The organism is Enterococcus sp. AZ129, assembly GCF_051714505.1.
GTDB classification, from domain to species: Bacteria; Bacillota; Bacilli; order Lactobacillales; family Enterococcaceae; genus Enterococcus; species Enterococcus faecalis.
In genome coordinates this window covers 1-57,340 of sequence record NZ_JBIORY010000002.1, presented here as the reverse complement: position 1 = coordinate 57,340, position 57,340 = coordinate 1, and the positions used below count along the sequence as shown (strand labels likewise).

At 33.6% G+C, this 57,340-nt stretch carries 64 protein-coding genes and 4 pseudogenes (1 of these 68 cut by a window edge); 9 read left to right on the top strand and 59 right to left on the bottom strand.

All coding sequences use genetic code 11. The features are described 5' to 3' along the window. The 17 genes and pseudogenes from IGJ90_RS14230 to IGJ90_RS14150 form a co-directional block, all read right to left on the bottom strand. Positions 1-921 carry the beginning of a MucBP domain-containing protein gene (locus tag IGJ90_RS14230; protein WP_438768411.1) on the bottom strand. It extends 1,920 nt beyond the left edge of the window, so 921 of the gene's 2,841 nt are visible here — the first part of the coding sequence; the start codon lies at positions 919-921; its stop codon lies off the left edge, out of view. 3 nt (positions 922-924) lie between these two features. Further along, positions 925-1,275, bottom strand: coding sequence for an LPXTG cell wall anchor domain-containing protein (locus tag IGJ90_RS14225; RefSeq protein WP_438768409.1), 351 nt, complete (start codon positions 1,273-1,275; stop codon positions 925-927). Between the two features lie 921 nt (positions 1,276-2,196). Further along, positions 2,197-2,535 (bottom strand): type II toxin-antitoxin system PemK/MazF family toxin, encoded by a 339-nt coding sequence (locus IGJ90_RS14220; RefSeq protein ID WP_202576374.1) that lies wholly within the window; start codon positions 2,533-2,535, stop codon positions 2,197-2,199. Further along, the gene (locus IGJ90_RS14215) at positions 2,532-2,789 is read right to left on the bottom strand and encodes an AbrB/MazE/SpoVT family DNA-binding domain-containing protein (protein WP_202576372.1); all 258 of its coding nucleotides are present in this window, start codon (positions 2,787-2,789) and stop codon (positions 2,532-2,534) included. The genes IGJ90_RS14220 and IGJ90_RS14215 overlap by 4 nt, the downstream gene beginning before the upstream one ends. A gap of 1,029 nt (positions 2,790-3,818) precedes the next feature. Continuing rightward, positions 3,819-4,343 (bottom strand): IbrB-like domain-containing protein, encoded by a 525-nt coding sequence (locus IGJ90_RS14210; protein ID WP_438768406.1) that lies wholly within the window; start codon positions 4,341-4,343, stop codon positions 3,819-3,821. After that, the gene (locus IGJ90_RS14205) at positions 4,319-5,635 is read right to left on the bottom strand and encodes a DUF3440 domain-containing protein (RefSeq protein ID WP_438768404.1); all 1,317 of its coding nucleotides are present in this window, start codon (positions 5,633-5,635) and stop codon (positions 4,319-4,321) included. Before IGJ90_RS14205 ends, IGJ90_RS14210 begins: the two co-directional genes overlap by 25 nt. A gap of 44 nt (positions 5,636-5,679) precedes the next feature. Then, on the bottom strand, positions 5,680-5,931 hold the full coding sequence (locus IGJ90_RS14200) for a hypothetical protein (protein WP_438768402.1): 252 nt from the start codon (positions 5,929-5,931) through the stop codon (positions 5,680-5,682). 33 nt (positions 5,932-5,964) lie between these two features. Continuing rightward, positions 5,965-6,336, bottom strand: coding sequence for a DUF7006 family protein (locus IGJ90_RS14195; protein WP_438768400.1), 372 nt, complete (start codon positions 6,334-6,336; stop codon positions 5,965-5,967). A gap of 29 nt (positions 6,337-6,365) precedes the next feature. Beyond that, on the bottom strand, positions 6,366-7,796 hold the full coding sequence (locus IGJ90_RS14190) for a DeoR family transcriptional regulator (RefSeq protein ID WP_438768398.1): 1,431 nt from the start codon (positions 7,794-7,796) through the stop codon (positions 6,366-6,368). Positions 7,797-8,023: 227 nt separating this feature from the next. Further along, the gene (locus IGJ90_RS14185) at positions 8,024-11,536 is read right to left on the bottom strand and encodes a BspA family leucine-rich repeat surface protein (protein WP_438768396.1); all 3,513 of its coding nucleotides are present in this window, start codon (positions 11,534-11,536) and stop codon (positions 8,024-8,026) included. Between the two features lie 123 nt (positions 11,537-11,659). After that, positions 11,660-11,869 carry a hypothetical protein gene (locus IGJ90_RS14180; protein ID WP_438768394.1) on the bottom strand — a complete coding sequence of 70 codons (210 nt, stop codon included), beginning with the start codon at positions 11,867-11,869 and terminating at the stop codon, positions 11,660-11,662. After that, on the bottom strand, positions 11,869-12,255 hold the full coding sequence (locus IGJ90_RS14175; protein ID WP_438768392.1) for an LPXTG cell wall anchor domain-containing protein: 387 nt from the start codon (positions 12,253-12,255) through the stop codon (positions 11,869-11,871). Before IGJ90_RS14175 ends, IGJ90_RS14180 begins: the two co-directional genes overlap by 1 nt. Before the next feature lie 2 nt (positions 12,256-12,257). Further along, positions 12,258-13,286 (bottom strand): DUF916 and DUF3324 domain-containing protein, encoded by a 1,029-nt coding sequence (locus IGJ90_RS14170; protein ID WP_438768390.1) that lies wholly within the window; start codon positions 13,284-13,286, stop codon positions 12,258-12,260. A 377-nt stretch (positions 13,287-13,663) separates the two neighbouring features. After that, complete coding sequence (locus tag IGJ90_RS14165) at positions 13,664-14,380, bottom strand: WxL domain-containing protein (RefSeq protein WP_438768388.1); 717 nt, start codon at positions 14,378-14,380, stop codon at positions 13,664-13,666. Between the two features lie 405 nt (positions 14,381-14,785). Continuing rightward, entirely contained in the window at positions 14,786-16,273 is a 1,488-nt protein-coding gene (locus tag IGJ90_RS14160; RefSeq protein ID WP_438768386.1) for a WxL domain-containing protein, read from the bottom strand. 519 nt (positions 16,274-16,792) lie between these two features. Beyond that, positions 16,793-16,969 carry a hypothetical protein gene (locus IGJ90_RS14155; RefSeq protein ID WP_438768384.1) on the bottom strand — a complete coding sequence of 59 codons (177 nt, stop codon included), beginning with the start codon at positions 16,967-16,969 and terminating at the stop codon, positions 16,793-16,795. Between the two features lie 221 nt (positions 16,970-17,190). Further along, positions 17,191-17,394 (bottom strand): annotated as a pseudogene (locus IGJ90_RS14150) (hypothetical protein); the annotation flags it as partial. Between the two features lie 675 nt (positions 17,395-18,069). On the opposite strand from IGJ90_RS14150, the gene IGJ90_RS14145 reads away from it, so the two are divergent. Further along, positions 18,070-18,780, top strand: coding sequence for a WxL domain-containing protein (locus IGJ90_RS14145; RefSeq protein ID WP_438768382.1), 711 nt, complete (start codon positions 18,070-18,072; stop codon positions 18,778-18,780). A 235-nt stretch (positions 18,781-19,015) separates the two neighbouring features. On the opposite strand, the gene IGJ90_RS14140 is transcribed toward IGJ90_RS14145, so the two are convergent. The 4 genes from IGJ90_RS14140 to IGJ90_RS14125 all read right to left on the bottom strand — a co-directional run bounded on the left by IGJ90_RS14140 (position 19,016) and on the right by IGJ90_RS14125 (position 22,050). Next, positions 19,016-19,495 carry a WxL domain-containing protein gene (locus tag IGJ90_RS14140; protein WP_438768449.1) on the bottom strand — a complete coding sequence of 160 codons (480 nt, stop codon included), beginning with the start codon at positions 19,493-19,495 and terminating at the stop codon, positions 19,016-19,018. Positions 19,496-19,576: 81 nt separating this feature from the next. After that, on the bottom strand, positions 19,577-19,963 hold the full coding sequence (locus IGJ90_RS14135) for a hypothetical protein (protein WP_438768380.1): 387 nt from the start codon (positions 19,961-19,963) through the stop codon (positions 19,577-19,579). 98 nt (positions 19,964-20,061) lie between these two features. After that, positions 20,062-20,745 carry a hypothetical protein gene (locus tag IGJ90_RS14130; RefSeq protein ID WP_438768378.1) on the bottom strand — a complete coding sequence of 228 codons (684 nt, stop codon included), beginning with the start codon at positions 20,743-20,745 and terminating at the stop codon, positions 20,062-20,064. A gap of 600 nt (positions 20,746-21,345) precedes the next feature. Then, positions 21,346-22,050, bottom strand: coding sequence for a WxL domain-containing protein (locus tag IGJ90_RS14125; RefSeq protein WP_438768376.1), 705 nt, complete (start codon positions 22,048-22,050; stop codon positions 21,346-21,348). Positions 22,051-23,134: 1,084 nt separating this feature from the next. On the opposite strand from IGJ90_RS14125, the gene IGJ90_RS14120 reads away from it, so the two are divergent. Then, on the top strand, positions 23,135-23,767 hold the full coding sequence (locus IGJ90_RS14120; protein ID WP_438768374.1) for a pentapeptide repeat-containing protein: 633 nt from the start codon (positions 23,135-23,137) through the stop codon (positions 23,765-23,767). 322 nt (positions 23,768-24,089) lie between these two features. After that, entirely contained in the window at positions 24,090-24,362 is a 273-nt protein-coding gene (gene mazE / locus IGJ90_RS14115) for a type II toxin-antitoxin system PemI/MazE family antitoxin (protein WP_438768372.1), read from the top strand. Positions 24,363-24,647: 285 nt separating this feature from the next. Here the strand turns inward: mazE and IGJ90_RS14110 are convergent, their stop codons facing one another. The 3 genes from IGJ90_RS14110 to IGJ90_RS14100 form a co-directional block, all read right to left on the bottom strand. Continuing rightward, on the bottom strand, positions 24,648-24,890 hold the full coding sequence (locus IGJ90_RS14110) for a hypothetical protein (RefSeq protein ID WP_438768370.1): 243 nt from the start codon (positions 24,888-24,890) through the stop codon (positions 24,648-24,650). Positions 24,891-25,762: 872 nt separating this feature from the next. Further along, positions 25,763-26,386 carry an NAD(P)H-binding protein gene (locus tag IGJ90_RS14105; protein WP_289866431.1) on the bottom strand — a complete coding sequence of 208 codons (624 nt, stop codon included), beginning with the start codon at positions 26,384-26,386 and terminating at the stop codon, positions 25,763-25,765. A gap of 446 nt (positions 26,387-26,832) precedes the next feature. Then, entirely contained in the window at positions 26,833-27,630 is a 798-nt protein-coding gene (locus IGJ90_RS14100; RefSeq protein WP_438768368.1) for a hypothetical protein, read from the bottom strand. Between the two features lie 680 nt (positions 27,631-28,310). Here IGJ90_RS14100 and IGJ90_RS14095 point away from each other — a divergent pair. After that, a pseudogene (locus IGJ90_RS14095) lies at positions 28,311-28,760 on the top strand (DDE-type integrase/transposase/recombinase). A gap of 276 nt (positions 28,761-29,036) precedes the next feature. On the opposite strand, the gene IGJ90_RS14090 reads toward IGJ90_RS14095, so the two are convergent. The 8 genes from IGJ90_RS14090 to IGJ90_RS14055 all read right to left on the bottom strand — a co-directional run bounded on the left by IGJ90_RS14090 (position 29,037) and on the right by IGJ90_RS14055 (position 32,557). Continuing rightward, positions 29,037-29,624, bottom strand: a complete 588-nt coding sequence (locus IGJ90_RS14090) for a recombinase family protein (protein ID WP_103301406.1) — start codon at positions 29,622-29,624, stop codon at positions 29,037-29,039. A 531-nt stretch (positions 29,625-30,155) separates the two neighbouring features. Then, positions 30,156-30,428 carry a bacteriocin immunity protein gene (locus IGJ90_RS14085; protein ID WP_192411348.1) on the bottom strand — a complete coding sequence of 91 codons (273 nt, stop codon included), beginning with the start codon at positions 30,426-30,428 and terminating at the stop codon, positions 30,156-30,158. Positions 30,429-30,440: 12 nt separating this feature from the next. Continuing rightward, entirely contained in the window at positions 30,441-30,620 is a 180-nt protein-coding gene (locus IGJ90_RS14080; RefSeq protein ID WP_192411349.1) for a class II bacteriocin, read from the bottom strand. A 208-nt stretch (positions 30,621-30,828) separates the two neighbouring features. After that, the gene (locus IGJ90_RS14075) at positions 30,829-31,020 is read right to left on the bottom strand and encodes a hypothetical protein (RefSeq protein ID WP_192411347.1); all 192 of its coding nucleotides are present in this window, start codon (positions 31,018-31,020) and stop codon (positions 30,829-30,831) included. 11 nt (positions 31,021-31,031) lie between these two features. Further along, a complete protein-coding gene (locus IGJ90_RS14070; protein WP_002367787.1) occupies positions 31,032-31,226 on the bottom strand; it encodes a hypothetical protein in 195 nt (64 codons plus the stop codon). Between the two features lie 158 nt (positions 31,227-31,384). Next, positions 31,385-31,591 carry a hypothetical protein gene (locus IGJ90_RS14065; protein ID WP_225624592.1) on the bottom strand — a complete coding sequence of 69 codons (207 nt, stop codon included), beginning with the start codon at positions 31,589-31,591 and terminating at the stop codon, positions 31,385-31,387. Position 31,592: 1 nt separating this feature from the next. Next, a complete protein-coding gene (locus tag IGJ90_RS14060) occupies positions 31,593-31,937 on the bottom strand; it encodes a hypothetical protein (protein WP_192411345.1) in 345 nt (114 codons plus the stop codon). After that, positions 31,937-32,557, bottom strand: coding sequence for a recombinase family protein (locus tag IGJ90_RS14055; protein WP_192411344.1), 621 nt, complete (start codon positions 32,555-32,557; stop codon positions 31,937-31,939). Before IGJ90_RS14055 ends, IGJ90_RS14060 begins: the two co-directional genes overlap by 1 nt. A 345-nt stretch (positions 32,558-32,902) precedes the next feature. Between IGJ90_RS14055 and IGJ90_RS14050 the strand changes: the two genes are divergently transcribed. From IGJ90_RS14050 to IGJ90_RS14035, 4 genes are all read left to right on the top strand, one after another. Continuing rightward, a complete protein-coding gene (locus tag IGJ90_RS14050; RefSeq protein WP_318654503.1) occupies positions 32,903-33,502 on the top strand; it encodes a TetR/AcrR family transcriptional regulator in 600 nt (199 codons plus the stop codon). Positions 33,503-33,537: 35 nt separating this feature from the next. Continuing rightward, a complete protein-coding gene (locus IGJ90_RS14045) occupies positions 33,538-34,650 on the top strand; it encodes an NADH-dependent flavin oxidoreductase (protein ID WP_192411342.1) in 1,113 nt (370 codons plus the stop codon). A gap of 194 nt (positions 34,651-34,844) precedes the next feature. Beyond that, entirely contained in the window at positions 34,845-35,429 is a 585-nt protein-coding gene (locus IGJ90_RS14040; protein WP_438768363.1) for a recombinase family protein, read from the top strand. Beyond that, the gene (locus IGJ90_RS14035; protein WP_225624584.1) at positions 35,407-35,574 is read left to right on the top strand and encodes a hypothetical protein; all 168 of its coding nucleotides are present in this window, start codon (positions 35,407-35,409) and stop codon (positions 35,572-35,574) included. The genes IGJ90_RS14040 and IGJ90_RS14035 overlap by 23 nt, the downstream gene beginning before the upstream one ends. Before the next feature lie 820 nt (positions 35,575-36,394). On the opposite strand, the gene IGJ90_RS14030 is transcribed toward IGJ90_RS14035, so the two are convergent. From IGJ90_RS14030 to IGJ90_RS13990, 9 genes are all read right to left on the bottom strand, one after another. Then, positions 36,395-36,499 (bottom strand): putative holin-like toxin, encoded by a 105-nt coding sequence (locus tag IGJ90_RS14030; protein ID WP_192411318.1) that lies wholly within the window; start codon positions 36,497-36,499, stop codon positions 36,395-36,397. Between the two features lie 371 nt (positions 36,500-36,870). Continuing rightward, entirely contained in the window at positions 36,871-37,125 is a 255-nt protein-coding gene (locus IGJ90_RS14025; RefSeq protein ID WP_192411317.1) for a hypothetical protein, read from the bottom strand. Between the two features lie 232 nt (positions 37,126-37,357). After that, complete coding sequence (locus IGJ90_RS14020; protein ID WP_263864322.1) at positions 37,358-37,486, bottom strand: hypothetical protein; 129 nt, start codon at positions 37,484-37,486, stop codon at positions 37,358-37,360. Between the two features lie 61 nt (positions 37,487-37,547). Further along, entirely contained in the window at positions 37,548-37,814 is a 267-nt protein-coding gene (locus IGJ90_RS14015; RefSeq protein WP_225624583.1) for a hypothetical protein, read from the bottom strand. Between the two features lie 43 nt (positions 37,815-37,857). Continuing rightward, complete coding sequence (locus IGJ90_RS14010) at positions 37,858-38,418, bottom strand: thermonuclease family protein (RefSeq protein WP_192411316.1); 561 nt, start codon at positions 38,416-38,418, stop codon at positions 37,858-37,860. Between the two features lie 91 nt (positions 38,419-38,509). After that, the gene (gene ssb / locus IGJ90_RS14005) at positions 38,510-38,989 is read right to left on the bottom strand and encodes a single-stranded DNA-binding protein (protein ID WP_192411315.1); all 480 of its coding nucleotides are present in this window, start codon (positions 38,987-38,989) and stop codon (positions 38,510-38,512) included. Between the two features lie 28 nt (positions 38,990-39,017). Beyond that, positions 39,018-39,350 carry a hypothetical protein gene (locus IGJ90_RS14000; RefSeq protein WP_438768360.1) on the bottom strand — a complete coding sequence of 111 codons (333 nt, stop codon included), beginning with the start codon at positions 39,348-39,350 and terminating at the stop codon, positions 39,018-39,020. A 5-nt stretch (positions 39,351-39,355) separates the two neighbouring features. Continuing rightward, positions 39,356-39,724, bottom strand: coding sequence for a hypothetical protein (locus IGJ90_RS13995; RefSeq protein ID WP_192411313.1), 369 nt, complete (start codon positions 39,722-39,724; stop codon positions 39,356-39,358). Positions 39,725-39,768: 44 nt separating this feature from the next. After that, positions 39,769-40,035, bottom strand: coding sequence for a hypothetical protein (locus IGJ90_RS13990; protein WP_172689738.1), 267 nt, complete (start codon positions 40,033-40,035; stop codon positions 39,769-39,771). A 128-nt stretch (positions 40,036-40,163) separates the two neighbouring features. On the opposite strand from IGJ90_RS13990, the gene IGJ90_RS13985 reads away from it, so the two are divergent. Then, entirely contained in the window at positions 40,164-40,430 is a 267-nt protein-coding gene (locus IGJ90_RS13985; protein WP_172689739.1) for a hypothetical protein, read from the top strand. A gap of 31 nt (positions 40,431-40,461) precedes the next feature. Here IGJ90_RS13985 and IGJ90_RS13980 read toward each other — a convergent pair whose 3' ends face one another. The 18 genes and pseudogenes from IGJ90_RS13980 to IGJ90_RS13895 form a co-directional block, all read right to left on the bottom strand. Beyond that, the gene (locus tag IGJ90_RS13980) at positions 40,462-40,737 is read right to left on the bottom strand and encodes a helix-turn-helix domain-containing protein (RefSeq protein WP_101732205.1); all 276 of its coding nucleotides are present in this window, start codon (positions 40,735-40,737) and stop codon (positions 40,462-40,464) included. Continuing rightward, a complete protein-coding gene (locus IGJ90_RS13975) occupies positions 40,734-41,093 on the bottom strand; it encodes a type II toxin-antitoxin system RelE/ParE family toxin (RefSeq protein WP_101732204.1) in 360 nt (119 codons plus the stop codon). The genes IGJ90_RS13980 and IGJ90_RS13975 overlap by 4 nt, the downstream gene beginning before the upstream one ends. 306 nt (positions 41,094-41,399) lie before the next feature. Further along, positions 41,400-41,486 (bottom strand): putative holin-like toxin, encoded by an 87-nt coding sequence (locus tag IGJ90_RS13970; protein WP_219376566.1) that lies wholly within the window; start codon positions 41,484-41,486, stop codon positions 41,400-41,402. A 208-nt stretch (positions 41,487-41,694) separates the two neighbouring features. After that, positions 41,695-44,022, bottom strand: coding sequence for a hypothetical protein (locus IGJ90_RS13965; protein ID WP_192411312.1), 2,328 nt, complete (start codon positions 44,020-44,022; stop codon positions 41,695-41,697). Between the two features lie 486 nt (positions 44,023-44,508). Further along, positions 44,509-44,595 carry a putative holin-like toxin gene (locus IGJ90_RS13960; RefSeq protein WP_219376566.1) on the bottom strand — a complete coding sequence of 29 codons (87 nt, stop codon included), beginning with the start codon at positions 44,593-44,595 and terminating at the stop codon, positions 44,509-44,511. Positions 44,596-44,705: 110 nt separating this feature from the next. Continuing rightward, positions 44,706-45,185, bottom strand: coding sequence for a hypothetical protein (locus tag IGJ90_RS13955; RefSeq protein WP_016617536.1), 480 nt, complete (start codon positions 45,183-45,185; stop codon positions 44,706-44,708). Between the two features lie 96 nt (positions 45,186-45,281). Beyond that, positions 45,282-46,853 (bottom strand): DUF3991 domain-containing protein, encoded by a 1,572-nt coding sequence (locus IGJ90_RS13950; RefSeq protein ID WP_438768356.1) that lies wholly within the window; start codon positions 46,851-46,853, stop codon positions 45,282-45,284. 63 nt (positions 46,854-46,916) lie between these two features. Next, positions 46,917-48,161 carry a MobP2 family relaxase gene (gene mobP2 / locus IGJ90_RS13945; protein WP_438768354.1) on the bottom strand — a complete coding sequence of 415 codons (1,245 nt, stop codon included), beginning with the start codon at positions 48,159-48,161 and terminating at the stop codon, positions 46,917-46,919. After that, positions 48,158-48,601, bottom strand: a complete 444-nt coding sequence (locus IGJ90_RS13940) for a hypothetical protein (RefSeq protein WP_438768352.1) — start codon at positions 48,599-48,601, stop codon at positions 48,158-48,160. Before IGJ90_RS13940 ends, mobP2 begins: the two co-directional genes overlap by 4 nt. Further along, positions 48,602-48,868 carry a hypothetical protein gene (locus IGJ90_RS13935; RefSeq protein WP_014862503.1) on the bottom strand — a complete coding sequence of 89 codons (267 nt, stop codon included), beginning with the start codon at positions 48,866-48,868 and terminating at the stop codon, positions 48,602-48,604. It abuts the gene before it with no gap. Between the two features lie 309 nt (positions 48,869-49,177). Then, on the bottom strand, positions 49,178-49,990 hold the full coding sequence (locus tag IGJ90_RS13930; RefSeq protein ID WP_225624580.1) for a hypothetical protein: 813 nt from the start codon (positions 49,988-49,990) through the stop codon (positions 49,178-49,180). A gap of 21 nt (positions 49,991-50,011) precedes the next feature. Further along, positions 50,012-51,124: pseudogene (locus tag IGJ90_RS13925) on the bottom strand (lysozyme family protein). 6 nt (positions 51,125-51,130) lie between these two features. Beyond that, a complete protein-coding gene (locus tag IGJ90_RS13920; RefSeq protein ID WP_192411308.1) occupies positions 51,131-51,712 on the bottom strand; it encodes a hypothetical protein in 582 nt (193 codons plus the stop codon). Then, positions 51,712-52,950 (bottom strand): hypothetical protein, encoded by a 1,239-nt coding sequence (locus IGJ90_RS13915; protein WP_438768349.1) that lies wholly within the window; start codon positions 52,948-52,950, stop codon positions 51,712-51,714. Before IGJ90_RS13915 ends, IGJ90_RS13920 begins: the two co-directional genes overlap by 1 nt. A gap of 47 nt (positions 52,951-52,997) precedes the next feature. Then, the gene (locus IGJ90_RS13910) at positions 52,998-53,312 is read right to left on the bottom strand and encodes a hypothetical protein (protein ID WP_225624578.1); all 315 of its coding nucleotides are present in this window, start codon (positions 53,310-53,312) and stop codon (positions 52,998-53,000) included. Between the two features lie 785 nt (positions 53,313-54,097). After that, positions 54,098-54,939 (bottom strand): annotated as a pseudogene (locus tag IGJ90_RS13905) (hypothetical protein). Between the two features lie 30 nt (positions 54,940-54,969). Continuing rightward, positions 54,970-55,518, bottom strand: coding sequence for a hypothetical protein (locus IGJ90_RS13900; protein WP_192411306.1), 549 nt, complete (start codon positions 55,516-55,518; stop codon positions 54,970-54,972). 66 nt (positions 55,519-55,584) lie between these two features. Continuing rightward, the gene (locus IGJ90_RS13895) at positions 55,585-57,063 is read right to left on the bottom strand and encodes a glucosaminidase domain-containing protein (protein ID WP_192411305.1); all 1,479 of its coding nucleotides are present in this window, start codon (positions 57,061-57,063) and stop codon (positions 55,585-55,587) included. Positions 57,064-57,340: the final 277 nt, after the last annotated feature.

The following is a 57,340-nucleotide window of genomic DNA, read 5'->3' as shown; positions in this document are numbered from 1 at the left end:
TTTGGGCATATTTGCAAACATACATTCTATATTGGTTACATTTTTTGTATTAAAATTTGATACATTTATCTCGGCTATATTCTCACAATAATAAAACATGTACTCCATATTTGTCACATTACTTGTGTCAAAACTACTTACGTCTAGTTCTGGCAAGCTTCGCATACGAGCAAATGTATACCCCATGTTTGTAACATTACTTGTATTCCAGCCACGTACATTTAACGTTGTTAACGTATTACAATTATAAAACATATACGCCATATTTGTGACATTGCTTGTATCTAATCCTGATAAATCAATTGTCTTAAGTGAAGTCTTGTCTTTAAAAGCATTTGACAAGTCCGTAGACTCCACACCTACTTTTGTTCCATCTTCTCTTGGTAGTACTTTAAAACTTGTTGCTAAAGATAAATTTGGAAAGACTGTTGAATCAATATCCTTTAATTTTGTTGGTTTCCCATCAATTTCATTTGGTACAACAATCTCTGTGCTACTTCCTGTATATTTTGTAATCAGTACATAGCTCCCTTTATCTTCCGTTTCCCAGTCCGCGAGACGCACTTCTTGATGAGTGGTTGTTCCCGCATCTGTTTCCACTTCCGCATTAGTAGCTCCTTCTGGAGCTTTTTCTTCGTTTTCTACAGCTGATGTTTCTTCACTAGACAATGTTATTTCTGGTGTTACCGGAATTTCAGACGAGACAGTTGCTTCCTTTGAGGCCTCTGAAGAACTTTCTGTTGTTGCTTCTTTCTTTTCTCTCTCAGTTTCATTTTTATAATTTTTTTCTTGCTTTTCTTCTTTTTCAATCACTTCAGAAGAAGGCATTGCGGAATTATTTTCCGCAATCGCTGCTATCGGTAATAACACTGAGTTGGCCAAAAGTAACGTCGCCGCAAACATTTGTTTATTCCATTTCATTGTTTATCCCTCCATTTGATGTTCTTCTCGTTTCTTTTTAACTAGCCTAAACCACAGACTACAACTCACCAATACGCCTCCTAGAACTGAATAAAACAATGTTTGTTGTTCATTCGTTTTAGGCAACAGTTTTCTCATTTGATTGGTCGATTGAGCCATAACTTCTGGCTGCTTCTTCTTATTTCCTTCATCAGATTCAGAAGGAACGCCAGGCAATTGTCCTGAATGAATTGGGCGGGTCAACTGAACGGTTGTTTCTGTTTGAATCCCCGTATTCTCTTGCTGGGCTTGTACTGGTACGTTGCCCCAAACAAATGCCCCACATAACAAAGAACCAATCATCCATTTTTTCATCAAACTTCTTCCTTTCTGTTTATCCAAGAGTACTTTATCAAATTTTAGAGCGGGTGTATTCTCATAAAAATAATAAACTTATATATGTGTTTTCTAAAAATTATATTGCATCCCAACAACAAATATTCTATAATATTTGTTTAATTAAAATAACATAACAAACAAAAACAATTAAAGCGCTATTTGGGACAAGATTCCCCTTCTAGCCTACAAAAATAGCGTGAAAACAAGAAAAAAGAAGTGTTTCCTTTTCTTATTCGACGAAAGAAAAATAGTTCTTCCTGTTAATAAGGAAGAAACTTTTCTACTTTTTGTTTTTAAACTACTATTTTTTTACACAAAAATTAAAATTCCCTTGTTATTTTCGACTCTTTACAAGAAAAGAAATACATGTTTCATAATAAAAAAGGACAATTACTCACCTTTAAGTAGTTGTCCTTTTTTATTTAAATTTCTTTCCAAACAGTCAAAAATATCTTATAAAAACAGTGATGAATCAAAATTTTCAGATTATTATTTATGCATAATTCCAAAGAATAGGGTTGTATGAAAAAATTCTACTTGTCTTTATTATTTTTTTAGAAGTACTAACAAATCTTTTTGTATTAGCTTCACAAATGTATATTCATTCTCTAGAAACAGTAATAGGACTAATCTTAGAAATTATTGGTTTTGCTTTAGCTATTTTTTTACACTTGGTTAAGTTAATCAATTATAAAAAAATTACGAAAGTCATTGTCTCTCGGTACTCTCAATAAATTGTTAATAACAAAAAAACTGAGATCTTAATCCGCTTCATTTTATCTCAGTTTTTTACTTTTAGTAATTGATTACTTAAAATGTAACACATACTTTTTGAAACAGATAAAAAATCAGAAGAATAAACAATAATTTTGCCTGTTCCTCTGATTTTTATCCATTTTACTTATAGATAAGATTAATTTTCGCTAAGCATTCTTCGAGTACTTCTTCAGGAGCTTCCTCAACGAAGTCAAATCCTCTTGAAACAATATCAATACTTCTATGATGTTCTAGCAATATTTCACCTGTTATTTTCATATTTTGAGTAAGAGGTATATGCAAGGGGAACGTTTTTCTTTTACTTGTGATAGGCGCAACAGAGACCATATTTTTGAGATATGGGAGTCGCTTTCCTAGAATAATACATGGTCGCTTTCCCTGCTGTTCATGTCCTTTAGTTGGATTTAAATTAATATATACAATATCGCCTTGTTTTAATTCATCTACACTTTTTTTCATAATAATTCTTCTCCTACAGGACTGCCCCAATCATACTCAGTTTCATTTAATTCTCCACCTTTATAATCTGAAAATAGTTCTTCCAACGTATTAGGAAATGTCGTTTTTGGTGTAAGAATAATTTGACCTTGTCTAATAACCATGTCAAATTTGGCTGTTTGGCCCTTGACACCTACCTCTGCTAATTCTTCTTTGGATAATCGAATACCATTAGAATTTCCCCACTTTTTTAGCTCAATTTCTTTGACTAACATAAATATCTCACACCTCTCGTAATATATATTTTGAAGAAATTTTCATTTCTTCAATCACCCTTATGGGCTATTCTTAAATGTTTTTCATAAAATAACGATCCTCCTTGGATACTGAGGGATATTCCTAAATAATAAGTTCTGGAAAGAACTTACGGGAAAACACTATCACCTTTTGCAGTTTAATTACACTATTAAATCTGTAATCCGAACCGATGATATAACCTCCAACACACTACCTGAGTCCATTGACCTCTATCAATCCTAGTAGGAATTTAATGAGTAAACTTCTATTAAGTGAGACTGTCGTTAGATCAACATGATTCTAGAATATCCAACAGTACCCCAGCAAATTTCGAATAAATGATGAAAGGAGATCCTTTCACGTAAAATTAGTTATCAATTTAGACATTAATTCCGAAAATTTAGATGTTTGCTTTGTTTCTTGTATGCATTCCCTATTATACCACAAATGTATAAACAAGTATATCCTTTCGTGATATTATTATTACTAGATGTGACTGATTTTTTATCCTACTTGCTGTCTGAAGTTAGTTCAACTGGAATATTAGCCAAGTTACCGACTATTAAATTAATACTTTATTTTCAATACCACTTATCGGTATTTTGACTACTGCAATTTTTTCTGTAGGAGTAGCTGATTGCTTAGAAATAAGATATTTCTTGGTTATCACGAGAAGTGAAACTTTTTTAGTTAGAAGAAATCCTTTTATACTGTGTTATTGCCGAATTTCTATATAATAAGCATGCATACTAGATACCGAAAATAGTGTAACATAGCAATTTTTTCAATCCTAATTAATTTTTTGAAATTAGTATAGTTAAAAAGTTCAATTGAAAACAAGAATAATTTACTAATGAAATAGCAAAATCCAATGACACATATTATTATGGTTTCATTCCTGAGAAAAGTTCTAAAGATAGGTTAGTTCACTTAGAAAGAGAAAAATATACGTACTCAGCAACAAAAAAGGACAATCACTCGCTTTTGAGTAGTTGTCCTTTTTCTCTTTAAATTTCTTCCCAAGCAGTAGAAAATTCGCTTTCCGCAAACAAGGAGGCAAGGCCACTCACTTGTTTTAATCGAAGCAATTCATCCTTATCCATGCCAATATTTTTCATAATCCATTGATCACTTAGCCCTGATTCTACCAATTTTTGGACAATTTCCACCATGCAATCGATGGAATGGGTTCCTCTAGCACGATTGTGACGAATCGTACTAGCAATTCGTTCATTGATTGGCTTATCTATCACCGCTACGGGTAAATGATACCCTTCTCTTTGGGCGATTTCCTCTGATTGCGTCATCACTAAATAGCGATGATACCCATCCACTATCTCATAATAATCCGCCTCTTTTACATAATAACAAACAATTGGCATTGTATACCCATCCGCTAAAATGGACCGTTCCAATAATTTTAATTCTGCAGGCGCCACTTTATTAGGATTATAATCATTGGTACGAATCTTCTCAAGAGGAATTCGGTGAATGCTATACACCGGACTCACGTAGGTAGATTGTTCTCCCATAACGCCATGGCCTCCTTTTTCTTTTGTAGTTCGTCTTTTGTTTGGGCAAATCCCATATAACGACAAGACGTATCATTTTTCAAAATCGTAATACACATCCGTTTATAGGAAGGAACTAATCGGGTTTGCTTAATTGGCACTTCATCTGGATATTCTGGAAATCGAATCCAACGATACGCCGTTTTATACTTCCGATTATTTTGTGGTTCTCCTAAATCAATAAACGACACGCCAGCTTCCCTTAATTGTTCTACCAGGTCAACGGATAATGCCCCACCTTTTTCTATCCAATATTCTTTGGAACGGTTAAACTTTTTCACATAGATGGCTCGCGTTTCTTCGGGAAGCGTTTGTAATAAAAAGTTCACATATTGTTTCCACGTCTGTCCCTTTGGTAACGTCACTTGCCGATATCCTATCGCTTTTGATTGCCCATATATCGCCCCAAAATTAACGCCATTTACTCGGCCAAGCATTTTCCCCCACGTTTCTGGTTCAATGGCTTTATATAGTTTTAACGCATGAATCCCACAATCATGGAAAGGATTCGCCACTCGCATATCTCCCAAAGGAACACCTGCTTGATAATAAAGATCATACAATTTGTTATAATCCCACCCAAAGGTGCCATACGCTTTCCATATGTCTTTCACGTCCCAGTCATACAGTGGATAAAAATTGAAAATATTGTGATATACTCTAAAACTATAGCGAATTCTTCCAAACATGGTCACGGTATTCTCTCGGGTCACTGTTGCGTAACGATTGAGACTTTCTTGTGCACGAATACCAACCAATACTGCGGTTCGCTTTGCTTGTTCTTTTTGGTGCAGCCAACGGCTAAGCTTTTTCTGAAAAAGATAATCTTTCATACCGATGTCAAAAAAATCAAAAGGATGATTCTCCAACGTAATCGCTTGTTCAGGTGGTTGATTCAACCAAATCTCTTTTTTCTCTGGATCCCAAGGCAACCAAGTGGATTGATACATAGAAATCCCACAAGAAGCAGAAATTGGCAAACAAATATGATAATACGTAAACTCTGGATACTTCCCCATACATCGTTTGACATAGTCTAATGTATGAGCATATCCTCCTTCATAGTCTAAATGATACACCGATACTTTAACTTCTGTTTGACAAGATTTATAGTAGTGATACACCATTTCTAATAAGACACCTGAATCTTTCCCACCAGAGAAGGCCACCACTACATGGTCAAACTTGGAAAAAATGTACGCTAAACGTTGTTTTATTGCTTCATAGACATTCTCTTTTAAATAGTGTTTCAACTGCTTGTTCTCCTTTTTTCTTTTTTTGAAAGAAAAGACGTGTATTACCCAAGGCCAATGAGTAAAAATAAAAACCAGATAAGCGTCCATCCATTAAGAGCCATCCCTAAAGCCAACGCTATTTTTTGCCTTCTTTTCGTCATTTCTTTCCAAAAAAACAAGGCAAGGCCGATAGTAAATATTCCTAATAAAAACGCAATAAGTAATTGCCATTGATGGATATAAACCGTTGGAAAAGATAGAATATTTACTACTATCCCACTTAAAATAACCCATAAAAAAACATATTTTTTCATTCGTTTTACTCCTATTTCTTCCATTGTCAAACATTAAATCACAGAAAAGTATAAGGTATGTTCTAATAACTCTGTTGAGCTATTGTCACATAGCTCTTTCATAAATATCGGATAATCTTCTTGTGCGCACTGAACAATCATTTCTTCGGACACTTCTTCATTGTCCACTAGGTCCGTTAAAGACATAAGGATGTGTAGTTGGGCATCCAATCCCAAGGTTTCCGCATGCACTTTAAAAAAGTGCATCGGAGAACTTGTATCAATCGTTTCCTTCATTTTCTCACATAATTCTTTCATCCTTTCTGAAATCAACGGATACTTCTCTTGAAAAACAGGATCTGTATATTTTCTTTCAAAATACTGAAAATAGGTTTCCTCATCTAAATAATTCAACGTTCTCTTCATTTTTCTCGCTCCTTTTTTTATTTTTTCCTTTAATATTGATTAAATACATACATAAAAAATTGTTGTAAGTCTTCATTTACCGAACACAATGACACAGGGAACAATTTGGTTTCTTGATAGGTGTCAAAGGGAACATTGGTTAAGCTACGTTCACAAAGAATCACACTATTTTCTGTATCTAAATACACAGGCAATGTCTCTAAATTATAATAGAGTTCATTATCAATTACTATTTGCGTCGTATTCAACCGTCGTTGAATCCATTCTCGATAAATGACATGAGAAAATTCATTTTCGGCAACAATAAACACATGCCATACTTTGCCTATTTCTTGATGAATCAATACATCGCTGACTTTTAAACAAAAACTTTCTATTGCACGCTCTTCAAGATAGACTTTATACCCATATTCTTGACTCCACTCACTCATCAATTGTTTTACTTGTACACATAATTGTTTTTGCGAGGCTTCAATAAAATGATTCTTTTCTACCAAATACATCGGACGATGATAGAAAATATCGACTAAGAATCGTAAAAGTGCGCGTTCAAAAAGATACTCTTTCATGAGTTCTCGCTGAAACGTCTGCTCAAAACGATACACCAAGGCTAAAATCTCTGGTCTCTTATAAAAGTGACTCTTCTTCATTTGATAATAGTCCATTTGGAGATAATGATAATTGTTTAAATTATGATTTAACAATCGATATATAATGGTTAAATAGTCACTCTCATTTTTTGGCAATTGATAGGGACGGACAATGGTTTCAATTTTTTCAAACTCCAATTCTTTATAAAGATACTCCATGCCTTGCTTTGGATTTTTTATCCCTGTATGTTTTCTTTGTAAGGAAAGGTAGACATTTAATGTAAAAAAATACTTTTCTCGTTCATTCAACTCGTTGGAAAAAATTTGGCTAATTTGAGCAACAATTTGTTGAGCCTCTCGATAAATTCGTGGATCCATCTCTATCTCCATTGGATCTACTCTCATCCATATCGTAAGCAGCAACAATCGGTAATGAAATTCATCCGTAATAAACGTGCCTTCTTCCGTCATCCCTCCTGTCTTTTTAAAGAATTCTTCTACTTTCTTTTTTAGCGAAAAAACTTTGGCCACAGAAATATGTTCTTGTTCCGAAATTTTTATATAGTTCCGTTCTCCTTGTAAATATAAGAGACAGATCTTTAAAAAATAAGATTGACTATATAAGTTTCGTATCAGCTCATACCTTGTCATACCGGCTTGAAAATACATCGTCACATGGGTTGGTTTTTCTTCGACTAATTGGATACGAGAATCTAACAATAAAATCTTTTCAATGTCTCGTTTAATCGTCATTCGACTGACATTTAATAATTCCGCTACTTTTGGAATATTCAATTGTTTCAATTCAAACAAGTATTCCGTTACTTTAATTTGTCTCAGGATATCTTTTTCAATATACTCATCAATCACGATTTTTCACCTTTTTAATGGGTTGCCTCCTTGCCATTGGATTTTCTTATAAAAAAGCTCCTCAAAAAAGAGACTTATAACCAGCAATCTTTTTGAGGAGCTTAACTAATTGTTTCGTTTGAAGCATTCATTCTTCCCTTTTTCAAACGTCGTTCATCACTTGCTAGGTAAAAGTAGCTTAAAACAAACACTAACGGTACATGTAATTTTTTCAACTCTTGCAATTTCTATTCTATAGGTCCAGAGATATCTTCCCCTTGAAGATTTGTTACTGAAGATTCTTTCACCGAAGAAACCTCCACATAAACACCTAGTGATGGCACATATAGTAAGTTGGTTCTTTGGATATATTCCTCTAAATAATTTTCTGCCTGTTGATAAGTTACAAACTTTTCATCTGAGATTACTTCAGAATTAATCATACCTTCATGCACCATAACATTAAATATTACTCTATACTTATATTTAAAATACTCTTCAGGTATATCCAAATTTCCATGTTCAGAATTAGTTACCATGCTTGTCGGCTCTGTACTACCACGTTTAAAATTCTCCATTACATAGTTATGTCTTGCTTCTTCTGCTTCTTCATACGAATTAAAACGCTGAGGAGAAAGATACTCATTTACCTTAAAACTAAATTGTTCTTCTACAGGAGGAGTTGTTTCATTTCCTAGGACATTTTCTAAACTCCAAACTACATTTCCACTGTAGCTTCCTAGTTCTACCATCCCTGCATCAGGAATTTCCAACGATACATCCCCTAAATTATAGTTGTACACGGCATTATATTTTCCCATGTTTGCGGTCATGATTGCTGTTGGAACCTCCGTAATTTCTACGTTCGTTCCTCCTTGCACGCCATCATTACTATCTGTTAAGTCCGTAGTTGGATTAAATGGATTCGTTCCATTATTAATATTCTTCATCACAACACCTGTTTTATTCGTGGTTTTGATTGAACTTCCTGGAAGCTCTTTTCCTACATTCCACACAAGTTGTGCATTTAACGTCCATTGATTCTCTTTATTCCGTAAATCCCGAACCCCTACATCAAAGCGATCGGTTTTATTCACTGGAATACTTTGCGGACCTGCATCATTCAATACAGTACTTTCTGTTTGAAATTGTTTTGGTAAATACGCAATGCCATAGTTAGATAACTCCTCCGGCGTTGTTGGTTTGGTGTTATCTTCCCCTTCAGACGGAATGTGTATGTCTAATGGGTTATAAGTTAACGTAATTTCTTTCGCTTCCTCTGTAAATGTTCCTTTTATTCCTTCTGGCATTTTACTCTCATCTAGTTTATACCCAGGAATAGGTGTTTCCACAATATCTGTTAAATCATACGCTTGATCTTTATAGCCTGTAATTATTTGTGGTTCTTTAATAGACTTACCACTTTGATCGACAAAATTCACTTTAACTGTTGATTTTATATTGGTAAAAATCACCTTATCAAAGAAATTCCCATGATCAGACTCCCATGGTTGTACCACTCTTATAGATTTCAATTGAAATCTAGTGGTTGTCTGTCCTTCTGGTACAGTATAATACCCACTATAGGTTTTCCATTCGGTATGTGGTGACGTTACTTGCTTTTGTTCAACTAATTCACCGTCTGGTGCACCAATTTGAATAGCTGCAGTATCTTCTCCATATACTCCTCTTTGAGAAACCTCCCAATATAACGTTTCTCCTGGTGTTGTTTTTACATCTTGATAAATACCAAAATCAGAAGTAAACGCTACTGTTTGAAGTTCTACCCATTGTTTTCCATCGATTGCTGGAACTGCTCCAGGACGTTGTTGATTTAATCTAAAAACTCTATCATGAAGGGATTTCCAACCTGGAATTGCTTGAAAGAATTGTTCATAATTTCCAGCATCTATTACTGGATCTTCAAAACTTCCATTAACGATAGATGTTTGCAACGCTTTATAGTAATAAACGACTTCCTTCGCTTCTTTTGAAAAGGTTCCTTTTGCGTTATCTGGCAAGCGACTTTCATCCAAGACATAGCCATCTATGTTTAATTTATATTCTGGTGTGGTCGCATCGTAATACTCGCCTACTTCCCCTTCAATGGTCTTAGAGCTTGCAATTTCTTTTCCTGTATCTTCAAATACATATTTCACCTTCACAGAAGCGTTTACCCATTGTGCTTGATATTTCGCTCCGTATAGATCAGGATAAACATTTTGAGCGCCAGAAGCAGTTCCTTCTGTTAATTTCCAGCCTCGGAATTCTGCTCCTGCTTTTGTTGGAACATTATCTTTTTGGAATTGTTCAAAAGTAGTTACTTTGTTTATTGTTTCAAATTCTTCTGGTGTATAGGCTACTTTAGTGAAGTATTGTTTTGTATTTGTTTGATCTTTGAATTGACCACCGTTTGCATTTAATTGAGGCATAGCTACAGGATCAACTAAATCAGAAGCATAATTATAATCTAATAATTTAGAATCTGTAGCTAAGATTACCGCACTTCTATTAACATAACTATAGTGTTGAGCAAACATACCAGATATATTTGTTTCTGCATTAATAACAAAATTACGTAAATCTAGTTTCGAAGATCCTCGAAAATAATTTTTGGAAAACATATTTGCAAACATTCGACTCATATTTCTCACACAGCTAGTGTTGAAGCTCCTTAGATCTAGGTTTACTAGTTCTTCACAAGCTTCAAACATAGATTCCATATTCTTCACTCGGCTTGTATTAAAACGACTTAAGTCTAGACTCTTTAATTTTAAGGAAGAGTGGAACATATGTGCCATATTAGTAACATTACTTGTATCAAAGTTGCTCAAATCTAGAGTTTCCCCGCCATATTGACCAAACATGTAGCTCATATCCGTTACTTTGGCTGTATTAAAATGACTAACATCTAAATTTTCGTTTCCAGAAAAATAAAACATTCCAGACATATCTGTTACATTACTTGTATCAAAATTACTTACATCTATAAGTAGCTGATTATCAGTACCTATAGTATAAAACATATCTGACATATTTATTACATTACTCGTGTTTAAGCCATTTAAATTAATTTCTTCAACATTCTTAGCATACTTAAACATTCCAGACATATTTGTTACATTGCTTGTATCTAATCCTGATAAATCAATTGTCTTAAGTGAAAACTTGTATACAAAAGCATTTGACAAATCCGTAGATTCTACACCTACTTTTGTTCCATCTTCTCTTGGTAGTACTTTAAAACTTGTTACTGAAGATAAATTTGGAAAGACTATGTCATCAATATCCTTTAATTTTGTTGGTTTCCCATCAATTTCATTTGGTACAACAATCTCTGTGCTACTTCCTGTATATTTTGTAATCAGTACATAGCTCCCTTTATCTTCCGTTTTCCAGTCCGCGAGACGCACTTCTTGATGAGTGGTTGTTCCCGCATCTGTTTCCACTTCCGCATTAGTAGCTCCTTCTGGAGCTTCTTCTTCGTTCTCTACAACCGGTGTTTCCCCTGGTGTTGTAGAAGGTTCTTCTTTAGATTGTCCTTCTTCTACTTTTTCACCATTGGTTGCTGGCACCTTTTGCGGTTGTTCTTGTTTTACTTCAGTTGAGTTTGACGGTTCTTCTTGCTTCTCTGCTTTTTCAGCCACTTCTGGCGATGAATTTTCTTGCATCGTTTCGGCAATCACCGTCATAGGCGTCGTTGCTGCATTGGCCAATAAAACTGTTGTCGCGAATAAATACGCATACTTCTTCCTTTTCATCTAAGTTTCTACCTCCTTAACTAGTTAGTTTTCCCAAACAAGCTCTTGCTTTGAAAGTTGCTTCACTAGTTTTTTACATAATAGCGCTGAACAAGTATATATCTATTTCTTCCTACCCGCTCTTTAGCTCAATTGACTATTAATCATAAAGATATACACCGTACTTAACACAATCACTCCTACAGAAGAAAGAAGGACAATGCCATTGACGTATAACCGACTTTTTTTCATAGATTTTGTTAATGTTGCTTTGTAGTCGTTGAAAAAAAGTAAACTATTTACTATCAGTAAAAGGATGCCCACAACCAGTAAACAAATAGGTAAGCTATACATTATTCTTCCACTTCCTTTTCTTTATTTTTTCTAATTATCAATAAACACAAACTACAGCCAAGGAACACGCCACCTAAAATGGAATACATCAGATTTTTTTCTCCATTCGTATGAGGCAAACGTCCAGTTGATGAGCCACCAATAGCTATATTCATTTGTGCATTAGCGTTTGCGTTACTATTAGTATTAGTATGAATCGTCGAATTCGAGCCACCAGTTCCACCTGAAGACTCTCCTCCTGGCAATTTATCTGGCCCAATAGGACGAGCTAATTGAACCGTTACGCCCGTTTGGGCGACATCCGTACTTGGTTGTTCTGCCGCATACACTACGCTTCCCATCAGTAACGTGCTACATAACAATCCTCCGATTAGCCATTTCTTCATGCTTATTCCGCCTCTCTTTGTTTTCTTCGTACAACGATATAAATTGTGCCTCCAACACTAATAATGACTAAAGCATATACGCCATAAGTAACCCATTTTGGAATATAGACTTTAAAGACCGATTTAGTATTGATTTCTTTGGCTTTCTCATCGGTAATTTCAAATTCTCTTTCAAATTTCCAGGTTTTTCCTCCGGCATCCACACTCCCTACAAAGACATATTTTCCTGGTTTTAACTCTTCTTTTTTCCAGTCAAATTGGAACGGATACACAGAGTATGGCGCAATATTCACATTTTTCTTTTCTTCTTTTTTGATGACTTCTCCTGAAGCTTTCGGTTTAATTTCTCCTTTGACCGTCGCATCAGGGAAAATATACGGATTCGGGTTTAAAATGTCCGCTTGGACAATCTTTTTCCCATCGGATAATTTCGCTCCTACGGTATCTAGTTCTACCGAATTATTTTTCTTTGGTTCTACCGTATCTTCATTGGTTAACACTAACCCAATCGTATACGTATAGATATTGCCTAAGCTAAGTGCCTGTTTCTCCTTTTCCACCGTTTGTTTTTCTGAAACGACAATACCACCAACAACGACACCTGACATTGTCTTTTCCGGCATTTGAATATCAATCGCTGTTTCTACACTACTTTTTGCAGGCACTTGGACTTCTTTTTGGCTAACCTTGGCCATAGAAGTCAAAGGATCTTTTAAAGACGCATGGTCTTTGATTTTCCCCGTATAATCAACGGCACCATTGGAATTAGTATTCGCATTGGTTAGCTTTACTTCGAGTGTTTTTTCTTTATCCGAATCATTGGTTAGTTTTACCTTTACTTGATCTTTTTCACCTGGATTCTCTTTTAAGTAGAAATAACTCACCGTTTTATCCAGTTGATGATCACTCGGGATTCCTTCAATCGTATAGCCGCCGGCTAATTGACTGGAATCTGATTCTTCTGCTTGTGCATGATAGCCTCCTGCGAATAAACTTAAAATACACATACTATATAGTGCCCATTTTTTCACGTTCGCTCTTCCTTTCTTTTTTATTTATCTATATCAACTAAAAGGAAGAAACAAATTGTTCTATCCTTTCAGAGAAAAACTTTGTCAAGGGTATTTTATAAGAAAATACACGGTAAAGATTCTAATAAAAACGACATCTTTATATGGTTATTTCTAAAAAAAGAAATTGACAAAATGATACCAAGATGTAAAATATATAGTTTAAGCTAAAAAACTCATACAATACTCAAAAAAATAAAATCCTTTCAATCATATGACAACTTGCGCATTGATTAGAATCGGATTTTCCTTCTCACCACACTCCATTCATTCAATTATTTCTATGTAAACCAAAAGGAAAGATAATTCTTACCTTTCCTTTTGATAAAAACAACGGATTATTCCACTACATTAGACAATGTCCAGTTGATATTTCCTGAATATGTTCCTGCAGCTACATTTTCAGAAGTTGGAATTACTAATTTAGGATCTTTGAATTGGTAGTTGTACACACCATTCACTGTTTTTCCTTTTTGTGCAGTCAAAATAGTCGTAGGAGCATCTTTTTGAATAGTTAGAGAAGCTGCAGTTGTTGTAACTTCTCCCTCTGTAATTTCGCTAAGATTTCCTTTTCCATCGTTCAATTTTGCATTACCTTCAGAAGCGGTGATTGTTGCACCTTCCATATAACCTTGTGTGTCACCTGTCCACTCTAATTGTGCAGATAATGTCCAGTTACGATCTTTGGCACGTGTTTTATCTTGGACACCTACGTTGTATTTATTGTTTGTATTAGTCGCAGAATTATTAGTTAAAGATACTTCTGTTTGCCCTTTTTCTTGTAATTCAGCTGTACCACTTAATGCTTTTGGCGCATAAGCAATACCGAATAATCCTGTAATTTCTGTCCCTTCATCTGTACCACCTTCATCTGGACCTTTTGGCGGTTCTGGTTTAGTTGGTGTTTGATTCACTGTTAATTCTGCGCTAATTGGTGTTTGTGCAGTTTTTGGATCTCCTTCTGCTGGTTGTGACACCTCCGCAAAGGCACTTGCCGCTCCTAATAAGGTAGTTGAAGCTAACAATGTCGCTCCTAGTAATCGAATGCTTTTCATTTTCTATCCTTCTTCCTTTCAAATAAAATATTTTTTAGGCAAGTGATTTTTATCACTTAACCTTACGGTCATATCTTATACGAAAATAAACAAGTACGATTCTAAACAAAAACATATCCTTATATAAATTTTCACAAAAATAAATATTGACAAAACTCACAAAAAGAGTAAAATGTTTGATTTTATAACCAAGAAAACAATGAAAAATCCACTAAAAAAGCAAAAAAAGAACCCAAAATAAAAAGAACGATAGTTATTTTTACAAAAATCTACAAACTTATTTGTTTTCGTTTTTATTTTTTGTTTCTTTTTCTCTTGCTATTTTTTCAAATTTTAAAATTAAGAATAGTTTAAGTACTCAAAAAAGCCACCATAAAAAAGTAACTTTTTATGGTGGCTTTCTTCCTATTCTTCTATGCTTGAAAGTTTAAATGCATCTATTAAGTTACCAAAAGAATCGTTATAACCTGAAGGAATGTATCCAGAAATCGCTCTGAGCTGTACTCGAGTAGTCGTTTGCCCTTCTGGCACCTTATAAGTTCCAGAATATTTAACCCATTTTTCAGTTCCTGTAACCATTTCACATTGTTGAATCAATGGTTCTTGAGGTGCACCGATTTCTACAACAGCAGTATTCGTTCCAAATACCGCTCGATGATAAACTTCCCATTGAAGTGTTTCTCCAGGAATAGTTTTCAAATCTTGATAATAAGCTTTGTTCACATTTAATTTAGTAAATTGTTCGCCATCAACAGGACCAACTTTATCAGCCGCTGGATATTTTCTTAATAGAGTTATTACATCCCATGGACCACCTGCCGTTCCTGACACCTTACCATCATTAGTCCATCCAGGCACTCGATCAGAAGTAAAATTTTGCTCCTTATACATATTTCCCCAAGCCGTACTAAGGTTAGTAGTTACCGGATCCTCAAATCCCCCGTTCATAGCTTCAAGCGGTTCATAGTCATAATAATAAGTAACAATTGGATTTTTATCACTTTCGAAATTTCCAACTGCATTTTCTGGTAATTTTTCATTATTCAATACATATCGTTTATTCTCTAAATTCAATTTATAAGAAGAAGTACTAACATCATATTTTGCTCCTACACTACCAGAAATAGTTTGAGCAGGGTGGATTTCTTTACCTGTTTTACTTGAAATATATCTAACTGTAACTGTTCTTTGTTCACCACCTAATGCATCTGTTAAATTCCAATTAATATTTCCAGAATAATTTCCTGTGGTTACTTTATCAGGGTGTGGAATCACTAATTCTGGATTTGAAAATTGATAATTGTAGACACCATTTAATGTTTTTCCGTTAGTAGCCATCATAATATCAACCGGTACATCTTGTTTAATCGTTAAATCACTAACATTGGTCGTAACCTCTTTATCTGATAACTCTTCTAAAATACCTTTTTTATTTTCTTTCACATTTCCATTAGTGGCTGAAATCATTGTGCCTACCATATATCCTTGAGGATCGTTTTCCCAACTTAATTGAGCAGTAAGTCTCCAATTACGATCTTTGCCACGAGTCTTATCTTGTACTCCAACATTATATTTCTTGACGTTTTCTCTTGTCAAAGAAATTCGTTGTTCATCACCAGAGGCATTTAACTCACCTTGCGCACTTAAAGCATTTGGGGCATAGGCAATTCCAAATAAACCTGTAATCCCTGTTGGTTTATCTCCCCCACCTTCTTCTCCTGTTGGCGGTTGTGGAGACTCTGGGGTTTTAAGCGTTAATTCTGTATTAACTGGAGTCTGTATCTTACCTGGAACTGGTGTTACTGGTTGTGATTCTTCTGCTAAAACATTTCCTGTTCCTAATAAAGAGGTAAAACCTAATAAAGTAACTCCTAATAAATGAACAGTTTTCATTAATCTCTTCCTTTCTTCTGTTAATTTATTTTCAATAAACTATGAAACTTCTTCTATAGTTTATAGAAGTTTATAGAAAAAATAAAGGTATGATTCTACGTAATATGATATCTTTATTAACCATATCTCCAAAATAAATATTGACAACAAATAACAAAGGAAGTTTGATTTTAAATCAAACTTAGATACATTGTTTAAGACTTTTTAACATTTTGAGGATATTTTCTAATAAAAAGAAAATAATCGTTCAAGAAATCAGGTATGCATTTTTCTTTACAACTTACATACGAGAATAAAAACATATAACTAACGAGAACAGGCATTTTTGTATATGTTAGTTATATGTTTTTTATTAAAAAAATAATATTTCTTCAAAAGTATCTTTTCTCAATATGATTTATTATTTAAAGCAAGATACACAATGAAGTTGTATCAAATAACTCAAAATCTATATTTAACATAGACATGTATAATATTTCAAACACTTATTTAAATCAAATATCTTTTTTATAGATTCCTTTAAACAGATAATGAATATTTTTCGTATTCTAATACTTGCCCATCTTTCAAAAAATACGGCCCTAATAACTGATCTTCTATATGAATTTTATTATTTGGTGAGAAGCTCACACTGTCAATTCGTAATTGTTCTTCTCGAGGAAATAACAATTCTAGTTCTTGAGGATAGTAACTCATTCCAGGATATCCTATATAGGTTGCATTTTTTTATCGTCTGACTTTTATTCTCAATTCATTGGTCTATGTGTAAATACAGAGTTTTTTACCAAAGTAGTAGATAAAAAAACTGGTTCCTGAAAAATTTTCCCAACAGCTCCGGTATTCTGAATAGACTCTATTGCTGTAGGTAATACTGTTTGAAAATAATTTCCCACAATGTTCTTTTCTATTTCTTTTTTTTAGTAGTCTATGCGTTCTAAAAAATCTATATTAGCATACCTATAAACAATTATATTTTCTGTTACAAGAAGATATACTACCGCTTTATCTAATGTTAAAATACACTTCTGTTCTTCTATACTTAACTCTGAAAATGGAATTCCTTTTCTTAAATTACTATTAAATGGTTGAGAATTGTAGCTATAACCCTTAAATAATTGTCTTTGTTCTGTTGAAAATAAATAATTTCCTGATTACCTTTTTCCCCATTCAATTGCTTCTTGTGCATTTGTAAATTCTTTATACTAATCATTTGCATAAGCATTATAATTAGGTGCCCACGTAAAAAAAATAATGAATAAAATAATATATTTTTATATGTTTTCATTCTTCAATTCATTGCTCACTCATCCAATCATTTAAGCTATCAATATAGTAAATAACAATTGACATTCAAGTTTTACGCTTCAATCCAAAATTAAACACCGTTTATTAAAAGAATTCCTCTCCTCATTTTTCTAATTAAACAAAATAGGTTACCTACATAAAAAAATAGCAAAAGAACGAAGAGTTAATTCCTTCGTTCTTTTGCTATTTTTGAAAGGATTTCTTTTTGATGAATCATACAAAGGGAATTTCCTATTTTTGAATCAAAAATGAATAAGTTGTGGTAAAGAACTTTTGACATATATTAAAAGTTGAATTCAACTTTTTTTGACTAATTTTTCTATATTTTATGTAGATAAACCCAACTTTTTATCACACATCCCCCGAAATGTCAAGAAAAAAAAAAAAAAAAAAACAGCGATTTTTCTGAATTTTTTTAGAAAATATCCCTCGTTTTTCTTGTTATAATCCAATTGTTCTAAAAAATAAATTTTAAAAGGAGCGAATTTAGAATGAAAAGTATTCGATTACTTGGAGCTACTTTATTAGCTTCCACAACCTTATTAGGAGCAGCAGGGGTTTTCGCCTCAGAACCAACTGATCCAAATCCAGCAAGTGCAAAAACACCAATTACTGCAGAATTAACAGTAAACCAAACACCAGAGAAACCAACACCTCCAACTGAACCAGGTGAAGGTGGAGGCGACCAAGGTACAGATATTGAGGGCTTATTCGGTATTGCTTATGCACCAAAAGCATTATCTGGACAAGGTGAACTAAAAGAAAACGGAAAATCAACAATTGATTTATCAAACAACGAAAGTACTCAAGGTAAATACAACGTAGGGGTACAAGATAAAACACGTGCCAAAGATCGTGCTTGGACTTTAAAAGCTCAATTAGTTTGGGACGGCGACGACAATGGCTACATGGCTGGTTCAACAATCACTGCTACTGAAGGAAATGTAAAATTAAACACTAAAGGTGCATTAACTCCAGTGACTGAAGATGAAGTTACTATCGGAGATTCTGCAACTAACTTAACAATTGAGCAAGGTTCTCAAGTAGAATTGATGAAAGCTAATGCTGGTAAAACAGTTAACGGTGTCTACAACTATCAATTCAAAGCACCTAAATTAGTAATTCCAAACTCTGAAAATGTAGCTGCTGGCACATACTCAGGAAACATTGTTTGGAACTTATCTAACGCTTTAGGCGCATAATTTCTCTTACAATTTTTGTTTCATAAAAAAACATGTCCCCGCTTCCAAGAAGTTAATATTCTTTTTATCGAACTTTTCATTTTCTATCCAATTCACATAAATGGAATGTTAGCTTCTTAGGAGCGGGGACATATTCATCAGATAAAGGAGTGCTTACTTTCAAGTGCTCCTTTATTTTTGTCTACAGAATAAAAAAGCACTAGTTTTTTATTTCCCTAGTGCTTTTTTTCGTTATTTATAGCGTATTGTTTAAGAACCATTGAACGTTTCCGTGATACGCGGTAGGTTCAATTTGTCTTGTTTCGGGAATACGTAAGGCAACATTTCCTAAATCATAGTCATAAACCGCATTATGTGTACCCGATGGTGCCATCAAAATAGGCGTAGGCGAAGTACTTTGTATAATGACATTCCTTTGCCCAATTACTTCGCTAGTTGGACATTCCGTAAAATCTTTGTTGGCGTCAAAATCGTCCACACCATTGTTATTATTCTTTTTAACAATACCTGTAGCATTAGTAGTGACTATTTCTGCTCCAGGAAGTGTTTGCCCTGTCCACTCTAATTGAGCACTTACCGTCCAAGAACTTTCGGTATTTCGAACATCTCTTATTCCAATATGGAAACTCTCTATTTTTGTAAATGGGATTATTTGTTCCCTATTATCCTTAAGTGAAGTCGAAGCAAAAGTAAATTGTTTTGGTACATAAGCAATCCCATAAGCAGTTAAAGGACGTGTAACAACATTATCTTGATCCTGAGAAGGAATGTTTGAATCAATTATCGAATCGTCTTGTCAAATAGCTGTATACGTTGTATTAAGCAATTCTTCTAAGTTTGTAGGATCTTTGGGCCTTACTTTCCATTGTTTAAAGCGATAGTTTTCTTTTGTAGGTTTATTTATATTCAAAAAATCTTGCACCTTTTCTAATGAACAATACTCTGGTGTGTTTGCGACTTTAGTAAAATAGTTTTTGGTAGGTTGAGAATCTTCAAAAAGACCTCCGTTAGCATCTAAATAAGGCTTAGAAACAGGTACTCGATTGTCAGTAGAATAATCATAACTATTTAGTAATTGAGAATCTTTGGTAATTACTAATAACGGAGTAGAATATGGCACAGAAAACAGATTTGATACTTTCTTTTTATTTACATTGAATTTTTCTCCTAAGTTTAAACTCATTAAACTTGTACATAAATTAAACTTGTACATAAATTAAACATTTCAAGCATACTAGTTACTTGACTCGTATCAAATTTATTCCCTAAGTCTAATTTTTTTTAAGACATACAACCACCAAACATAACTTCCATATTGGTTACATTGCTTGTATCTAAACCGCTTAAATTAATTGTTTTAAATCTTTTTTTATGGTCAGAAGTACTCATAAAAGCACCACTAAGATCAGTTGATTCTAATCCTACTTTTTGTCCTTTTTGATTCGGTTGTACAATAAAACTTTCTAAATTGCTCATATTAGGAATCACATTCTCATCGATATCAAGCAATTTAGTCGACTTTTCATTAATCTCATTTGGAACAACTAAATCTGTAGCTGATCCAGTATATCTTTTCAATAAAATATATGTCCCCTTATCTTCTGTTTCCCAATTCACTGCTTTTTCGCTATTTGTGTTAATTTCTTTAGAAACGCTCTCTTCATTCACCGTACTAGAAGTAGTTTCTGATTGAATCGTTCCAGTATCCGTTGTTTGTTCCGTTTCTATACTTTCTTCGCTTGAAAATACATCTAACTGTTTGTCAAACTCAGAAGAATTAGTTGAAGGAGTAGTGAGTATTTCTGTACTCGATAAAATAGGCGCTGAATCTAAATTAACTATTGGATTTTGGTTATCTGAAAAATCAATAGACGACGTTTCATTTTCAATAGCCCTTACAGATACTGAAAATATCGTATTTACAGCAATAAGACTGATTAATAAAAAATAGTTTGTTCGTTTCATAAAACACAAACTCCTTTGCTAATTTGTTCAATTAAATAATACAAAAAATGCTTCAGGTTCGATTATAATATTATCATTAGAAAATGATTCAAAAAAATTGGAGTTTCCTAAAAAACATTTTTTCTCTGTTTCTCCTTCACTAACATTTAAACACAAAAAAGAGCTAAGAATATCTGATAAATTCTAGCTCTTTTTGTGTTATAAATTATTTGTGAGTAGTTGTTTCATTTTTTAGAAAGAACTAAGGTTAAAGGAGTTAAAAAATTTTACTTTTTCAACTATTTTTTGAAAAAATCCGTTGATTTTTCCTAAAAAAATTTTTATACTCATTTTAGTATGTAAATGTAAAATTTATTTTTACTTTCATAGCGAATTCGTGTCTCCGAGAGCGAATTCGCTCTTTTTTCGTCAAAATCCCAAATAATCTCCTACTAAACTAGAATTGTTTTGATATCTTACATTATAAATAATAAGAGGTTCCCGCACCTGGGAAGTCAATATTCTAAACATTTTCTTCTTTATTAGAATTGGATAGATATGAAAAGCTTGATAATAGAATATTAACCTCTCAGGTACGGGCCCCCCTTTTTTACCTCTCTCTTACATCATTACATTAGATAATGTCCATGTAATATTTCCTGAATAATTTCCTGCAGGTACTTTACTTGGATTTGGAATCACTAATTTTGGATGCTTAAATTGATAGTTATAAACACCATTCACTGTTTTACCAGCGTTAGCTTTCATCAAGTGTACTGAAGAATCTTGACCAATTGTTACGTTATCTGCGCCACTTTCAATAGTAACTTCTTGACCATCTACTTCCGTTAACTTTCCTGAAGTATTTAGTTTTACATTACCTTCACTTGCTGTAATGGTTGTACCTACCATGTAATTTTGTGTATCTCCCTCCCAAGATAGTTGAGCTGATAAAGTCCAGTTGCGATCTTTCGCACGAGTTTTATCTTGCACACCTACGTTATACGCTGTTTTGTTATCATGAGACAAATCTAATTCTTGCGCACTTGTTTGATCGGCTAATTCCTCCGAAACACTTAATGCTTTTGGTGCATAAGCAATACCGAATAAGCCCTCAATATCTGTTTCTTGATCCCCACCACCTTGATCAGGTTCAGTTGGAGGTACTGGTTTTTCTGGTGTTTGATTGACTGTTAATTTTGCAATAATTGGTGTTTGAACAGTTGCTGGTTCTGGAGTAATTGGTTCTGAGGCAAAAGCGCCTGTTGCTCCTAATAAAGTAGTGGAAGCTAAGAAAGTAGCTCCAAGTAATCGAATACTTTTCATAATAATTCTCCTTTTTCTTATTTTTATTCATCAAATAAATAGTTATTCGATGTTTCGTCTGTATCTTAAACCAAGAAAACAACCTGTGATTCTAAAAAGGTAGTCTTTTGTATACTTCTTTTTTAAAAAATAAGCGTTGACAACCTACTCATAAATGAATAAAATTATTTACTTCATTTTAAATCAAGCGACATAACTAAGAAAAAGAGGAAACTATTTTTTTAATAGTTCCCTCTTTTCATATCTATCACTTACCCCCTGCTACCCTCCACATAATCCTTATATCCGATATTTGTTCCTCTTTTTCTAATTTTTGTTACTTTTTAAATTTTTCATTCACTTATTTTATAATAGTATTTCAACTACATGGCCACACGTTTTTGAGCCTATTTAAATAAAAAAATAAACATAAGAATCGAATAAGACACAATCAGTTGTGTCTTATTCGTTATATAAAGAAAAATTAGATGGCTCTAAGGAGCAAGTCGCTTTTTGTTGGAGCCGTTTATTTATAGTTTATTTGAATATGACTTAATAAATAATATAAAGGTGACGTGACAAGGCATAAGTGCTTTAGGGTGGAAAATTGTTGAATCGATTCGCAAAAAAGAATCAGATTCACACGGTTAAGTGATTGCAAAAAAAGATAAGAGACGAAATAAAAAAAGAACGGAAAGTACAATTCGATATTTATAGCGAGTTAGTTAAGAAAACAGATTTTGGAATATGTAAATAATAATTGTTCATAGTAAATAGTCAACGTTTAATTCAGAATTCTTTGGTTTCTCCTAAGTGATGCCGCAAACACTATTGGATTTAGGGTATGGTAGCAATTATAGGAATATAAAACCTATTGGAATCATTTAGGAATTTCTAAGTCACTTGTTCAAAAGAAGAAGGTGTAACAAATTTTATAAGAATTTTATTAAAAAAAGTAGTTTTTAGTGTCTCACAGGACAATTATAAGGTTTTGTTTGAAGTTTACAGAACTATCGTTATCGAGAAATGCTCAAAAAGCTCTCCTTTTTCTTTAATGTACAATAATTACTAATATAGTAGGATTGATTTATAAGGAGGCAGTAATATGAAAAAAATAAATATAAATGAAGAGGTTTTAATTAATGATTCTTTTTTCTCTATTTACGATAGTGAAGATTTTTTCTTAAAAGAAAGAAAAATTTCTTCTGAAATTATTGAGAGACAAGATATAGAACACCCGATTATTGAATCTTGTTTATTTACTAATGTTATATTTTCAGAGAATAAATTTCAAAGAATGGAATTCGTTGATTGTAAATTCATAAACTGTGATTTTTCAAATGAAGATTTAGCAGACTGTATTATCTATAGGTGTGAATTTATTGGTTGTAAAATGATAGGTACAAATTTAATAAAGAGTCGTTTTTCAGATGTTTTATTTTCTGAATGTTTACTTACTTTTTCTAACTTTAGTGAATCAAAGCTAAGTAAGATAATATTTGACAACTGTAATTTAGATAGTTTTGATATGGTTGAAAGTAATATCAAGCAGTTGAAATTTCAACACTGTCATTTAGATAATGCTAATTTAATTCATACAAATTGTAAAAAAATAAATTTTAGTACATGCCAATTTGACAATGTTGATGTATTACAAGAGAATATTTCAGGGTGTAAGTTTAATCAATATCAAATATTATATTTAGCAAAAAAATTTTTAAATATTGATTTAGCGTGAAGATATCAATATCTAAAATTAAAAAATTTTATTAGTTTATTAGATTGTATCCTTATAAAAAGTCATTAGCTAATGGATCGAATATCTCATAAATTACAGTGAAGTATTTCAAAGCTATGTTCAGATAAAAATAGGAGCCAATGAATTTTAGAACAAATTATTTAACAGTTCAAAAACTTTTAAGTTTCTGAACCTAACAAATTAATTCTAAAATATCTAATTTTGACTATTTAATTAAATCACACTAAGTTAACTAAATGTAGTATATAATCATTTGAAACTATTTAATTATTTAGTGTAATAAAAGACAAGAGATGATTGTATGTTAACCACAAAATCTAGAAAACAAGGAAGTTCTGTAGTATTGACATTACCATCTAATAACGGACAGAAACCAAAGGCAGACCAAGAATATATAGTGATGTATTCTGATGATGGGACAATTACGCTAGTCCCTAAATTACAAGATCCATTTAGTGGTGGATTAGAAGGGGAGTACTACGAAAAAGACGAATGGTTCAATAGTCCTTCTTTTTTCGGACATAGTCTACTATTGAAAGGTGCATTTTACCAACACTCCTATTGCTATAAATAAAAAAATGTCGTAAGTATACATACTGTAGTCCATTACTTCTGGTTTTTTAAGTGTTGATTGAAATCAAAGTCTTGCAACCATTTTCACTAATAAAAAAATTATTTTTTTTATTCTTCTTTCAATAACTGTTTCTTAAGTTAAACAGTCTCTATATCTTTTGAATCTAATAAATAGTTAGTTAAAGATAATTCTTGACGAATGCCTCATTCTAAATGTTTGGGAAACAATTCTTAATGTTATATTTTATCTAAGAAGGCAATCATCACTATATTACAAGTTATCTTTTCAGTGTAATTCTTTATATGATAAATACATCAAATAATTAGTCTTTTCTATAAATTGATAGATTGCTAAGTTTAATTCAGAGTTTACACTAGCAGTTGTATTGATAACTTCATCTATTTCTTCTTTGTTATATACAAACGAGTTATTCTTCCACACTAACATTATTACCAATTCTACTTCACAAAAGCTCACAAAATAAGTAGAACCATAGGAATTTCCTCTTTCATGTGCATAGATTAACATGCCAAGTATTCTCCTTATTTTTTAAATAAATTACATGATTCATATCTAAATATCATTACTTTGTATCTTTCAGTTCACTTTATCCCTTTTGAGTATTTATTATATAAATATTTTGTAATACAGCTCTGTCACAAGACTTTGAAACCATTAATTTTAAGATTTATTAGGCTGAAAGACTACCTAATCCTAAAGCAACGAAGATGTATCATTCATTTTAAAGTAACAATTTAAAAAAAGTATTCTATTTAACATGGAAGAAAAGAAATAGGCGGTCATTCTATTCCTAGAAATGGATGTCCCCTGTATTGAAATCAAAGGAAAGTTGATATTATATTTATTAGAATATCTATGTGAATAGATCTGATATTTGATATTTAGTTACGTTAGAAAAGATATAAATAAAAAACTAATGTATTTAAAAAAATTGTAAAAACCGTTAGGGCAATCAAAATTTCTAGTAAAGATACGGAATCTATCCATAAAATGTATAAGAAAAGCAAAAAAAGTGAGAATCTTTTTGGCTTTTCAGTCTGCACTTAATTGAATATTTATTGTAAATGCTAGTTAATTAAGAATAAAAATAAAATTTAAGTTTTTAGTGCTTCCAGCATTTTTTATAAAGAAGTAACTATCTTCGGAATATCTTTTACAAACCAATGCAAATAAAATCCTTTGAGTAAACCAGTCCAAGCTAACTCTGGTAAAATATTCTTTCCACCAGGCATATTAAAGTCTCCTGTTTTGAATATAAAATGTTTAAGATGGTCATTTAAAATATCTTTGATAACAACGTTAAATTCAGATACGTCTTTCAGACGTATATTTGGATTGTTCGACCTAACATCTCCATACTCAATCGTATATACAAACTATTACAATTTTTCTAAAGCTTCTCCAATGGGTACTTCCCCATCTGCCATAGTAATAACTTTTTTAAAAGTATTTTTCTTGTCCAATAATTCAGAAAGGACTGTAGCCACATTATCTATGGAGTTTTCTCTTTGCTCTTGAGTCATCAATGTAACTTTCCCACTCCCCGTAGTTTCGGTTAAAGTTCCTGGTTGAAGAATAGTATAATTTAAATGTGTATGATTAATTAACCACATATCTGAAAAAAAATTACTGATAAAATAGTCTGTTAACTCCGAACTCCACTTTTCAGGATTTAGAGAAAATATCCCACTCAATTGAATGTATCGTCTAATACCTTTCTGCTCAGCTGCATTCATTAATTTTACAGCACCATATAAATCAGTTTGTAACAGATCTTTTCCTTGTGAACCTGCAACAAAATAGACTACCTGAGCATCTTTTAGTATTTCTTTAAGTTCAGACATGTTTGAATGCAAATCCATATAAACATATTTAACTTGTTCAAGGTTATCATACTTAAATTCTTTTCTACTACCAGCATAAATGAAATGACCTCTGTTAACTAATTTATTTATTAATGATCTTCCCACGCGGCCTGTTGCTCCAGCTACAAATATTTTCATCTTTTTCGTATCCCTTCTTATGATTTTTCCTATCCCTAGAGTTACAAATTTTATTCAATCTTAATTTTACGCTTTAATTTAGCTTAAAATAAGTAGAGGGCAGGCATAATTATAAATAATAATTTAAGGGTAAAAAATACGAATATATAATCATTATTGAATTTTAGGGTTATATCATCATTTTGGATTAAGCTATGGTGCTTGTTCTAAAATTAGTAAATGTAGAAACAAATAAGTACAGAAAGAATGACTTATAACCTTTTCCAAGCTGATTTAACGTATAATTTAATAATGCTCAAAAAGCATTATTAAACGGTCATTTATGGAACTTTTTAATAGTTAATAATATGTTACTTTTGGATTTTAATAGCCTATATTCTATAGAATAAAACTATCGATAAACATTTTGTTAAACCTGAAGGATCTCTCCATATTTTAGTATATAATTAAATTCCTTGTAATATAAACTGAGAAAGCGCACCAGGATTTGCAATTTCATGAATATCTGATAAAGCTGGAATTCCCCATCTTTTTGCGTGTACTTCTGAATTTGGAAAAATAGAGGTAAATTGTACTTGATCTTTGATACCAAAGATTCTATTCCATAAACTCCCTGAAAACCATGTACAAGTAGTCAAGGGTGTGAATGTCCCATTGCCAACTATGTCTTCTTTCGATCCAATTATGTTTCCTATTTCATTACTTTCTGCTATCAATTTAGGAATTATATTATTTTCAATTTGGTTTGTATCCATATTACTTGGCAACTTTACGGCCTTTTGTGCAATGAAAGGTCGATCAGGTAAATCATAATAATCTTGTACTTTTGGGTTATGATTAGATACGTAACCAATCCCTGCACCAAATGAATAGCTTGCATAATCATTTGGTTTATCACTATTAAAAATAATTACCCATGCATGTCCTAAGCTACCACTACCTATTATAGTATTTAAATAGGATATAACTGCACGAGCACGCTCTTCATCAGTGCTAAATTGAGCGGCCACTTCATCACATTTGTTTGCAAGTTCTTCAAAATCTAAAGGTTGCGGTTTAGCATTTGTTCGGATACAAACTTGTGGATACCCAACATTTTTGTCTCCAGTAGGCTGGACTATATCATTTGATGAATTACCTTGATAATTTTTATCTAGTTCTTCGGCATGTGTATCCAATTTCATTGAAAAAAATAGAGTACATAAATTAACAAAAATAATAACATATATCGCTTTTTTTAACATATTTCCATTCTCCTCTTTTCTAATCATAGTTATTATTCAACCTATAATATATTTTAAAAGCAACCTCATTCCTTCAATAGTCCTTTTTCCAGTTGTTATAAGTTCCCAGCTTTAAATAACTACTTACGGAAAGAGATTCCTGAATAATAAATAGTGGAAAAAACTCTTTTATAATACCTTACAACTAACTTATGAAAAAAATATATAAAACAATCATTATGTATAATTTCTTGCATACTAGATAAGTTTTTGACTTCTATCGTTCTTGATAAAGATTGAACGGCTTACAAATATAAAATCCAGATGCTGCTACCATTTTGTTGCTAGATATTGACTAAAACTGGATAAATGAAACAAATTTTCTGATGAAATCAAACCAACTAAATATACTATACTATGCTATTGACAGATTTAACCTGGAAAATTCAAATATGAAAAAACATTCCTAACTAACCGTAGTAATGGCTATTACCGGTAATATTTAGTTAAAATCAACTACTATGTATGATGGTTTGAAACCGAATAAAATATATCTTATAAGACAAAATATACATCTGGTGAAACTCTACTAATCACCAACTACACAACCCAAAAGATGATAACAAATGAATAATAGTTTGTTATTTAGGATAATCCTTAATTCTTAATTAAATAATATTTTACCATAACTATAATAAAATATTGTAGTTATACATGGATATCATTGCATATCCTTATCAATATACTATAATTTATTATACACAAATTGTGAGCTTACTAACACTATACGCCCCACCACGATTTATTGTTGAAATAGGCTGTATAAAAAAGTGACTTATCATTTGTGAAAAACTCAATGATGTAGAAATCTATTTAAGTCTTTACGCATTGATGAAAAGTACATCAAATTAAAAGGCAAAGACCGTTACCTATAACATACCTGTGATGCCCATGGAAACACATCGGATATGTGATTACACAATCACCCCGACACAGCTTTCAAAAACTTTGTTTAGTGATTCATTCGTGGTTATGGTAACCACATTCGATTACGCTGGATAAGTATTGCTCTTTCTTTCAAAACAATTAAAGTTTCAGCTTCGTATAAAGAAAGTCGAAGAGAAATCCCTCTCTTCGACTTTTCCCCGTAGTAAAAAATTGGAGATTTGTCTAAACTAGCATAGTTTTTATATAAGAAATTGGCCCAGTTTAATACTATTTAAAAGTTTATAAAAAAATCCAAAATTTATTCTTAAATTTTAACAATTATCGAAAATAGATTTTTAAATATTTGCTTTATTGTTTGATCTAAAGATATATATTTGCTAGAAGCAATTAATTTTATGTGTTCATCAGTTATATTAAATGGGGTCACTGGAACATCCATACAGAAAATAGCGGTAGAAAACCGAACAACTACTGGGCAATTAAGTTAGTTGTTCGGTTCTTTTGTTTAGCTTTCTCAATTTTAGTCGATTAATTTCACGATAAAAGGTTCCTGTAGATATCTGATTTGTTTCAATGATTTCTTTGACAGAATAATCGCCACTTTTGTACATTCGAACTGCAATATCTAACTTCTCCTGCGGAACTTTAGGACGGCCAATCGCTACACCTCGTTTTTTGCTAGCTTCGATTCCTTCGCGGACTCGATCAGCTAAAAGGTTGCGTTCCAACTCAGCGATTACACTCATCATTTGTAACATGGCCTTCCCCGTGGGTGTTGAAGTATTCATATTCTCTTTTAAAGAAACAAATTGAATTTGCTTTTGATCCAATTCCTGAATTAAGTTTAAAATGTCCAAAGTGTTCCTTCCAAGTCTAGAAATACTTTCTACTACAACAATGTCTCCTTTTCGAATCGTTTGAAGAAGCTGCTCAATTCCTGGGCGGTTTCTTTTTGTACCTGTATATTTTTCTTGAATAATCTTCTCTGCGCCAAAATTTTTTAACTGATCAATTTGACGACCTAAATTTTGATCGTCTTTTGATACACGAGCATAGCCAATAATCATTGCAAGAACCTCCAGTTTTATTTCTTCTTTATTATGAAGAATATTCTTTCTTTTGGTAATGGTTTATTATAATGAGTTTTTGAAAACTTAAAACATTGATAGACAAAGGAGTCAAAAACTAGAAATAAGATTCTAAAAAACTAATGTTTTTTAGAATTTATGCTACTTTCCTTACCGCTAATTTCTGTTTGAATGTTCCAGAAGTATTTTTTGTTCTTACATCTTTAGAATTCTATAAACCGCTTTAAATCAACGTTTTATGGATTTGGAACTAACCACTACCGCTATTTTCTGTACGGATGTTCCAGTGACCCCTAGCTCACCATTTAATCATGTAATAACGAACGTTAAACCTCTTTAGTGTATAATTGCCAATCAATATTTTTGAAAATGGCTTAGAATTGCTCTCTCAAATTAACCGTATAGTTAAATTCAACCTATATCTTAAAATTCTAGTCAAAAAACAACTAAAAAACTCACTGCTCTAATCAACAGTGAGTTTTTGTATAATACATACTAGCTTATATTTAATTAAAATCCTGACCATCCTTTAGGTGTTTGTATCAAAGTTAATAATTCTAACAGTTCACTAGGCGTTTGGAAATTATTTCTTAACGTAAATCCACTAATTGTTGGTTGTAATTCTTTTTTTAAATCATAGAATACTTTACCTGATAAAGCTTTGTTTCTTATTCTTAATAAAAGGTCATTTAAGTTTTTATCTGAAGAAATTTGCGGATTCGCTATTGCATTATTTGTTAATTGAATAATCTTTTCCAGTACTTCTTCTTTTTTATTAACCATCAGCTACTTCTCCTATCTGCCCATGCTAGCTAAACCTGAAGCCCATCCTCCAATAACAATTCCTGCAATTTGTTGCTTAGCTTCATTCCAATTCACCCAACATTTTTGTTTATTGCAATAGACACCATTTCCATATGATCTAGTTGCAGCTTCTGCATTTGTTCCTAATGCTGTAAAACCAATCCCTATCATGCCACAAATAACTAAACCTTTAACTAATTTCTTTTTCATTAATGTTCACCTCGAAAAATAAAAATTAGAAAACGTCTTCTATATAGAAATTATAGAACTATTGGTATAGTTTTGTAAATGATACAATAAAAGGTTTTTTCTAACATTTTTGTAAGGAGGTATATATAATTAAAAAGAATCTACCTACTTACCTTTTTTGCCTCTTCAACTAAAAATGCTTGTAAAAGCCGTATGTCCAAATAACAATATTCAAGCCTACTAAAAACCAAAAAATTTTAATCATAAATGCTACAGTATGTTCTTCTTTTCTTTGTAAATACTCTTCTCTCCATTTAGGATCATGTTTTCTTTTTTTCAAAAATTCATATGTATGATAAGAAGGACTTTCTTTCTCTTTCACTAGCTATCACCTCAATTTTTTACTTCTATATATTGTCCACCAAATGCAAGCTTATACTGTTTACCACAACTTTTACATTTGTATTCTGTTCGTTTCCAACGAATACGTTCCGCTAACATGCCACAATCACAAGAAATATACTCAACCAAAACACCTTCAGCTCTGTTAGCTACTTCTATTTTCTGATAATCATACTCTTTTCTCATAACTAGTCACCTTAAATAATAACTACCACAATTTATTTATCAGGAAGGCAACAACTAAAAATTAAGGAATAAATTTATGCACTTTAATTGACACTATTATATTAACATTGAGGAATTAGTTGTTGCCTATTACTATTTTATCAAGATTTCCCCTTTTTTCAAATTTTTTCTGGGCTTATTTCTACGCAAATCCCCTTACTTAATTTGTATTCTTTTTTACAATTACTATACTTAAAATGATTATATTTTCCCAACTCTCTTCTAGCCAATTGGCCACAATCACAATCAACATAAGCAACTACATTTGTCTTATTCCACGTAGTAATTTCTATTCCCCAATGATCATATTGTTTTCGAACAACCATCTTAATTCTCTCCATTTCTAAAGCTATATCTTGCAACCATTTCTCTAAATTCTTTTTTTGTTTTAGGACGAACTCGCAATACTTCTTCGGCCAACTCTAATAATAGTTTTTCTACTTTTACTGACATCGTATCAAAAATAACCATTGGCTTATTTTCTTTTTCGACGCGTTTTTTGTATCTTTGATAATTCGCAGAATAGAGTCGACCATTTGACATTTTTTCTATTCCGTATCCTGAAATCAAAGGATTTTCCAACATCTGAATAATCTTCTCTCTATTTTCCATAATAACTACTCCTTTTCTATTTTTTACGCAACAATCCATCGTATTTCTTTTATGATTCATTAAGAATCTACTTGATTTGACTCATAGTCTTTTTTTATCCTGTAAACTGTTTGCCGAGTGATTCCATACTCTTTTGCAATCTTTGAAATAGCAGTGCCTTTTTGTAACTCTTCGATAATATTTCTATAGACAGCTCTTTTTTGGGGATCTTTTGCTGTTGGACTATATAATTTAGGCCGCCCTTGATAAATACCGTTCATTTTTGCAATTTCAATCCCTTGTGCTTGTCTTCGCTTAGATTCTGTTCTTTCTTGTTCTGCAATCATTGCTAAAATCTGGACAATTAAATCTTTAATAAAACGATCGAGCAACGGATTTCCAATTGCTTCTGCCATAATAGGAAGACTTGTAATAATCAGCTGAACATTTTTATTTTTCAATAAATTAACCGTTTGAATAATTTCATCGTAATTTCTACCTAATCGATCAATAGCTTCTACCATAAAAATATCTGATTCTCTTACAAAATCCAATGCTTCTGTAAAAACAGGACGCTGCTCAATAGTTGCGCCAGATTTTTTCTCGACAAATATTTTTTCAGCTCCCAATTTTTTGAATTCTTGAATTTGTCGATCTAAGTTTTGATCTATGGATGAAACTCTTGCATATGCAACTTTCAAAATCCCACCTCTTTTCTACTTCATTATCACACACCCTAATCATACACTCAAAAAACAACTGTCATTTTTAGATTTAAATGGCACTATTCTTATTAGATATATGGCATATATATCTAATCTACATCTTTTATTAAACTGAAGGTTTATTTTAATTATTTGTATATACGAGATTTTCTTCTACTAATGTGATTCTAAGAGCGTGATAGGTAATTATATTGATAAGAACTACGTATCTAGTTTCATTTGTTATTTTATGCGGTAAAGCGAATTTGTGAAAAAACTAGAATTCCGAATGGTTCTCTTATAAAAAAATTAACCTAAAGAAAAAAACTTTACAATAACTGAATGTTCGTTTATTATTGGTTTATGAGAAAAAAAGACCTTAATAAAGAAGAATGCATCTTACAGTCTTCTCTAACCCTAATTACTACGCAAGGTTTATCGAATTTATCGATGTCTAAAATAGCTAAGGCATCCAATGTATCACCCGCTACTATTTATATTTATTTCAAAAACAAGGAGGATTTAATAAACAAACTTTACCTCAAAACAAAAGAAAAAATGAGCGAATCAATATTTACTACTGTACACTCCCAACAAAATTTGAAAGAACAGTATAGACAGATTGTGACGAATTTTATTCATTTTAACATGGAAAATGAAAATGAATTTTTATTTTTAGAACAAATTCAAAATTCGCCAGTTCTTGATAGTGAAACACTAAAAGAATCAGATGAAATGTTTTCTATATTATTTAATTTATACACAGTAGGTAAACAAAAAAAAATATTAAAAAATAGTGATTCCAGGTTACTTTCAATTATGACATCTAGTCCAACTATGGAGTATGTAAAATTATTTCATAAAAAACAAGTTGAGGGGTCTCCAGAAGAAATTAAGGATTTAATCAATATGTGTTGGGATGCTATTGCAAAAAATAAATGAACGAATGTTCATTCACTAGAAAGAAGGAGTTTTAAATGTCAAAATTAAGCAAATCAGTAATTCTAAATAATGGAGTGAAATTAAAAAATAGTGTTGTAATGGCACCTATGACCACATGGTCGAGTAACGATGATTATACTGTTTCTGATGAAGAGTTAATCTATTATAAATATAGAAATAGCGGAGCAGGTATGATTATCACAGGATGCACTCATATTCAAGAAAATGGGATTGGTTTTACAAATGAATTTGCGGCTTACAATGATACTTTTATACCAGGATTAAAGAAACTTGCAACTGTTATAAAAGAAAACGGAGCTAAAGCTATTTTGCAGATTAATCATGCTGGAAACAAAGCATTACCCAATTTGATTAAGGGTGAGGTTGTGAGTTCTAGCTCAGTAGAGACAGTAGCGACTGATTTTGCTCCTGCTCTGACACCTAAAGAACTATCTGAAAAAGAAATTGAAGTCATTATCCGTGACTTTGGAGAAACAACTCGTCGAGCAATAGAAGCCGGCTTTGATGGTGTTGAAATTCATGGGGCACATGGATTTTTACTACAAAATTTCGTATCGCCCTTTTTCAATAAACGTAAGGATCAGTGGGGAGGAACGTTGGAAAAGCGTTTAGCTTTTCCTATTGCAGTAGTTACAGAAATTAAGAGAGTCATCAATCAATATGCCCAGAAAGAATTTATTTTGGGTTATAGAATTTCTCCTGACGAACCTATGGAAGGAGCCTTAAGAATAAAAGATACATTTTCTTTAATAGATAAATTAATCGAACTAAATGTAAGTTATATCCATGCTTCGCTACCAGATGCTTTACAATCAAAGGCTGTTGATGCTACTAATGAGAAAACCTATTTAGATGAGCTAAGTCAGTATATCAATAAAAGAGTATTATTTGTTGCAGCAGGAACTATCCAAACGCCTGAACAAGCAGAATTAGTTATTGAAAATGGAGCATTACCAGCAATTGGGCATGCATTTATAACTGATCCTTTGTGGATGCAAAAAGCAGAAAATGGGGAGTCGGAGAATATTTATTTAACAATAAAAAAAGATAGTGTTGAAGAGTTAAAATTACCAAAAAAATTATGGTCAGCTATTCAAAATTCAGGTTCATGGTTTACGATAGAATAATGAATTCCAAGTAGTTAACTTCTTAAAATAAGAGTGTCCAGAAAACGACCCCGTTTCTGTACACAGTGTTTTTTTATCTATTTTTTAAATTTTTAACTTCTTTTTGTGTCCATAAACTCATATCAAAATCTATGTTCAATTATACTGGTTGTTTAAAGTTATGTTACAATAGATTTTGTAAAGGAGTGATTTTTTTGAAACCAGGATACGCCCGGGTCTCTACTGGTTTACAAAATTTGGATTTGCAAGAAGATAGCTTAAATAAATTCGGCTGCGAAAAAATTTTTTCAGATCATATGAGTGGTGCAAAAAGTAATCGGCCAGGATTAGAAACAGCCATTGATTTTGTTCGATCTGGAGATACACTTGTCGTTTGGCGTTTAGATCGTCTAGGCAGAAATATGGAAGACTTGATTTCAATCGTCAATCGCTTGAATGAACGAGGTGTTAGTTTTCATAGTCTTCAAGAAAATATAACAATGGATAAATCAAGTTCTACTGGACAGCTTATGTTCCATTTGTTTGCAGCATTTGCGGAATTTGAACGAAATCTAATTTTAGAAAGATCTGCGGCAGGACGAGCGGCAGCTCGAGCAAGAGGACGATTTGGAGGCCGTCCTGAAAAATTAAAAGCACAAGACTTAGAATTATTAAAGACTCTAATTGATAGTGGAACACCGATTAAAACCATTGCCGAACGTTGGAATGTTTCTCGAACAACGATTTATCGCTATTTAGATAAAATGGAGGAAAAAAATGGAAAAACAAATGCTCACTAGTTTTTCAGACCATCAAAGAACAGATGCGATGAAAAAATATAAAATTATTGAGCCTTATCTTAATAAACAAGAAACGATAAAAGAAATATCTATTAAAAATAAAATACCTATTCGTACACTTGAGGACTTAATCGCACGAATATAGACTGGAAATATTTTATCGAATCAAAACGATAAGATCCGCTTTGATTCGATATGATTTTTTCAATTGCATTAACTGCAAAATCACCTTGGGTTACCTGCGCCCATGAAATACTTGACATTCTTCCTGCATCATAAAACCATTGGGCAGCTAATTGAATTAGCTCCATTTCTTCCAAAGAATATATTGATTTTCCAAAAATATTGAATTTCAAATCCATAAATCCACTCCTCTTTTATAAAAATATACTATTTTTATAATTAACTTTGTAGATTCATTACTGTAAGTTTATCAATAAACGTATTTTTCAACAACTGTGAATATCTTATAATCTTTAAAAAAATGATAAACTTTATTACCATAAAAACACTCACCGTTTCAAAATTTTATTGCCCAATCCTATTGCCCCTTTACAAATTTAGTTTGTGCACAATCAAGAACAAGAGCCAACAACGTATACCCTATTGGCACTTGTTAAATCTATTTTAATGAATTAGTTGTCTATTAAATCATTAAATGATATAAAAGAATTATAGGAAGCACAAATCATTTCTTTACAAATCTATCTTTTTGGTCAGTCGACGGAAAACGGCTGGCCTTTGTTTCTTTCAAATCTTGCTTTTTTTGGTCTAAAAAAGGCACACGTCTATAATAGATCGTTGCGCCCTGCTCATTTAGTAGTATTTTTTTTTAGAATATGCTATACTATAAACGAAAAGAGAGCTGTGCTCTAACACAACTCTCTAGTGTAGAACCGTTTAAGACGGTAGCAAGATTTACTAATTAAAAAGTAACCAGTTAACTCGCCAAAGTTAATGACTGGTTACTTTTTTTTGTCATTGTTTAGCAACTTCACAACCAATCCAATCAATGCAATGGTAAAAGTACCAAAAGCAAAAATTGTCTGGATTGTTTCATATGCAGACAAAAAGGCATTTCCTTTCTAAAGATTTTAGCACTTACATTCATAAGCACCACCACCTCTCAAAGATAGCCACCGTCATAACTTTTCTACTTTTTCATTATAGCATAATAAGCATAGAAAACCTAGCTACGATAAGCTTTCAAGAATATTCTTATTCTTCTTTATTGAACCATTTTTCAGTTATATAACTTGGTATGTCCTTCATAAAAAACTTTCTTTTTAAAGTCGGTGTTGTTCTCCGACTATCTCTAACTAGAGAATACCTCACAATAAAAAAAGCTCTCTATCAACTAGAGAGCATCGTCAAAATTGAGAAATATAATGACCTTCTTAATGAAAATCTCTTATTATTTTATACTATATTTTTCCCAAATTCAATCTCTCATAATTACTTTTTCTTTGTAGGAAAGAAAAAATAATTGATTTGTTTTTTCAATATATTGATAGATTGCTACCTTCAATGTGTCTGTTAGCCCTAGTATCTGATCAATTATTTCTTTCACTTCTTTTTCATTGTATTCAAAAAAATCTCCCTTCCATATCAACGTTACTGTTAATTCTACGTTCCGAATTTGCAAAAAATACGTACAACAAAACGTATTGCCACACTCACGGCCGTAAATAAACATGTTACTCTCACTCTTTCCTTATACTAATCTTTTTTCTCTTTGACTAATTTGTTTCCCTTTTTTGCACAATCTCCTGAAATACTTTTAATTAATTATTTCAAAAATACAATTCATCTTCTTTTATCTCAAGTTTCCGTTCTTTTCTTTTAACAACTACTACAGCTACTACAAATAGAAAAGTAACAAATAATACATAGAACCCACATACAATGATTACTAGCCAAAGAAACTTTCAATGATAAAGTAACTGCAATGTCAATGAAATGATTAAACCAAAAACTGCATATAAAAATGATGGCACAATTTTTATAAACGCTTCAGCCATTTTTTGTTTTTCTTTGATTAGTTTTTGTTTTTCCATTCTTTTCCCTTCCTCTTGTTCCAAACGCCTTCATTATTTGATAATCTGCTCGAATCATTAATTATTTTTGAACATTTTGTAACCTATTTTCTCTTACAGTCCTTCTTACTGAACATTGATATTTATACTCATCCCAAGTAGTAAACAAATAGATAAATAACAAAAAGAAAATAACTAATTTAATCAACAACGGTAAAAATTGCATTAACATACCACATAAAATCATTGCGACCACCAATCGTTTATTCATCTTGTATTCACGTCCTTTTTTCAGTAAAATATAGTTAGCTTTTTTATTTTGATCTCTTTGTTTTCGGTACTTGTTCATTTATGACAAGTACCGTTTTTTCTTTAAATCCAATCTATTAGCACTAGTTACTCCATATGCCTAAGTGCTGTTGCTGCGCTAATACTTGTTTTTCTTCTAACTGTTCTAAGTATTTTGCTTCTTTATTTTTCACGTAAGCGACTTTTGCTAAACCTTCACTTACTAAGGTTTCCTGCAACAATTGACCATCTACAAACACATACGCCAATAATCGACCATAACGATCTATTTTATTGGCTTCATCAAATTCTAGTTGGATTTCTTTCGCATTACTCAACAATGTTTTTGTTCTGTTACTTGCTTCTTTACCAAATGGTTGAACAGGTGTATTCGGTTTGATCGTTTCGGGGGTATCTATCAATAAATACCTCACTTTTTGTTCCTTGCCATTTACACGAAACACGCTTGTATCACCGTCTACATGTCGAACAAAGTCTACAGCTACTCTTTCTGAAGAAGCTTGTTTTTGCTCAATTTGTTGTATTGATTGGTGTAGTTCTTGCGTTAATCCACCGATTATTTCTTGTGTGCTACAGCCCGTCAATAAAAGAAAGCTAAGACAAGAAACAAAAAAGAAGCCTATTTTATTTAGTCGTTTCCTCATTTCTTCTTCCCTCTATAATTTCTTGCTCCATGCCTGCGTAGCATAGAGCAAGACTATTTATATTTTCATAAAACATTACTTAACAAAGCTCTCAGAACGGCAAGTCATCATCTGAAATATTTATTGGATTTCCATCAAATGGATCATCATTTGGCATTGGATTATCTGCTGAAGAATGATTGCCTATATTGTCTACAGTATTAGATGGGTTCTGATTCGTTGACGTCCTTTGTTCTCTTTCTTCTGCTTGAGAACGTGATTCTAACAACTGAAAACTTTCCACGATTACTTCTGTTACATAAACACGCTGCCCTTGTTGGTTTTCATAAAATCGAGTTTGAATTCTTCCTACTATTCCAACCAACGTTCCTTTTCTAACATAGTTCGCAAACGTCTCCGCCGGCTTACGCCAAATCACACAGTTGATAAAGTCTGCTTCACGATCACCATTTTGGTTTTTATAATTCCGATTTACAGCTAAAGTAAACGTTGCAACAGCTATTCCACTAGCTGTATAGCGTAAATCAGGCTCTTTTGTTGCTCTACCAATTAATGTCACATTATTTATCATTTATAGTTCCTTCTTTCCTATTTTTTGATTATTTAGCCATATTTTGTCTAATCTTAGTTTCAGCCATAGCTATTCCTATTTCTTCTTGTAAGTAAATAAATTCTTCTTGTTGCCGTTCATAAGCCTCCCACATTTCATTTTCTATTGCTATTAATCTTTTTGCTTCTTCCTCTTCTTCAATCAGCCGTTGCTTTGTTTCTTCTTGAGCTTTTTTTATGTCTTCAATCTTTGTAAAGTCATATTTTGACTGTAATTCTTCATCATCCAATTCCATAATATTTTCTTCTAATTCTATATAAGCTTGCCTCAATCGTTTTTCTTCCAACCAGGAATTTGCTTTAGTATCTGTTTGTAATAACATATAATTCACACCTTTATTTTATTCTTGTTTTTTCTAACTATTTTTAAACACTGCTTTTTAATCATTAAATACACAATTACTATTGCTGCTATTGTAAGTAATCCTTTCATCAATACAGATAGGAGAGGCACGAAAAAAATAAGTATAGGCACAAAATATACCCAAAAATAATAAAATGCCGTCAAAAAAAGCGCACATAGGCTAATAAACGCCAGAAAATAACAAATTCTTTCTAATCCATGCGTTTGACTAAGCCCTTTCATCACATGTAGTATTGGCCAACCAATCATACGAATAACCAACGACAACAGAAAATCAATCCCTACACTAATCAAATCATATAGATTCTCAAAAAATAAACGGATTATTTCCATAGAAATTCCTCCTCTCACTGGCACCTTTTATCATTGGAAAGCAGCTACGCTGCCCACTGTTCCAATCGTTCAATTGCTTTTTTATCATGTTCAAGGTCGGTTGTAGTGTACCATTCAGGTAATTCCTTCTCAGAGAATAGACTATAGAGAAATGTTAATATTTCCATACTTTCTTTAGCTTTACTGACAGATCCGCATTGATTCACGTAAAATCGAACTTCTTGTCTTAACCTATCAACATAAGCATAATGAAAGGTTTTATTTTCTTTTACCATGTTTTTGAGTTTGTTTTTTTCTTCTTTTGTAAGCATTTTTTCGTTCTCTCCTCTGTTTTCTTTATGATTGTATTATACCAGTACTTGTATATAAGTACAAGTAAAATATTGATTTTTTTTATTTTTTTGATATACTTTTCTTAATAACAAAAGGAGGTTTCTCCATGAATATCGACTTATCTACTAAAGAGCAGAAAAAAGAATTCTCGGATTGGTTAGCGTATCATTTAGTTAGCAAAGAAATTGGTGCACAAATAACTGGTCAAACACCAAACGCTTTCAACCAGTCTGTTAAACTAGGACACATCCTTCCTTTTTATGAAACTGAAGGAAAAGGTCCTGCTAAAGTAAAGTTATATTTACGTGAAGAACTTGAAGAATATAGCAAAAAGAAACGCATATATAATAAAAAGAACGACTCACTTCATTGAAAGTAAGTCGTTCTTTTGCAATATATTATAACTATTTAAATTCTAAATGTAATTCTTTTCCTACGCCATGTGCAATTTCATAAAGAACTTTAAAGCTAACATTCAGTGTTCCATTTTCAATTCTAGCAATAGTACTTTGTGGTTTGCCAACTTTTTCAGCAAGTTCCCTCTGAGAAAAGCCTAGCTCTTTGCGCAATTGAGCTAACGCAACTGCTACTTCTAGTCTTTGAGACTCTAACTCAAACTCTTTAGCGAAAGAGCTACTGCTTTTTTTCTTTTGTTCAATTAGTTGATTAATGGTTGTCATAGTAGTTCCCCCTTTTCATAAAGTTTTTTTACATTTTTAGCATGCTCGATTTCGCTTTTAGGAGTCTTCTGGGACTTCTTAGTAAATCCATGAGTAATCAAAAATTTATTTTCTATCTTTTGAAAATAAATTGCTCGTTGTATATTACTTCCAACTTTTGATCGAAGTTCATACAAATCTGAATCAATTTTTTTAACCCATTCCATTCGTTGCGCAATTAAGAATCCATGTTCTTCTGTTTTCTTAATTGTTGCCAATAACTTAGCTGCATCTTTTTCGGGAATAGAATTAATAAACTCAACGAATTCACTTGACCCATCTTTTCTTTTTACAAATTCAAATTGTGGTTTCTTCATATAATTATGATAGCATATCCGCTATCACGCGTCAATGAATTATCTTTCGATTCTGCGGTCGTTCGTCGCTGCCAACGGAATTTTTTTAAGTCTACACTGGATTCTCATTGGTTAGAAAAGAAAAAAGAAAGAACCTTTATATGATAAAGGTTCCTCACTAGTATTTATCCTATAGATATGCTAAAATAAGTATGAAAAGAGAGCTGTGCGCTAACACAACTCTCTAGTGTAGAACCGTTAAAAAGACGGTGGCTTATCATTAAATGTTTTTAACCATCTAATTACTCGCCAAAGTGGATTAGATGGTTATTTTTTTGTGTTCGTATGATCTATAATCAGCAAAACTAACGTTGCGAATGCAATCATTAGCGATAATGCTTCAAATACAGACATGCTTACTCCCTTCTAGGGATAAAGCTATGAACCATAGGTCACCCCTTTATTCAAGAGATTAGCCACCATCTTTTCACTTTTCTACTAAGCTAGTATACCATATCTTTTTTAGTCTATATCAAGTTTTACCGTGGTTAGATAAAAAAGCCCCCAAAACCTGATCAGAGTTTTTTTTGGGGGTGTGGTATTATCGTAAAGATTTACTTAACTATTTTAGTAATTCATACTCAAATAATTTACTTTCCAATTCATCCGAGTAATAGTTAGCCAATCTAACTTTTAATTCTTTAAGTTTGGTATTAACCTTTTCATTGTTATAAATTTTTTTGTCGTTCGCATCTTTATAGGAGGTATTAATATCTTCTTCAATCTGATATGTTCCATAATTATAACAAGGATTGTATTCTTGAGTATCTTTAACAAGATCCAACAATTCATCAAAAACACCTAATAACATGAGATCTGCTCTATCAAGTTTTCCATATTTCTCTTGTTCAACCAACTCTTTACGTACTAAAGAATTTTCGTCTAAACACATTTCATTATTGTAAAAACGGCCATCTGTACCATAAAAACTTATACAATGATTTTTATGAGAAATGCATGTCCATAAAGTAGCCTTTCTTAAAAAATCAATATCTTTTTTGTACATTTCTCCTTTATCGGCCGTTGTATAATAAATGTCCTTTTCAAACCAGTTTTTTTGAGGATATTGTTTAGCTACAAACAAAGCTGTTTGTTCAGCATAATTAGAGATTCTCACTTGACTTCCATATCCATGATAGGTGGAAATCCTTGTCATACGAACATCTTGAGCAGTCAACCCAAATCCACTAGCTTCAAGATGGGCTAAAATATCTTCATTATACACCGGTTTAAATTTTTTATTATTTCTTATATACGTTTCTCGGCCGTCATATCCTACAACAGAAGTAGCAGCTTTATCAGTAGATAATTTTTTTGAATAGAGTTTAGAAAGCGTTGTATGAACTTTTTTGATAGTCACAAGTGCTACGTCTTTAAGAATGGCATCTTCAGGAACATCAATTACAGCAATTCCTTTTCCGGTTCCCCATTTTTTGTTGTCTTTCCAGATTTCTTTAGCCACAACAGAAATACTTTCTGTTGAAGTATCCTTTTCGTTTTTCCACAAAGCAACCAATAAAGAACTTTCTTGTGCTTTGAAATTTCCTCTATTAGCTAAAAAACCATCAACAAACACTTTAGACATTAACCCTACAGATTTCCAATATTTTACTGGTGCAAACAATACATATTGATCATTAGGATCCCGCATAAAATATTGTTCAAATGACCAGACAAACTGGTTAAGTAGATCCTTCGCATGATTACTATCTCCTGCAAATTCAGCAGACATTAATCTGCGAATATAGCTAAATTTATCTTTCGTTTTAACATTTCCTTCTTGTGCACGTGCCAATTCACTAGAATATGGCGGATTTTCTAAACCAATAATAATTACATCGTTATCATCAATGATTTCTTGTAGTGTCGCATGTTTTCCATCAGTTTCCATAGGAATGGTTAGAAACTCTTCTGCTAAAGCATCTCCACTTGCCACTAAATTTCCTTGATTCGACCGTACAACTGCTAGTGGGGGAATAATTGCTCTTACTTTCCCAATATATTTATTATACAAAACCAGCCATTCTTTTATTTCATAAGTATTCAAAATAACATGACTTAATTCCTCATCCGTTAAATAATGTTCTAATGCTCCAGTACCTGCGCATCGATCCAATATAACGTAATCCTTACCCTTTGGAACATTATTAATTGCTTTCCTAACAAGTTTAGTAGCTTCTTTTACGTAAGGTAATGGTGTATAAAATGCGCCCAAATCTTTTCTATTCGTCGGATCATTTAAAACATCCATAACCGTATCAAAATCAGTTTCATTTCCATTCCAAGGTAAAATATAATTTTCAACTATAGAACTTTGAGGATTTCTTAGCATGTTAAACATTTGCGATTTTGTAACAGTTCTATCACGATGATAAATATAATTTGCCCAACCCAAAATATTCGGAAAATTAATAGCAAACTTTTGATAACTATAATTTTCAAAAAGTGCCAATAGTTCTTTATTTTTAGGGCTATTAGGTTGAAATACTGTAAAATCAAATTCATTTTCAGGCTTAGTTGAATTTTTTAATGTTAATTTTTTTACATCTTTTGAAGCACTATTAACATAATTTGTTTCTATTTCAGAACGATATTGTATTGCATCGTAAACATATGCATGGTCTTTACTAATATCTACAAGGACAAGTTTACTAGGGATTGGAATGCCACCTTTATTTCTCAATTTCGAAAGATAGTGGATTGCTTGAACAAGTACAGCATTTAGATCCGCTATATTATTTTTGAATTCAAATAACGTACCATTCACAAGCCCATCAGTATTTTCAATTAAGACATCTTTTTCGTTAAAACCAAATGCCCTCCAAAAAAACAGATTATCTGCTCTTTCATTTCCAGATTGCCAACTTCTGTCTATTGAGAGAGGTGACACTATGCCACCTCTTCTCTTTTAGCCACCAAAAATAGACATCTTTGAGGAACAAAGACGTCTATTTTGCTGGCTATTTTTATTTTAATGTACGACAAATAAGCACGTGTATTTAAATTAACGTGCTGTGCTGTGCTGTGCTGTGCTGTGCTGTGCTGTGCTGTGCTGTGCTGTGCTGTGCTTAAGTATAGCATTTGTTTCTCCTCTGTCAAGTTTTTTCAAAAAAAATTTTACATGATGAGTACTAAAAATACAATATTTTTTCAATTCAAAAATTCCTCCAAAAATATATTTACAACTAATCAATAAAAAAATAAAGAACCTTTATATGAATAAAGGTTCTTTACTAGTATTTATCCTATAGATATGCTAAAATATGCATGAAAAGAGAGCTGTGCGCTAACACAACTCTCTAGTGTAGAACCGTTAAAAAGACGGTGACTCAAATAAATGTTTTAACCATCTATCCTCTGTCAAAGTGTTAGATGGTTATTTTTTTGTGTTCGTATGATCTATAATCAGCAAAACTAACGTTGCGAATGCAATCATTAGCGATAATGCTTCAAATACAGACATGCTTACTCCCTTCTAGGGATAAAGCTATGAACCATAGGCATCACCCCTTTATTCAAGAGATTAGCCACCATCTTTTCACTTTTCTACTAAGCTAGTATACCATATCTTTTTTAGTCTATATCAAGTTTTACCGTATTCATCACTTGCACAAGTAAATATCTTAATGTTTCTATATGTTTTTCTAATTGATAAATAGAATATACTGTAAGCATTGGAATTTTGATTGAGTAACTAACCCAGCCTACACCACGTTTTTCTAATTTTATTGAAAAAGGAGAACCATAGCCAATTGATATAATTTTTTGCAAATTTTCTAATCCTGAAACATTATATATGCTATGACACACCCCAATCTCAAATTGATCATCGTCAAGAACGTTTATATCAATTACAATATTTCTACTACCTACCGTATAACTACCATCTTTATTCAGCGTAAAATCATTGTATCCATTGTACTCTAAATTCGGAGTGTTCAAATTCAATAGAAATCTATAATCTTTCTCATCTGCTTCTGGATCTAACCAAAGAAAAGTACCTAATTTTTTCAATCTTTCCATCAACTCTTCATCACTAATTCTGTTGCTCATAATTGCTATTCCTTTCTATGTTTAATCGTAAAACAGAAAATAACCCTTTAAAGCTACTGGACACTTACAAGACTAATTCAATGAACAAACGTACTTTTACACGCGAGCCATTTCTTTTGCTTTCGCATATTTTCTTTGGTCTTGTTTATCTACTGCTTGATATCCGTAATTTTTAATTAAGAAGGCCATTTCATGCGCTGACTCTGCCTCATAAAATCCAACGGTCTGTTCAAACCGTTTGCGGGTTGCCACAACCGTCTGTTTCCCTTCTTTTTGCTGCATCGTTACTTCTAAGTGTTCCCCGTCTTTTCGCTCATAACTTTCTTCCAGTAATTTTTGTTCAACACTCCGTGCTGTTCGAACTTTTAAAATATCATTCCAGTCCTTATAAATGACATCCATCGGCTTGTAACGTTCTTCTTTATATTGTTTATGATACGTGGTTATTTTCGATTCTAGACGCCGTAACGCTTCGTCTGTTATTTCTAGTTGTGGCTTTCTTAAAAAGGCTTGAAGGTCGATATAGCCTGTGTTTGGATTACGAGACTCATTCAACGCCTTTGCCACCTGTATAGAAGTTGCACGCACGTCTATCTCATGATCATTTCTTTTTTCTGGGTCTTTTGCCGCGTAATAGCCATGATAGTTCCAGCCATTGCCCACTGTCGTTTTATTAGACATATTCGTCAATGCCTTATGAACCCCTGCAATCAATTCCCACTCTACCGCACCATTTACGGCAGCTGAAGCCGCTTGGTAATGTTGAATGTTTTCTTTTAATATCCAATGGTCTAAAGGAATAAGAGAATGAAAATGTTCATAGTGACTCATTCGATCCCAAAACTCATGACCTGTTGGATCATTATCCAGACCAAAACAAACACCTGCCGTCGGTCGCGTTCCTTTGGTTTCTTTCATGTATTTCATCGCAGATACAACCGTTTCAATATTCATGCCGTGCCGACCGTCTAAACAGAACAACATACAATCTTTTAATCGGTCTTTATTTAACGACCAATACGACAAAGCATCGATAGGCGCTTCAAAAAATAAAATCCTATCTGGGTTCTTACCAATCGTCACATTAAAGCCAAAGTGTTTTTGCGAATTTTTAGCAATTTTCTTTACTACGCCTCGTGGCTCATTCTTATCTGGTGCAATGCCTTGAACGGTGGCACCTACCCGTCTTCCTGCATCATTCCAAACAAAAATGGCTTGGCCTAACACATCTTGTTGAATCATTCCTTTTTTTATTAGTCCCCGGACAATCTCTTCATCCAATCCCCGCTTGTTGATTAAATAGTTCTCTACTTGTTCTGTTGATGGTGCGTGTTTGAAATAATAACGAAACGGTTCTTTTTTCTCTTCTTTGATAGTGGCTTTTGGAAATTCTGTTTGTGTTAATAGCGCCACACACTCTTTAAACGAACCTAACTGTAAATAATGTTGCGCAAAAGAAATCGTATCTCCGCCCAGCGTCTTACCGTCTGAATTGACCACTGAATTTTGCCACCACTGATTGGTGAACTTATTAATACGTAAGCTATCATGTGCAGCGTCCGTTGCCCACTTGTTCCCTAAGTCAATAATTTCTACTCCTTGAGCTCGGGCAAAGTCGACAATCGACACTTGTTTCGCTTTTTCCTTCAATTCCGTAAATGTTTGCATCGGTCTTCCTCCTTTAATTTTCATACACAAAAAGCACAACGTATATACCTTACGCTGTGCTTTTTATCGACTATTTTCTTGTTCTTGCTCACGGAGTAATTGTTGATAGATTCGTTGGTTCCGGGCATGTTCAACCTGCCTATCCAATCCCCGCTTAATTTTGTTTAGTTGCTTCTGACTCACTAACGGTTTTTGCTTAGTGGTCTTCTCCCACTCCTCTTGATTCGTTTCATACTGACGAGGGGCACGCTTCTTTCGTTCCTGGTCTTGTTCCTTCATATCTCGCAATAAGGAATTTCCTAACCGCGTATACAACTCATGGTATTTATTTTTCCGATAATCAAGAATTCGTTTGTACTCTATATCCCCTGTTCCGTATGCTCGTTCCCGAACATCCATTTCTTCTTGTAACTGCTGGTCTAATTGCGAAACTAAATAAGGTTGATACTCCGACAAGTACCGCTCAATGTATTGATCAATGAACGGACGTGCTTCTCGTAATACGTGATTGTTATACTTCCATAAACGTCGATCGTTTGGCAAGCGATCATAAATTTGTGTGTACAATTGCCGGTACGGTTCTTCTCGTAACGCTGCTTTCCACGAATAACCAGGACCTGTAATTTCTTTCCGTATTAAAGTAGAAATTTTCGCTAACGATTGATCACGGTCTAAGAGATTACTCACCATACGACTTCGCACATGGTCCAAGGTCTTTTTGTGCCAGCTCCCCTTTCTAGCCTGATACGTTTCTCCTGTTTTTCGATTCGTATAAATCCCATAGGGGCGTGTTGGTTCTGGTTCTACAATCGCAAAATGGATATGAATGTTATCCGTATTATAGTGAATGGAAGCCGCCCAATTAGCCGAGTCTGCTAGCTGTTCTTCCACTAACGTTTCTTTCATCATATGACGAAATGCATTTTTTATATCGTCTGCTTGTAACTGCTTCGTCCGAGGATTCCAAAAACCATAATGGGCTAACCAGTCATTGTCAAACGACACCACCCCTTGCCACATAACCGAGTCTTGTTCTTGTGCCTGTTGAAAGACTTCTTTAATCAATCGCCGTTCTTTGGTAGTTAATTGATCTTTATTCGCAGTGAACAGACCATCGCTTTTTTCAGGGTTGCCCATGTATTCTAAGTACCCATCTTTGTCTTTGGTTGCGGCATTGAATTTCTCAAAGTGTTCATTACGAACTGCCTCGTCTCGGTCCAAATAATCCACATACGTTTTAAAGGTTTCTGCTTTTCCTGTGACATATTGAAACGCAAAGACCACACCAGGTCGTTTCTTCTCGGTCATTCATTCCCCTCCTGTGGTCCCTTGTATCGTTCACGGTTTAACTTCTTCGTTCGATACGCGGCAATCTCATCACTCACTCGTTGGATTGCCTGCTTCATTGGCTTAGCTACCAAGTCACTCATACCACCTAGAGAAGAAATTCCCTCTTTGATTAACCGACCATTCTCGATCTCCATCAGCACACGCGTATTTTTATCGATGTATCCTGTCCGAATACGTATCGGGTCCAGCTCTTTTTTTACGTCTTCGAGGAGTTCTTTTTTTAATTGTTGTAAGGTCTCAAGCTCTTCTTTCATTCGTGCATGTTCTTCAAAAATCATCGTAAGTAGTTCGGCGTTTTTCTTCCCTGGGTATTGTTCCGCATAACGTTCAATATAGGCTATCCCAAACGGACTATCCTCATTCGTGAACCTTGCTTCAAATCGTTGGACAGAATCCATTTACACACCCTCCCCAAATTCTTTGAGGAAGCGATCAATGACCGCATCCTGTTGTTGAATGATACGCAACGCTTCAGACAAAACCCGCTCGTGGTTTTTGACCAGCGCCTCCCACTCCAAACGTTCGCCGGTGAACTCAGCGCCTGCCACGTGAGAGGCAAGCACAGTCTTTGCGTAGGCTTCTCGACTGACGCCTTTTTTTGTCGCTAGGTCGTCCAGCCCCGCCACCGTTTTTTTGGAGAGCTTCCTTAATAAAATATCTGCCATAACTGTCTTCCTTTCGTTCAAAATATCAAGATAAGCACGATAGAGGAAGCGAAGCTTCCTGCTATCGCGTTACAGAGAGTCTGTGGGCTTGGCCACAAGTGCACAGACTCTTTGTAAGAGCATAAGGGGAACCTGATATCAAAATTGATATAAACCGCAGTGCGGTTTGGTTTTAGCGTGATATCACTTTTTTTGTGAATACCGGTAAAATTGCCTGTTTTACCGGTACTTTCTTAACGGTAAAACTATGGTTTTTAACGGTAAAATCATTTTTACCGTTAAAAACACCCAAATTACCGGTAAAAAACCTCAATTTTCCTCTAATTTTTTAGCTAATTTTTGGTACTGAACCATCATTTTTTCCTGTTCCTCCACTCGTTTTTGCTCTTCCTCTATGCTCTGAGTCAATGAGCGAATCTTGGATTGGTTCTGAGAAATTTTCCCTTCGTCCGTTGTCCGTTGCTCACTTGTTTTGAGGGAGAGGTGCTCTTTTATTTCTTGATTGGCTACTTCTAAAATTTTAATATCTTGCCTTGCTTTTCGGATCGTCGCTTCCGATTTTTTAGCTTCTTTCTGTGCTTCTTTTTCTAGAAAAACATACAAGGTTTTCAAGTAAGCCTCTTCTGTTTTTGGCTGGAATTTCTTCTGATGGTTCGCCCTTTTTACAGAGACTGGGAAGAGCTCAGAGCCACTAATCAAACTCTTCTGTTCACTCTTTGTATACATCACCGCAAGGACAAAATCTCTATCTTTTTTTACGGATTTTACAAACAGTTGATAGTAATCGTCTGTGATTTTTTCCACCTTGACGTCTAGCTTACTCAACATGTTTTTAGTCTTTTGGACGACGGGTTGAATAGGGTCTAGCGGGTCAATTTTGTTGACCTTGAAATACACGCCTAGCTGTAAAAGCTCTTGGTCTTCGTAGTAGTTGGCTTCCACTAACTGGACCACATTTTGCCCTTGCTCAATGTCCTCTCCAATCTTTACTCCTTTGTCTTTTTCATTGCCTGAATAGAAAAATAAACTACCAAACAAAACAAAGAAAATCGTTAAAAGGACTCCACCCATTCGCCGATATTTCTTCACACGTCCATCCTTTAATGACAGTTCTGGAATCATGGTTTCTCCTCCTCTCACTCATTATTTTTTACGCACCAGACTCGTTACAATCGGGTATTCTTTTCCCCAATGACGCGTATATTTTGCCGCTACACGACCCTGCTCTGCGTTCTGTTCATAGGTGGTAAATTGACCGTTTCCGTCAACGCTGGCTACCACACCGGTATGGCCATAAACTTGGGGGGCATACCCACCTTGACCAAAATTAATAACGTCTCCGGCACGCACATCATTGTAGCTAGGATTCAAGATAACTTCCCACCCATAGGCAGCCCAATCATAGTCTGTTCCTATCTGTGAGGCATACCATTTATTGGATCCCATCAATTGCGGACCACCTAATTGTGTGACATAGTAAGCCGTGAGCCCGTAACACTCTCCATTGTTCAAAGTTTGACCTAAAACACCATCAAGCGTATTAATCGCACCTGTACTTCCTTCTTGTTGTTGCGACGTCACATAACGTTTTACCTTGTCACAATAAAAGAAGTTCCCGCCATTCAAATAAAGGTACCCGCCATTGTACGCAACAGCGATTGGATCATTGTAGGTGTATCGTGCTCCAGTGGTATTTCCTAAAGACGGCGCTACCACCGTTAACGAATATTTATCCGCCAATTCTGTCGAGTGCTTCTTGCCATTTTGAGAAACAAACACATTGTAATTACTCCCGAAGTTATACGATTAGACAGCCGTCCAACGGTCATTGCCTAACGCTCGCGCTTGGTTCAAGCACTGCTTGTAATACCGAACCCCTTGGCGTATCGACGACTCAGAATCTGCCAACGCAAACTGAGGCAAGCCTGCCGACTCACTACTCTGCATAGGGTCAGGTTCTTTCCCTCCAGACTCCACCATCATGATGGCCAATAAGACGGGGACTTCTTCAGAAATGTTTTCCTCTTTGGCGTATTTTTCAACGATGGCTTTTTTTGCCAACACTTCTGGACTAAGGTTTTGATTCCCCAAAACCCCTGAAACATTTCCTCCTTGTCCGCTACTTGCACTGTCTGCTTGCGCTAAAAACAAAGCACCTGTCGCAAGAAGTATCACCGTGAAAAAAATAGCGATCGTGAGAAAAAAACTACCAGGAAGAAGCCAACATAATAACTTATGCTTTAGGAGTTTTTTCACTAGGCATTACCTCTTTTCTTCAAAAGAAACCTCTTCGATTTTCCAGTCATTCCCACTTTGGCCAAACAATAATTTTCCAGTCATTAATACGCCTCGATTCTGTTTATCTACACTCATAAAGGAGTAAATCAATTGCTCTTTTGCCCCATAATGAACCACTTCTTCCTTCTCTATGTTTTGAATAAACTGATAAAGAGGAATCTGTCCAGAAGCCAATTGTTTCTGAACAGATTCGCTTGTGATGGCTTTAATTGCTGGGTCTTTTTTCACGTCTGGGTTCATTAATGAAACGATAAATTGCGTGCCTAGCGCTTCTAATTTACTAATCGTATCCAAAGACGACGCATTCCAATTGGCTTGGTCTACAGCACGTTTAGAAGGCTCTTTTTCTACTGAGGAGGACGACGTTTCCATTGACTCAGACGAACGGTTAATCGTTGAAGCATCTTCTTTCATGGTGGAAGAAAGAACATATTCTTCAACGTCGCCTTTTCCTTCATTACGGAAGAAAAGCGAAACCATGCCTATAAGTAAAAACACGACAAAAAAGCACGCAATAAACACCCGAAATTCTTTTGGCTGTTTCATTACGCACCACCTCCAAAGAGAAGTATTTCTTCTTGCGTACGTTCAGTCGTCATTAATAAATTTTCTGCGCCATCAATACAGAGAAGTCCTTGTCCAACCTTTAAATTCGGCAACAACTCATATTGAAGTTCGGAAATACTATCTCCAAACAATTCTCGAATAATCTTTAAAGAAACTTGACTATGTTTCAATAAGAAACGATACTGACACAACCCATACAATTGCGAAATATCATTCGCAGCTTCTGCCATGTCTTTGTCTGACACCTGATCCATATTTGGAAACATTCGCTCCAAGCGTTGGGTCGCTAACCAAATGCCTCCAAACAACTTCCGTGCTTCAGACATCATGGTCATAAAGAACCGTGTAACATAGGACTTCGTTGTATTGATCCAATTGTGGCACTCGTCTACCGCTATCACAAAATGCCGAGCCAAATCAAGGGCTTCTTCTGAATTCATTGTTTTTATCCGTTCGTTATACAAATCAAATTCTTTCAACCCTTGACGCATACACGCTTCATGCGTTTGGTCAATGGCATTGTACATTTGTAAATCTTGAATTTCTCCTGAAAGCTGTCCCAAAGTATTCGTGTTATAACAAACAACCTGCACATTGCTTAAATCTTTAAACGTCGTATGACCATTAAACATGTTGCCATACTGCTTTCTTAATTTGGTTAACGAAAGAAGAATACTTGAATAATAGCTTTGATACTCTGGATCACTTTCTTCTTCCTTTCGTTTTTCAAAATAAGCGATCACGTCACTTAAAATAGGATATTCTTCCACTGGAAGCGACGTGACAGGTTGTGTTTGTCGTTCTCCAATCAACCCAATGTCTTCATAAAAATCATGGAGAGTATTCGTATAAAGGGTTACTACGTCCTCTTTCGCTTCTTTGTTAAACATACGATACTTAATTCCTGCTTTTGAAATATGTTGCTGGAAAGACGCTTTTTCGTCCACCGTACCGTCCTCACGGACTACTGTTGGAAATACTTGATACATATTAATCATGCCGTCTGTCCCATCTAAATTAACGACTGATCCCTGAAACAAGCGAACCAACGCATTGGCTTCCTTCGTTGTACCAAAAATACGAATCAAGTCACCACGCGTTGCTCGATCAAACAACATTGCTTTTAGTAGTGTCGATTTCCCTGCCCCCATATCTCCAGATAAAAACACATTATAGTAAGTGCGTTTTTCTGTTTTCGCAAAGAAATCAATGTACACCGTTCCACCAGAAAACGTCGTACCATAATAGCGCCCACGTCGATCATTTAACTAGCCATAGCCGTACTTACCAACAAAAAGAAACGTTCATAAAACGCGTCTTTTTGTTTCAGCTCTCCTTCATCCATAAACAACACATGACGTGTCAATTCTCGTAACAGCGTTAATACCGTAGCTTCAGGAGACTGCGTAAGAGTAAACAATTCAATTTTTCGGTCATTCGGTACATATTGGCCCTGCTTACTTTTTAATTCCTTTGGGACAATAGAAACAGTAAAATTCAAATAAGGCGTTGCGTCCTCATACGTATTGGTTAATACCGTACACAACAAATGATGCAAGGTTTGTTCTTCTCCAACCATTTCTTTCACCTCCTCTCAAAGCAACAAAAAAAACAAGTAAAAACTACTTGCTTCAAAAATTGCTTTATGTTATATAATAAATAGAAGGACAATAATCCTTTAATAATCCCTGTGACTAAGTCACAAAACAAAAAATACTCCTTTGGTGTCCAGTACCGCAACTACTGGACATTCTTTTTTTCTTGAAAAAAAGACAGCATTTGTGGTATAAAAAACAAAGAACAGTGTTGTTTTCTGTTCTTTGTCACACTCAAGCGTCCGTTAGCGGATACTAACGGGCGTTTCTTTTCTGGATCAATAGTCTACCAACAACATTTTCTAAAAACAGTTAATCAGTGGTCGATTGACTGTTTTTATCATAAAATTGACATCTTTTTCATTTGTTTTATAATGAAAGGTGTATAAACACTCCATCACAATCTATCTTGAAAGGCTTCGCATATTTTGTCGAGCCTTTTTATTTTTTATTGAAAAATTTTTTGATCTGTGATATAAAATAAACAAATGAGCAATTCAAACATAGTGTGAATCCTTAGTAAATTCGACGCAGTGAATTTACGGATACCAGTCTTTTAGACTGGTATTTTTTATTGATTTTTTCTGAAAAATATGTTATATAAATAACATACTTACCTCAAAAAAAAAAAATTAGAAACTATTTTCTAAAACGCTGTTGAAGCAATCAGGTGTGATTGCTTCTCTTTTTTTATTTCCTTTACTCAGAAGCTTCTTGTTTTAGAAACTATTAGCTTTCCACTTTTTAAGTACCTCTTTTCTTTTTATTCTCATTCACTAGCTTCTTCTAAAGTGAATGATGAATCAGTCTCAAGCACACATTCTTGCACCGATAAACTTTTCGGTTCGATAATTGACCACTTCAATTTCACAGTAGTAAATGTTTCTTTTAGATATTTTCCTATATAAATATGAGAAGATTGTCCTTCTATATAGGCAGGTTGGATTTCATTCTCATGTTCAACTATTTTAAAACCAATTGGAACAAAAATCTGCCCAGCGTAATCAAATAAAATAACTTGATCTTGAATACGTTTAGGAATAGAACTAGCCTCTCTTTTTTCTCTATAATCTGTAATAACAGCTAAATGGTTCCTTGCTCTTTGCCAAAAAAGATAAATTGCAAGGCTACTTAAAAGAAACGTTACTAAATTGGAAAGGAATGTAACATCAAATTCCCTTGGAATATCATCCAATGTTTGGATATTTGGAATTTGTCCTTGCCATGTGGAATTAACTCTCAATACACACCAATAGACAATGCAAGATTTTACAAAACGGCATAACCCTCTCTTTTAAAGTCTGATAGTCCCAAAAACATAAATTGAACAAAAACCACAAAAAGTAAAACATTACTTATTGTGTCTGCTACGCTTGTAAACAGCTGTTGTTTAGATAATCCAAGACTTTTGTCTAATTCATAACAAAGTAGAATAAAATTCAAAGCATACAATAGACAAACTATCATTGCACGATATCTAATAAAATAAATAAGATTCATCAATTGCACGCGATAAAATGCAGAACTTGTTAGGGTTGCTACACATTTATTTTTCGTTTCTTTCATTTCCCTTTTTAACTCGTTGAACATTTTTTTAACATCATTTTTCATTTGTTAACCTTCTTCCTTTATACTTTCTACCTACGTTAATTCTACGCACTTAATAAGATCTAACATATCCTTCGGTGCATAAATCACATAAATCGTTCTTGATATATCAAACTTTTTACGTTTTTCTTCTAATACCTTATCTTTAAATTTCGCTTCCTTCACTTCAATAAATGGCTGTTTTTCTTCCGTTGCTTTATAAAAAACATTGTTTTTCTTTTTATCAACCTTTATCGTATCTGACAAATGATGTTTTACTAATCCAAAATCAGATTTCGTAAAATAATATAAATCACTACTTGTTTGAGTTTCTCCATTTTTTGTTACTCCTGAACTAAATATGAAAAAATTTCCTAATAATAAAGGAGAATTCCCTTTCGACCCAAAGATATTTAGTTCTTTATCAACTGATGACAATTCCTCAAATTTTTCTTTTTTCACAAGTTCATAGTTCACTGCTGTATCATCATAAATCTTTTCCTCCAACTTATTTGATTCTATCTTTATGTAACCAAACACTACATATAAAAAAATAACTGAAGTTAGAATAACAAATAAAACTACGGCTTTTGTATTCACCATTTTTCAAAATCCTTTCTCGTATAAACAAAAGAAAAGCAGACACATTGTCTGCTTTTCTCTGTTTCTTTATTTGGGCATGATATAACTCAACATACTTGTTTGAGTTGCTGCAATTGTACGAGTAGATACGACGTTTAAGCCTTGTACATTCATTTCTGAAATGTAAATTGAACCGTCTTGATTCACTTTTTCTACAAATGCGACATGACCATAAACTGGGTCTGCACCTAACACGCCTGCAGGAAAGGAAACAGCTGTTCCAGCTTGTGGTGTGCGACTCACTTCATAACCTCGAGCTTGGCCAGTCACGCCCCAATCTTTTCCATTTCCCATGGTTAAATCAATGTGTTTGCCTAATTGCGTGATTCGATTATAGACATATTGCGTACAATTTCCCCACGCGTAACTATTAGACGTATCATAGTTTTCCCCGTTATACGCTGGAAAATCAGATCCTGTCATTTCTACTGTTGCTTTCGGATGATCATACATGGTTAAGTCGTAGGTTTCAATTAAGCCGTTTAATTTCTGATTGTACTGACTATCTGTCGCATAACGTCCTGTCAAATACTGAGTTGCTTCTTGATAGGTTTTCGCTTTACTTTTCCAGACACCTTCATAAAAAGAAGCGTTCCCTGCCAAGCCTTCTTTTAACAGTTTCGCATAATCTTTTAGGCTCTCCTCGTAGCTCTGATATTGTCTAAAGGTTGCTTGGGTAGTATAAAGTGTTCCATTGCCTAAATCCTCTTGTGTCGCAAAAGAGACCCCTTTTCCGTTATGTGTGCCTTTAATGCCAAATAAATTATAGTTTGGTGCTTTTGATAGTAAACTTTGACCACTAGCAGATTCTAAAATCGCCTGTGCAATCATAACAGAAGCATACAAATCATTTTCTTGCCCCACTTTTCTAGCTGCTTCTCCAATTTTTTGAATAAATTGTTCTACACTTTCATTTTTTTCAAAGTGAATTGTTCCATCTGAAGAAAGCGTACTTTCTGGCACTAACTCTTGAATAGGCGCTGATGGAGCTTGGTGGTATTCTTTGACTTCGTCTACAACAGGTGCTGCTGTTTCTTGATTTGTGGTGCTTGTTTCTGTATTAGTAGAAACATCAGATTGAGTGGACACATTTGGCTGATTTGTCGGCGTTTCTGTAGGATTTTGTGGTGTTTGTGTCGTTGAAGAATCCGTTGGTTTGGACTCTTCTACAGGCTGATTTTCTTCTGGTTTTTGTTCTGGTTCTACGGGTGTCGTTTCTGGTTTGCTTGAATCTGGCACCGTGGGTGTTTCTGGTTCCACTGGTTGCTCAGGTGTAGTTGGTGGTTCTTCCGTGGAAGAATCTGTTGGTGGTACTTCTGGCGTTGTTTCTGGTGTAGAATCAACGGTTTCTTCTGTTTGTCCTCCAGTACTTCCTTCTTGAACCGTCGCAGATTCTGAAGAAAGTGTCGGCGACGTAGGTTCTTCATTTGCAAAAACTGCTGGTGTATAGCCAAATACTTGGCTAACAACTAATAATGCAGACAATAGTTTACTTGTTTTCTTCATGACTTTTCCTCCATTTATTTCATTTTTTCTTACCAAACAGAAGTATATACACCTGTTTGTGAAAACTTTTTTAACACATTATAAAATTTTTTCAAAATTCTATTTAAAGCAAATTATTTATTTGTGTTATATACTTGGTTAACTGCGGCACTTTCTTAAAAAAGTTTACCAATGTCTGTTTTGAAAAAGTAGGTTTAAAGTAGAATGCAAAAGGGTGATTCTCCTTGATAGGTATCAAAACATCAAAGGAATAAACGTCCATTGCTTGATCTTTCAC

Excerpts from the sequence above, each read along its gene's own strand:
- IGJ90_RS14045 (WP_192411342.1), top strand. The coding sequence starts at position 33,538 with ATGTCAAAATTAAGCAAATCAGTAATTCTAAATAATGGAGTGAAATTA.
- IGJ90_RS14195 (WP_438768400.1), bottom strand. The coding sequence starts at position 6,336 with ATGAAGAGAACGTTGAATTATTTAGATGAGGAAACCTATTTTCAGTAT.
- ssb (WP_192411315.1), bottom strand. The coding sequence starts at position 38,989 with ATGATAAATAATGTGACATTAATTGGTAGAGCAACAAAAGAGCCTGAT.
- IGJ90_RS13955 (WP_016617536.1), bottom strand. The coding sequence starts at position 45,185 with ATGAGCAACAGAATTAGTGATGAAGAGTTGATGGAAAGATTGAAAAAA.
- IGJ90_RS14165 (WP_438768388.1), bottom strand. The coding sequence starts at position 14,380 with ATGAAAAGCATTCGATTACTAGGAGCGACATTGTTAGCTTCAACTACC.
- IGJ90_RS13985 (WP_172689739.1), top strand. The coding sequence starts at position 40,164 with ATGAATATCGACTTATCTACTAAAGAGCAGAAAAAAGAATTCTCGGAT.
- IGJ90_RS14035 (WP_225624584.1), top strand. The coding sequence starts at position 35,407 with ATGGAAAAACAAATGCTCACTAGTTTTTCAGACCATCAAAGAACAGAT.
- IGJ90_RS14180 (WP_438768394.1), bottom strand. The coding sequence starts at position 11,869 with ATGTATAGCTTACCTATTTGTTTACTGGTTGTGGGCATCCTTTTACTG.
- IGJ90_RS14210 (WP_438768406.1), bottom strand. The coding sequence starts at position 4,343 with ATGGGAGAACAATCTACCTACGTGAGTCCGGTGTATAGCATTCACCGA.
- mobP2 (WP_438768354.1), bottom strand. The coding sequence starts at position 48,161 with ATGACCGAGAAGAAACGACCTGGTGTGGTCTTTGCGTTTCAATATGTC.
- IGJ90_RS14200 (WP_438768402.1), bottom strand. The coding sequence starts at position 5,931 with ATGAAAAAATATGTTTTTTTATGGGTTATTTTAAGTGGGATAGTAGTA.
- IGJ90_RS13940 (WP_438768352.1), bottom strand. The coding sequence starts at position 48,601 with ATGGATTCTGTCCAACGATTTGAAGCAAGGTTCACGAATGAGGATAGT.
- IGJ90_RS13910 (WP_225624578.1), bottom strand. The coding sequence starts at position 53,312 with ATGGTTGGAGAAGAACAAACCTTGCATCATTTGTTGTGTACGGTATTA.
- IGJ90_RS14025 (WP_192411317.1), bottom strand. The coding sequence starts at position 37,125 with ATGTTTATTTACGGCCGTGAGTGTGGCAATACGTTTTGTTGTACGTAT.
- mazE (WP_438768372.1), top strand. The coding sequence starts at position 24,090 with ATGTTAACCACAAAATCTAGAAAACAAGGAAGTTCTGTAGTATTGACA.
- IGJ90_RS13975 (WP_101732204.1), bottom strand. The coding sequence starts at position 41,093 with ATGAAGAAACCACAATTTGAATTTGTAAAAAGAAAAGATGGGTCAAGT.
- IGJ90_RS13980 (WP_101732205.1), bottom strand. The coding sequence starts at position 40,737 with ATGACAACCATTAATCAACTAATTGAACAAAAGAAAAAAAGCAGTAGC.
- IGJ90_RS14225 (WP_438768409.1), bottom strand. The coding sequence starts at position 1,275 with ATGAAAAAATGGATGATTGGTTCTTTGTTATGTGGGGCATTTGTTTGG.
- IGJ90_RS14065 (WP_225624592.1), bottom strand. The coding sequence starts at position 31,591 with ATGGTTGTTCGAAAACAATATGATCATTGGGGAATAGAAATTACTACG.
- IGJ90_RS14015 (WP_225624583.1), bottom strand. The coding sequence starts at position 37,814 with ATGAACAAGTACCGAAAACAAAGAGATCAAAATAAAAAAGCTAACTAT.
- IGJ90_RS13990 (WP_172689738.1), bottom strand. The coding sequence starts at position 40,035 with ATGCTTACAAAAGAAGAAAAAAACAAACTCAAAAACATGGTAAAAGAA.
- IGJ90_RS14110 (WP_438768370.1), bottom strand. The coding sequence starts at position 24,890 with ATGTTAATCTATGCACATGAAAGAGGAAATTCCTATGGTTCTACTTAT.
- IGJ90_RS14155 (WP_438768384.1), bottom strand. The coding sequence starts at position 16,969 with ATGAGTTACTATCCTCAAGAACTAGAATTGTTATTTCCTCGAGAAGAA.
- IGJ90_RS13970 (WP_219376566.1), bottom strand. The coding sequence starts at position 41,486 with ATGTCTGTATTTGAAGCATTATCGCTAATGATTGCATTCGCAACGTTA.
- IGJ90_RS14220 (WP_202576374.1), bottom strand. The coding sequence starts at position 2,535 with ATGAAAAAAAGTGTAGATGAATTAAAACAAGGCGATATTGTATATATT.
- IGJ90_RS14020 (WP_263864322.1), bottom strand. The coding sequence starts at position 37,486 with ATGGAAAAACAAAAACTAATCAAAGAAAAACAAAAAATGGCTGAAGCG.
- IGJ90_RS14215 (WP_202576372.1), bottom strand. The coding sequence starts at position 2,789 with ATGTTAGTCAAAGAAATTGAGCTAAAAAAGTGGGGAAATTCTAATGGT.
- IGJ90_RS13930 (WP_225624580.1), bottom strand. The coding sequence starts at position 49,990 with ATGATTCCAGAACTGTCATTAAAGGATGGACGTGTGAAGAAATATCGG.
- IGJ90_RS13895 (WP_192411305.1), bottom strand. The coding sequence starts at position 57,063 with ATGAAGAAAACAAGTAAACTATTGTCTGCATTATTAGTTGTTAGCCAA.
- IGJ90_RS13920 (WP_192411308.1), bottom strand. The coding sequence starts at position 51,712 with ATGAAACAGCCAAAAGAATTTCGGGTGTTTATTGCGTGCTTTTTTGTC.
- IGJ90_RS14080 (WP_192411349.1), bottom strand. The coding sequence starts at position 30,620 with ATGATAGGGATTGGTTTTACAGCATTAGGAACAAATGCAGAAGCTGCA.
- IGJ90_RS13935 (WP_014862503.1), bottom strand. The coding sequence starts at position 48,868 with ATGGCAGATATTTTATTAAGGAAGCTCTCCAAAAAAACGGTGGCGGGG.
- IGJ90_RS13960 (WP_219376566.1), bottom strand. The coding sequence starts at position 44,595 with ATGTCTGTATTTGAAGCATTATCGCTAATGATTGCATTCGCAACGTTA.
- IGJ90_RS14160 (WP_438768386.1), bottom strand. The coding sequence starts at position 16,273 with ATGAAAACTGTTCATTTATTAGGAGTTACTTTATTAGGTTTTACCTCT.
- IGJ90_RS14125 (WP_438768376.1), bottom strand. The coding sequence starts at position 22,050 with ATGAAAAGTATTCGATTACTTGGAGCTACTTTCTTAGCTTCCACTACT.
- IGJ90_RS14010 (WP_192411316.1), bottom strand. The coding sequence starts at position 38,418 with ATGAGGAAACGACTAAATAAAATAGGCTTCTTTTTTGTTTCTTGTCTT.
- IGJ90_RS14120 (WP_438768374.1), top strand. The coding sequence starts at position 23,135 with ATGAAAAAAATAAATATAAATGAAGAGGTTTTAATTAATGATTCTTTT.
- IGJ90_RS14085 (WP_192411348.1), bottom strand. The coding sequence starts at position 30,428 with ATGGTTAATAAAAAAGAAGAAGTACTGGAAAAGATTATTCAATTAACA.
- IGJ90_RS14105 (WP_289866431.1), bottom strand. The coding sequence starts at position 26,386 with ATGAAAATATTTGTAGCTGGAGCAACAGGCCGCGTGGGAAGATCATTA.
- IGJ90_RS13900 (WP_192411306.1), bottom strand. The coding sequence starts at position 55,518 with ATGGTGAATACAAAAGCCGTAGTTTTATTTGTTATTCTAACTTCAGTT.
- IGJ90_RS14145 (WP_438768382.1), top strand. The coding sequence starts at position 18,070 with ATGAAAAGTATTCGATTACTTGGAGCTACTTTATTAGCTTCCACAACC.
- IGJ90_RS14130 (WP_438768378.1), bottom strand. The coding sequence starts at position 20,745 with ATGAAACGAACAAACTATTTTTTATTAATCAGTCTTATTGCTGTAAAT.
- IGJ90_RS14185 (WP_438768396.1), bottom strand. The coding sequence starts at position 11,536 with ATGAAAAGGAAGAAGTATGCGTATTTATTCGCGACAACAGTTTTATTG.
- IGJ90_RS14050 (WP_318654503.1), top strand. The coding sequence starts at position 32,903 with ATGTTCGTTTATTATTGGTTTATGAGAAAAAAAGACCTTAATAAAGAA.
- IGJ90_RS14070 (WP_002367787.1), bottom strand. The coding sequence starts at position 31,226 with ATGAGAAAAGAGTATGATTATCAGAAAATAGAAGTAGCTAACAGAGCT.
- IGJ90_RS14100 (WP_438768368.1), bottom strand. The coding sequence starts at position 27,630 with ATGTTAAAAAAAGCGATATATGTTATTATTTTTGTTAATTTATGTACT.
- IGJ90_RS14090 (WP_103301406.1), bottom strand. The coding sequence starts at position 29,624 with ATGATTATTGGCTATGCTCGTGTATCAAAAGACGATCAAAATTTAGGT.
- IGJ90_RS14135 (WP_438768380.1), bottom strand. The coding sequence starts at position 19,963 with ATGAGTTTAAACTTAGGAGAAAAATTCAATGTAAATAAAAAGAAAGTA.
- IGJ90_RS14175 (WP_438768392.1), bottom strand. The coding sequence starts at position 12,255 with ATGAAGAAATGGCTAATCGGAGGATTGTTATGTAGCACGTTACTGATG.
- IGJ90_RS13995 (WP_192411313.1), bottom strand. The coding sequence starts at position 39,724 with ATGGAAATAATCCGTTTATTTTTTGAGAATCTATATGATTTGATTAGT.
- IGJ90_RS14060 (WP_192411345.1), bottom strand. The coding sequence starts at position 31,937 with ATGAATCATAAAAGAAATACGATGGATTGTTGCGTAAAAAATAGAAAA.
- IGJ90_RS13950 (WP_438768356.1), bottom strand. The coding sequence starts at position 46,853 with ATGCAAACATTTACGGAATTGAAGGAAAAAGCGAAACAAGTGTCGATT.
- IGJ90_RS14000 (WP_438768360.1), bottom strand. The coding sequence starts at position 39,350 with ATGTTATTACAAACAGATACTAAAGCAAATTCCTGGTTGGAAGAAAAA.